Raw genomic sequence first — 57,671 nt, forward strand, 5'->3', positions numbered from 1 at the left:
CGGCGAAAGCAGGGGATGGATGGCGCCGGCTGGGGTAATAGAGATGATATCCCTGGAACGTTGGAGCCCAGTCCGTCAGCACTTCCTTCAGTTGACCGCTGTCAAGATATTGTCGGACGAGGTCCCTCGGCGCATAGGATAGCGCTACGCCATCGAGAGCGGCATCGATCGCCGGTTCTATGTTGCTCATCACGAGTTGGCCCTCCACGCGAACGCTGAATTCGCGACCGTCCTTTGCGAACTCCCAAGCATAGAGCGCGCCTGAGGTGGAAAGCCGCAGGTTGACGCAATTGTGGTCCGTCAAGTCTTGCGGGGTCGACGGCGCGCTGCGGCCCGCAAAGTATTCGGGTGATCCGACCACGACATAGGATACGTCGGGACCGATGCGAACGGCCACCATGTCTCGCGCAATTGCTTCGCCGAGCCGCACTCCGGCGTCGAACTGGCGTTCTACGATATTTGTGAAACCATTGTCGATAATGAGCTCCACGGTGATATCAGGGTAATCACGCAGAAATGCCGGCAGCCTTGGACGGAACACGAGGTTGACGGCATCGTCGGGACACACGACCCGGACTTGGCCCGAGGGCTTTTCACGCAGCGCCCCGATCGCGCGGATCCCTGCGGCAATGCTTTCGAAATGCGGTTGAACGCTTTCCACGAGCCGGGCACCGGCCGCCGTGGGAGCCACGTCACGCGTCGTGCGGGAGAGAAGCCGGACGCCGAGCCGGGCTTCGAGCGCGCTGATCGTATGGCTCAGCGCCGAGCGCGTGACTCCCAGTTTCGATGCAGCGCGCGTGAAACTCCGCTCTTGAGCCACCTCCAGAAACGCACGCATTTCCGTGAACTCGTCGCGCCGCATTGTTGAATCTCCTTCACCACCACATTCAGATTATAGCTTCTAGTCGCGCAAAACCAGTCCGGCTATCTATCTGGCAACGGACAGGAGAACGTGAATGACCGTCGAGCTGACATTCAATGAGACCGTACTGACGGAAGACGAGACGACCTCATGGTCTGCTGTGACCTGTCTCTCGCTTCTCACTTTCCTTCTGGTGGGGTTGGAATTTCTCCCTGTGAGCCTTCTGACCCCAATCGCGGGGGATCTCTCGGTGTCGGAGGGGCAGGCCGGACTGGCGATCACCGTGTCCGGAGTCTTTGCGGTTAGCACCAGCCTTTTCGGCAATGCAATCTTGACGAAGATCGACCGGAGGACGGTCGTCTTGCTTTATACGGCGGTTCTGGCTGCTTCGAGCCTGGCGGTTGCGTTGGCGCCCAACTTCCTTGTCTTTCTCGTTGGACGGGTCCTGGTCGGTGTTTCGATCGGCGGCTTCTGGTCGCTGTCGACGGCTATTCTGGCACGCCTGGCATCGAGCCGTGACCTGCCCAAGGCCATTGCCCTGCTTCAGGGCGGCACGGCATTCGCGCTCGTTCTTGCTGCGCCGCTCGGCAGTTTTCTCGGCGGGCTGATCGGATGGCGCGGCACCTTCCTGATCACGGTACCGATCGCAGTTGCGGGGCTCATCTGGCAACTGGCCGTCCTGCCGAGCATGCCCGCGACATCAACCATCTCGGTCGCCAGAATATTCGGTTTGCTGCGCAATCGTAGATTCGCGATCGGAATGGCTGCGACTGGTCTGGCCTTCATCGGCCAGAACGCATTGTCCATTTACCTTCGTCCGTTCCTCGAAGGCGTCACGGGCCTCGAATTGAATGTTCTGTCCATGGTGCTTCTCGGCCTTGGCGTCGGCGGACTGGCTGGAACCTCCGTCATTGGCTTCGTCGCCCGGCGCCATCTCCTGCTCGTTCTCATAGGATTGCCGGCTGCTCTTGCTGTCCTTGCCCTGCTGCTGATCGCTCTCGGGCCGTTCGCAGCGGTTACGGCATTCCTGCTCGTCATGTGGGGATTTTTCTCGACCCCGATTCCGGTCGCCTGGAACACCTGGATGGCCGCCATCGTTCCCGGTGAATTGGAAGCGGCAGGTGGACTGCAGGTGGCGCTGATCCAGTTCGCCATTGCAGGCGGCGCTTTCGCTGGCGGCATGCTGTTCGACACCGTGGGATGGTGGAGCACCTTCCTTCTGGCCGCCTGCCTTCTCGCCGGTTCGGCCGTCCTCGCCGCGCTCGCCGGTCGCCGTTCCTGAACCTTCAGAGACCTCAAAACAGGAGATAAGGCCCGCTATGTCGATGACATCCAAGTTCATGAGCCGCCGCGCGGTGCTGGGCGGAACCTTGGCGGCCGCCGCTCTCCCTCTCGTGGCGCAAGGGCAGGACGAGCGGCGCCCGGCGGATCCCGAGGCGACAGACGTCAGGATCAGGATAGGCTTCAACAATCTAACCCTGACCGCGACACTCTCCAACAATCCGACGGCGCGCGATCTCGTTTCCATCCTGCCCCTGAACCTTAAGATCGAGGACTACGGCAGGAACGAAAAGATCGTCCATCTGCCGCGCAAGCTGACCGAAGAAGGCAGCGGTACTTTCGGAAACGAGCAGCCGGGCGACCTTTGCTACTTCAAACCGTGGGGTAACCTGGCCCTGTTCTACGCGGATTACCGCTGGGACGGGCTGATCCGGCTCGGCCGCTTCGACAATGGCTTCGAGCCATTGCTGGTGCGCGGCGCGTATCCGGTCCGCATAGAACGCATTTGACAAGGGTTCCATCGGCCTACTGCGGTCTTTGAATCTCACAGTAGACAATGCTGCGGTTTGAGCCGGGCCAAACAGACACCTTCACATCCGCCCCGGTCACGCTTTCACTGGCGATCAAGCCCATCTCTCGCTCTGACCGCAACAGCAGCGCCCAGTTCATAAATGTCTCCATATAGCCATCGACGTCGGTCTCCGGGGAGAAGTTGGCGAATAGGAATGTGCCGCCAGGCTTAAGCATGCTGACGCACCTCCTGGCCAGCCTTACGGCTACCGCGTCCGGCAAATAGTCATAGAGACCCGCGGCATAGACGAAATCGAACATTCCCAGCGCATGCCTCCCACCGAGCAGGGTTTTGACCGACCCGTTCACAGCCTCGACGGACGTGCCGGCGAAATCGCGGGCGACGGTTCCAACGCTTATCGGGTCTTGATCCAAAGCCACCCAGCGTCTGATCGCGCCGGCGCTGAGAGCGCTCGACAAAGGCCCCTCACGAAGATGCCCGGCGGCGATGGCGAGAACTTCGGTGGAACCAGGTCGGGTCGAAGCGATTTCGTCTACGCGGCGAGCCAGAATGTCTCGACGCTCCCTTACCGCGACGGATGACGAAGCATTTCGAGTGTAGGCATAGATCGAGCGTCCCAGAGTGCTCGCTGACAAGACGGCGTCCTCGATTTCAGGTCTGCCGTAGATGAAGTCGAGAAGGCGTGCGTCGCCAGAATAGCCGCGCGGCTTTTCGAAGGACCAGCGGGTCAATGGATCTTGATGAAGATAGTGAGCAACGGGATGAGATTGCGCGATCGGAACGATGACGTCCCACACCTCCGGATGAAAGCGCCGCCGTATCTGATGCAAGGCCTCGGCAAGACGCTCGATGATCGCATTGGGCTCGACGCCGGACTTGAACTGACGGATCGACACGTCAAGGCTGAGGGCAAGCTCGGCTCTGGCAACGATCAGTTGGCCGGGATCTGGGGCAGCAACCCTCCTTGCCACCCGACGAATTTCGCCGGGCGCAACAAGACTTTCACCGTCCAAGACCAGGCTTTGTGCCATTTCGAGATCCCCTTGATATAGCGTTAAGCATAATCAACCTCGAAATAGGATGCGACTAGAATCCACACGGGATAAGGGTAATTCTACTCTTGCGGGTCAGATGCTACCCCTCTAACAAAGCTAAGCAATAAGACAAACCGGTTGCAGGTCGCCGAACGCGATTTTGGAGGGCGCCGAAGTATGGCTTACATTTCAACATACTTTAGATGGTTGTCAGGCTGGCGTCGTTGCATGATCGCGGCTTACGCTAACGTTCAGCGCGACGAATCAACCGCCGGCTTTTCATTCGCCGAGGCCCTCAAATCTCTGAAAACTGAAAATGATGCTGTCCGGAGGCGGAGCTCCCGGCAAGGTCTTTGGATGGCGGTTGCCGTTTATGTGGCCTTCGCACTTCCCGACCGATGGCTGATCCCCGACGTTGCCCCTATGACGATCGCCGCGCGATTCGCCGTTGCAACGATCGCGCTGCTGGCGTTCGAAATTCTGCGACTGGCAAATGCGAAAACCGTCTGGCTTGACATCACATGCGCCGCTGCTCTGCTTGTGGGCTATGTAGGCTGGCTTTACCCGGCGATTGCTACCCGCGACGTCACCGCCATGTCATACTACATGATATTCGGCGCCATCTTCATGATGGGCGCCAACCTCTTTTTCAGTTTCCCGTTTCGGCTTTCGGTGATCACCTCGGGCCTCGTTCTATGCGCATTTTTCATTACGATCGTGGAATTTTTTCCTTCAAGCCAAACCTACAAGCTTGCCTTCGGGATGTTCTACATTTCGTGCTTTGCCTTCACGTCTTTCGTCAATTGGCGATTGAACGTGGAGCGTCGAAACGTGTTGCTGAACGCGGCGGAGGCTCGCCACCAGCACTGGGAAGCGTCCGAGCGCGGAAGGTCACTGCTCGAGCTTTCACATACTGACTACCTGACAGGCATCGGCAACAGACGCGCGCTGGATCGGCGGCTCGACGAATGCTGGGCCGCCTGGAAAGACGAACGCCGCGACTTCTCCGTGTTCCTCATCGACGTCGACTTTTTCAAGCGCTTCAATGATCGCTACGGACATCAGGAAGGAGACCGATGCCTGACTGTCATCGCCAATGCGCTGAAGGCGGTTGTAGAGTCTTCCGATGGCATGATCGGCAGGTACGGTGGCGAGGAGTTTATCGTGGTCATGCCGTCTGCCCTCCCCAAAATCGCGATGACTCTCGCCGAGAAGATCAGACTCGAAGTCGAGTCTCTTGCGATTGCTCACGACGAGCGACCGGATGATATGTCGACCGTAACCGTCAGCATCGGCGTCGCCTTCACCCGCGAGAAAGTGGGAGAGAAAGTTGAACGATTAGTACGTGAAGCCGACCTCGCTCTCTACAATGCCAAAGCAAGTGGCCGAAACTGCATTCGCAGTTTTGATCCGTTTTTGCCTCGCCCCGACGACCATGCTGGCAAACTCGTCCCGCTACTCGCGGCCGCCATCGATCGCAAACTGGTCTCGCTGGTGTACCAACCGATCTTCGACGTGACGAACGGGAAAGCAAAAGCTGTCGAGGCTTTGATGCGCCTGAGGATGCCGGACGGCACCGCAGTTTCGCCGAAGACATTCATTCCCGTTGCGGAACGAAGTGGCGCTATCCTCGAACTAGGCAGGTGGGCGATCGAGACGGCATGCCGTGATATACTGATGACCGATCGCATGGCGACCGTCAGCGTCAACGTGTCGCCGATACAACTGCGTTCCCCCGGCTTTGCTGCCAGTGTCGCTGATATCCTTGCTCGGTGCGGGGTCTGCGGGTCGCGGCTGGCCTTGGAAGTCACCGAGGGCCTGGACATGGATATGCAGGCGGAGGTGCTGAAATGCATCGCCGATCTGCGGGCACTCGGCGTCGAAATCTGGCTTGACGACTTCGGCTGCGGCTTCGCGGGCCTCTCTTGGCTGAGGGCAATCGAGTTTCAGACGGTCAAGGTCGATAGAACCTTCCTGCACGACTGCTCGAACCCACGCGGTCTGGTGATGCTTCAGGACATGATTGCTCTCATCCGCAATCGTGGGAATACGATCCTGGTGGAAGGCGTCGAAACTGCAGCACAATTTTCCCTTCTCAAGGATCTTCGTATCGACCGCGTCCAGGGCTTTCATATGGGAATGCCGGTCAGCGCTGAACTTCTGAACGCGGCATAACTCGCCTCAAGGTTTCCAGATGGCTCAGCACGTTGCCGATCATCGGTGCGTGGCATGTGACGTCTTTGCAGATCGTCGTAATGCTGAGTGGCGCCTATCTTGCCATGTCAGGAGTGCCGGCGATCGAACAGGCCGCACTCGATAAGCTATAAGGGCGGCTATGCTCATTCTGCGAGTCCGATTCTTCCGTTACGTCAGCGACAACGTTTTAGCCTGGCTTCCGTGCGCCTCACCCATTTCACTCGGCTTGAGGCCCCATCGTCCCAAGACCGGTGGCGACTTCATGCACGGCCGAGGGCTAGCCTCACTGGCACCTTCCAATCTCCCATGTCGCAATACTACATGATGGGAACATTCCACATCTGCTGCATGTTTTGCTGGCGATGCGGAGGCACACCCAAACCTGTTGAGGATTTGAGCATGACTTGTTTTATCTGTGCCGCCTGCGGCGCTCAGTTCAGCGAGAGATCTGAGCCGCCGCGAGCCTGCCCGGTCTGCGAGGACGACCGTCAGTTCGTGCCCCAGTCGGGGCAAAGGTGGACGGATATGGCGGCAATCAGCCGGACACACAGTGTGATCTGGAACCAAGAAGCGCAGGGTGTTCACAGCCTGCAGATCTCACCTGCCTTCGCAATTGACCAGCGCGCCTTCCTCATCGAGGGACCGGATGGCAACATTCTTTGGGATTGCCTCAGCCTCGTTGACGAGGCGAGTGCGGCCCAAATTGCTGCGATGGGCGGTCTTACGGCGATCGCAATTTCACACCCGCACTTCTATTCTTCGATGGTCGAGTGGAGCAAAGCCTTCGGCGACGTGCCGATCTATCTCCACGCCGATGACGGCGAATGGGTACAGAGACCTGGTTCGGCACTTCGCCTTTGGAAGGGTGAAACTCTGCAAGTCGGTCCGGCGACCGTAATTCGTTGCGGTGGGCATTTCGCTGGCAGTTCGGTGCTTCACTGTCCCTGGCTGGAAGCTGGGCGGGGCGCTCTATTCGTGGGCGACACGATGCAAGTCACCCTGGATCGTCAGTATGTGAGCTTCATGCGCAGCTATCCGAACCTCATTCCGCTCAACGCCAGAACTGTGGAAGGCATATCGGAAGCCGTACGGCCATATCGATTTGAGTCGATTTACGGCGCATTCACGGGGAGAACGATCAAATCAGATGGCTCACGTGTCGTGGATCGGTCTGTTCAAAGATATATAAGGGCCATTGCAGGTTAAGGTGACGTTCAGCGATAACAAGGCAGCGAACTCCTTCGATGGAAACGAGACCGATGGGATTTCGGTCGATTTCTTCCTAGGTAGCAAGGCCAGCAGCCCCGACAAGTTGCGGCTTTTTGGACGGATCAGGCCGTCTGATGCAGCGAGGCAATGGATCGCTGAATCAGACGAATATTCGGCGGTTGAACCTGGGAATGAGGAGCAGGATGGATCACGTCAATAGCCAGCAAACCTCGACAAGCGAAGAGAGCGAAGCGCGCAGGCTTCAATACCTGACCTGGGAACACATTGCGTCTGACCTCCGTCATCCCACTCACCTCGCCCGCAAGGCGGAACTCAGGCGATCATGCGATGCGGAACTGGCCGAGACGTCCTACATCGCCGAGAATGCCGCAGTCTTCACCGAAAGCCTGACGATGGGCGAGCGGTCGTGGATCGCCGGACACGCGCTCGTTCGCGGCCATGTGACCCTCGGCGACGATTGCACCATCAATCCCTATGCCTGTGTTTCCGGCATGGTGACGTGCGGCAATGGCGTGCGGATTGCTTCGCATGCCTCGATCGTCGGCTTCAATCATGGCTTCGACGACCCGACCATTCCTATACACCGCCAGGGGGTCGTCAGCATCGGCATTGTGATCGGCGACGATGTCTGGATCGGCGCCAATTGCGTGATCCTCGATGGCGCCACGATTGGAAACGGCGCGGTGATCGCCGCCGGAGCGGTGGTCACGGGAGATATTCCCGCCATGGCGATTGCCGGTGGCGTACCGGCCCGGGTGCTGCGGAGCCGAGGCTCGGCGCCCCGGAAAACCGGCACCGGCGACATCGAAGATCATTTGGTCAGGCTCGGCCAGAAAGCGCAGGACCAATGGCCGGACATCCTTGCACGCTGGAAAACGGACGGAGCCTATGAATCGCTGGAGGCAGACGGCATCCAGAGACCGGCGATCCGGCATCTCTGCGATGCAATCGAGATCGCTGCCGGCTTCGGCCACCTGCCGCCCGATCTCGATGCGGCGGAGACAGTCGAGCGTCTCCAAGGTCTTCAGGACCGAGAGACCGGCCTTTTCCCGGAAGAGCATGCGCGCATGCATGGCAAGGCGCTGAGGGATGATTCAAAGGCGCTCTATAACGTCCTTGCGGTTGGCTATGCGCTTGAACTGCTTGGTTCCGGTCCGCGCCAACTGGTCCATGCGGTCGACCTCGGCGCCGGGGAGCTGGATGAATGGCTGAGCGCCCTGCCCTGGTCGACCCGGGCATGGCACGCCGGAAGCGTCGTCGATGCGATCGGAACCGCCATGTACTTCAATGCTAGGTATTTCGGCATCAGGCATTCACGGCAGGCGCTTTTCGAGTGGCTGGGCCGGAATGCCAACAGCGTTTCGGGACTGTGGGGTGAACCGACCGCGGCGGAAGGATGGCTTCAACCGGTCAACGGCTTTTATCGCCTGACGCGCGGCACCTACGCCCAGTTCGGCGTGGCGCTTCCCCACCCGCACGCCTCACTCGAAACGGTTCATCTCAACTATCGCAACCACAAGGGCTTCGTTGCTGCAAAATACAATGCGTGCAACCTGCTCGATACGATTCATCCTCTGCTGCTGATTGCCCGGCAGACCGACTACAGGCGGGCCGACGGCGAGGCGATCGCCCGCAAGGTCATATCGAGGGCGTTGGATAGATGGCGGGATGGCGAGGGATTCCCGTTTGCCGATGGTGCTGAACCGAGCTTGCAGGGAACGGAAATGTGGCTGTCCGTCATTCACCTAGCGGCCGATTTCCTGGGACTGGCGGATCGCTTCGCCTTCGTCCCTAAAGGCGTTCACCGAACGGCAACCGTGGGACTGGGCTTGTGAACACGCTTCGATCAACCGTGCAGTGATGCCGCCAGCCAGGCGGCGGCAAGGTCGCGTGCGTTGCTTCGCTTGGCTTTGACGGGCACGATCACGTTGTAACGATTCTCCGCGGCAAGCTCGCCGCCGTCGACCTGCACCAGGGTTCCATCTTCCAGAAAGGTGCCCACCAGCATACGCCATCCCAATGCAATCCCTTGCCCGGCGCGCGCGGCTGCGATGGTTTCGGTATAGTGGTTGAACCGAAGCGACGGCTTTACCTCGAGGTGGGCGCCGGTGAGCGAAAACCACTGCGCCCAGCTATACCAGGAGCGATCGAGAACGTCCGTCTCGATGAATTCGTCGGCGGAGCCGAGCGGACCATCGCCGCGACGCTTGAGATAGTCGGGAGAGCAGACCGGGCAGATGACGTCGCCGTGCGAGGCGATGACGGTGCTATCGCTGAAGGGAGGCACACCATATCGAATTGCCACATCGACTTCTCCGTCATCGAGAGCGATCGGGCTGTCCTGGGATATCACCCGCACCAGGATGCCGGGGTTCGCACGGCGAAACTCGGCCAGCCGCGGCAGCAGCCAGAAAGAAGAGAATGCAACGGTCGCCCCTATGGTCAGCACGTCCTGGCTGCGCGACTGGAGCGCCTCCACGCTCTCGGCAATATCGGCAAAGCTCTTGGCCAGCGTGGCGCCGAGGTTGATGCATGCCGCCGTCGGCTCGATCGCTCGATGTTTGCGCACGAATAAGGGCTGGCCGAACTCCTCCTCCAGCAATGCAATCTGCCTGCTGACCGCCGCCTGCGTGACACCCAATTCGGTCGCAGCCGTGGTGAAGCTCTTCTTTCTGAGCACCGCCTCCAGGGTCACCAGTGCCGTCAGCGACGGGATCCGTCTTCTAAAGTGCATCACAGAACTCCTCATCGCATGATAAAAACTCATGCGAACCTAATTTTTTATGCCGTTGAAACACCGGAACTACAAGGGCAATCTGGGGAAACTCTCGCATAAGAGGTTCTGATGCTAAACAAGCTCCCATCTTCCATTTCCGCCCTTCTCGACGCTCGTGCCAATGGTCACTCGCTGCCGGCCGGCCTTTACGTCAGAGAAGACGTGTTCGAAGCAGACATCGACGTCTTCTTCCGCAATCACTGGATCTGCGTCGGTCTCGATTGCGATGTTCCCGAACCCGGTGATGCCACGGTCATCGATATCGGCAAGACGAGCCTGATCCTTCTGCGTGACGACGACGGAGAAATTCGCGTCCTGCACAATGTCTGCCGCCATCGCGGCTCCCGCCTTCTCGATCCGGGCAAGGCGATCGTCTCAAAACTCGTCTGTCCCTATCACACCTGGACATATGAACTGACGGGTGAACTGAGCTACGCGCCGCACATGGGCAAGGACTTCGACAAGGAGTGTCGGAGCCTCAAGCCCGTCACTTTCAAGTCGATCGGCGGGCTGATTTATGTCTGTCTCTCCGACAATCCGCCCGAGGACATCGCCATCCTCGAACAGACCATGACCGAACGCCTTGCCCCCTACGACATCCGGAACGCAAAGGTTGCCTTCCAAACGGACGTCATCGAGGATGGCAACTGGAAGCTCACGATGGAAAACAATCGCGAATGCTACCATTGCTCCGCGAACCATCCGGAGCTCTGCGTCTCCTTCGTCGACCTCGACTTCGGCTTCGACCCCGAGACGTTGAGCCAGGAGGATCGCGAACAGGCCGAGGAGCATTTGAGGCTGTATGAAGAGCGGACGAAGGCCTGGGAGTCCGACGGCTTCCCCTCAGCGGCCGTCGAGCAGCTCGCCGACTGCGCCACCAACTTCCGCACCCAGCGGCTGATCATCGCAGGCGCCGGCGAATCCCAGACCCACGACGCCACCGCCGCATCCTCCAAGCTTCTTGGGCATATGACCCGCAAGGATCTCGGCGACACGCATCTTTGGGGCCACAACAGCTGGAACCACTTCATGGGCGACCATGCCGTGGTGGCAACCGTCATTCCGCTCTCCGCAGGCAAGACGCTTGTGAGAACCAAGTGGCTGGTCCACAAGGACGCCGTCGAAGGCGTGGATTACGATCTCGACAAGCTGACGGATGTCTGGGTGGCGACCACGGACCAGGACGCCGATCTCGTCGCGCGCTCCCATGCAGGCACTCTCGACCCGGCCTATCAGCCCGGCCCCTACTCCCGCTTTTCCGAGACGAATCTCGACAAGTTCGCCAGCTGGTACATCGATCGGATGCGCGCCCATGGATACTAGGAGCCCGCAGATGCCCGCAGCCAGGGCCGCCCTTGACGACGTCTGGAACCCGGAGGAAGACGATGCACTCGTCTGCCTCGACGTTCAGCAGGAAACCCACGACGTCAAGACATTCACCTTCGCATCGCGCGAAGGCAAGCGGTTCGCGTTCAAGGCCGGGCAGTATTTTCTGTTCGACCTGGAACAGAATGGAGACGCTGAAAACAGGTGCTACAGCATCTCCTCCTCGCCGCATCGGACGAACGCCTTCTCCGTGACGGTGAAGCGCGTTCCCGGCGGAAAGATCTCCAACTGGCTTCATGACACCCTGGTTCCCGGCGCGACCGTCAAGGCGAACGGACCGCTCGGCCACTTCGTCAGGCCAGAGACGTCGGGACGCAAGCTTCTGCTTTTGTCCGGCGGCTCCGGCATTACCCCCGTCATGTCCATTCTGCGGGAACTCGCCGACAGTTGCGAACCTGCCGATGTCGTCTTCATGCATGCCGGCCGAACGCCGCAGGATCTGATCTTTCGCGACGAACTGGCCTGCATCGCCCGCAGGCTGAAAGGCCTTCGCCTGCATTTCCTCCCGGAGACCGTGGCCGGCGAGCCGTCCTGGCCCGGTCTGACCGGTCGCATTTCGAAAGACTATATCAGGCTTGCGGTTCCCGATATCGCCGAGCGAACCGTGATGTGCTGCGGCCCCGCCCCGTTCATGGCCGCCGCGCGCACCATTGCCGCCGAACTCGGCGTGCCCGGCTCGAACTACCTGGAGGAAAGCTTCGACGCCGCGGTCATCGACGAACCCGAAATCCCTGCGGTTCAGGCCGCTGCCAAGGTCTTTCAGGTCACCTTCTCCAAGCAGGCCCGCAGCATCGACGTCTCCGGCGACCAGAGCGTGCTCTCATGCGCGAAGAAGTCAGGCGTCAGGATCCCGTCGTCCTGCGCGAATGGCGTCTGCGGCACCTGCAAGTCGAAGCTTACATCAGGCACGGTCGACATGAACCACAATGGCGGAATTCGCCAGCGGGAAATCGACGCCGGCTTCTTCCTGCCCTGTTGCTCCAAGCCGCTCAGCGATCTGGTCATCGAGCGCTGACACTGTCACTCACCGACAACAGGGACTGACTGAGATGCTGCGAGAGGAAAGCGATTCCGCCGAGTTGACCGGCTCGACGGTCTTCAAGGACGAGCGAAAGCAGGCATATTTCAATCCTGAAGGAGCCGACCGGCCTCTTATCAGTCCTGTGCCGGCCGCGACGCTCGATCTGGCTCGCCGCTATCGTCTGGAGCGCCTGCGCAGGAAAATGCGCGAATGGGACTGCGGCGCCCTGCTTCTCTACGACCCCGTCAACATCCGATATGCCTTCGATTCATCGAATATGAGCATTTGGACGATGCACAACGCCTCGCGTTACGCTCTGATCCTGGCCGATGGTCCGGCCATACTTTTCGAATTCGAAGGCGCCGACCATGTCAATGACGGGCTTCCCGGCATCGACGAGATCCGGCCGGCGAAGTCATGGATATTCTTCACGGCCGGGAACCTTATGGAACCTCGCCTGAAAGCCTGGGCGGACGAGGTCGCGGACCTCGTAAGCCGCAATGGCGGTAACAAACGCGTGGCGGTGGACAGGCTCGAACCCGCCGGCGCGTTCGAATTGCGGGAACGCGGCTTCATGCTCTTAGACGGCCAGGAACTGGCCGAGCGGGCGCGATCCATCAAGAGCACCGAGGAGATCGAGCTGATGCGATGGACGATCCGTGTCTGCGAAGCAGGCATGGCGCGGATGTACGAGATTTCTGAACCGGGCCGCACCGAAAGAGAGATCTGGGCCGAGCTTCACTTCGAAAACGCACGCAGCGGTGGCGAGTGGCTCGAGACCAAGCTCTTGACCGCAGGCCCGAGAACGAACCCCTGGTATCAGGAATGTTCGGACTACGTCATCAAACGCGGGGAGATGATATCTTTCGACACCGACATGATCGGACCCTACGGCTATTGCGCCGATCTCTCGCGCTCGTGGACAGCGGGACACGTCGCGATGAGCGCCAAGCAGAAGGAACTTTACGCCGCCGCCCGGGATCAGATCGAGCACAATCTTTCAATCATCAGGCCCGGGATGACGTTCCAGGAATTCAACGAACTGTCGTGGCGGATTCCGGAGAAATACCAGCCTTATCGATACACGCTTGCTCTGCACGGAACCGGAATGGCGGACGAATGGCCGGGGATCCTTCTGCATCCGGATTTCGACCCGAACTTCAGCGGCTGCATCGAGGAGAACATGGTGCTCAACGTCGAAAGCCTGATCGCCGAAGCCGGATCCGAGAGCATCAAGCTGGAAACCCAGGCGCTGATCACGGCAAGGGGAGCGGTGCGGCTGGACACGTTTCCGTGGGAAGATATCTGAATAAGCCTAGAGCATGATGCCGAAAAGTGTGAGCGGTTTTCGGACGACATCATGCTCTAACTATTTAATGTAGAACAGGATTCAGACTTTAGGCCGACCCGGCCTAAAATCATCCTGTTCTAGTGCGCTCTCAAAGCGGCTGCGCGATGCTGCGATGGCGTTTGCCCGAATGTGCGCTTGAAGGTTCTGGTGAACTGCGAGGCGTTTTCAAAGCCGACGTCCAGCGCGATCTCGATCATTGGCGCCTTCGACTGGGCAAGGATCGATTTCGCCCGCTCCATGCGAACACGATTGTAGGCTTTGGCAGGAGACATTCCCGTCTTGTCGATGAAGATCCTCTCCAGTTGCCGCCGAGACAGGCCAACCGTGGCGGCAAGCTTCTGAATTGAGATGCTGCCGTCGACGAACTGTTCCATCGTGATCATCGCCGCCTTGACGCGGGCGTCGTCATAGTCGTCGTAGAGCGGACGCCTGGGCTGTATGTCCGCTGAAGTCCGGGCTTTTTCGATCTGAAGGACCTCCAGCGCGTTTCGTTCGGCGTCGCGGCTGATGCATTTCCTGACCAGCAATGCCGCCATGTCGGCGGAGCTGCTGCCGCCTGCGCACGATCCGCGCTGGCGATCGAGATTGAAGAGCCGGTCGGAACGAACGCTAAGCTCAGGGAACCGCTCCCGAAACTCCTTGTAGTGCAGCCAGCTCACACAGCATTCGTGCCGCTTCATCAGGCCTGCCGCAGCAAGAATGAACGAACCCGTGCACACGCCGATCAGCGGCACCTTCTTGGCGTCCGCTTGCTTGAGAAAAGCGATGGTCTCCTGGTCGACGGGGTTCTCAACCGTCAAAAGGCCGCCGACAACCACGATGTAATCGAACTTCGACGGATCGACGAAATCGGACGTCGGAGCGACCTGGACGCCGCAGCTCGCAGTGATCAGGTGCCGCGTGCTGCCGATCACCTGCCAGTCGGCAAGCACCCTTCCGGAACGATCCTGCTCGTCGCTGGCGAGCCGCAGCGTGTCCACGAAGAGGGCGAAGGCGGACAGCGTGAACGATCGCGCCAGAACGAAGCCCACCTTGAGCCGGCCAGCCGACTTCGCGGCGTCGTCGGCCTGTCGATGCTGCCCGGGTCGCATAGTCATCTTATCACCGTTTCTGAATGCGCTCATCGAATCTGAAAACCGTGCGCCAGCGGATCACGATCGTCAACGAAAATGGTGTTGTGTCCGATGACGCGCGCCCAGCCTCCGATGCTTGGAAGAATGCCGCTGTAGGGTCCAATACTCGCCTCGGCTTCGACCCGCCCCTCGAAGACGGTTCCGATCAGGCTTTCATGGCGGTATCTCGACCCGACGGCAAGCCGTCCCTTCCCGTAGAGCTGGGCCATCCGGGCGGAGGTGCCGGTTCCGCCCGGCGAGCGATCGATGGCCTTCTCGCCATAAAAGACGGCGCAGCGTCCATCCGAGACGTAATTCACCGGGCGGTCGCACCAGATGGCGTGATGCACGCCGCGTATCCTGGCGTCGTCGGGATGAATGGGATCGCAGATATCGGCAAGCGCTGACCTGAGCTTCTGGCTGCAACCGACGATGTCGGATGCGGTCATGCCCTCGAGCCCGCTCCAGTTTTCCTGAGGTTCGATGACTGCATAATAGTTGCCGCCATAGGAGAGGTCGACGCGCAGACGGCCCATTCCCGGCACATCGACCTCGACATCAGCCTCATGAAGATAGCTCGCAACATTGTGGAGACGAACGGATTCGACATATCCGCCCTTCTCCTCATAAGTGACGTCGACCCTTCCTGCAGGCGTCTCGATGGCAACCCGGCCGGGCTCCCGCGGCTTGACGAGCCCCTCCTCGATCGCGGCGGTCACGGTGCCGATGGTGCCGGCGCCGCACATCGGCAGGCAGCCGCTCACTTCGATGAAAAGCACGGCGAAATCGCAATCCTCCCGATAGGCCGGATAGATGATCGCGCCTGACATGATGTCGTGTCCCCTTGGCTCGAACATCAGCGCCTGGCGCACCCAGTCATGGTCCCGGACAAAAATCTCCCGACGCTCACCGATCGGCGCATGCGGAAGCAGCGGACCGCCTGCGGCGACAAGGCGCACGGGATTTCCTGATGTATGCGCGTCGATGCAGAAGAAGCTGTTTCTCATCTTTCCATGTCCTTGCTCATCTCGTCTTCGGCAGCCTGCCACGGTCGAGCAGGCCGCGGGACAGCCGGTCGAGCAGAAGGGCGACTGCGACGATCGCCAGCCCCGCCCTGAGGCCAAGCCCCATCTCCATGCGCGTCAGGCCGCGCGTCACCTCCGCGCCGAGACCGCCGGCGCCGACGAGCCCGGCCAATACGACCATCGCCAGCGACAGAAGGATGCACTGGTTGAGCCCAACCAGGAGCGTCTGCCTGGCCAAGGGGATCTCGATCTTCCAAAGCACCGAACGAGGCGGCGCGCCGATGGCGCTGCCGAGTTCCACGAATTCTCTCGGCACCTGGTTGAACGCCAGCGTGGTCAGGCGGAGCATCGGCGGAATGCCATAAACGATGGTGGCGATGATTGCCGGCACGCGTCCAAGGCTGAAGATCATCACTGCAGGAATGAGATAGACCCACGGCGGCACGGTCTGCATCACGTCGAGAACCGGACGAACCATCGCCTCCAATGTCTTGTGGCGCGAGCACAGGACGCCGATCGGAAAGGCGATGAGCACGGAGATCAGAACCGCGACAGTGACCAGAGAGAGGGTCTGCATCGATGCCGTCCACAGCCCCATGAGCAGACAGAACCCCAGGCAAAGCCCCGCAAGGATCGCGGCGCGCAGACCGACGGCGACGAATGCCAGGACGACGACCATCGCGATAAGCCCATAGGGCGGCACAAAGAGGAGGAGCGCCTCGAATCCAGAAAGGACTGCTTCGATCAGATAGCTGATCGCCGCAAACAGCGGATGCAGGTTGGTGTTGAGCCAATCGACTGACGGCGCCAGGAAAGCGCCGGGCGAAAACTGCAGGATGGATGGGTTCATGACTTCCTCCCCGTTCCCAAGCGAGCTGCGCTCTGGGTTATCCGGTCAAGCACCATGGTCAGTACCACGATGGCGATCGCTCCATTGATAGAGGTCGCGATGTCGAGCGTTCTGATCGCGCCATAGATCGTCTCGCCGAGCCCGCCGGAGCCGACGATGCCGGCGATGACGACCATGCCGAAGGCCATCATCAGGCTCTGGTTTATGCCTGCCATGATGCTCGGCAGCGCAAAGGGAAGGCGGATCTTGAAGAACATCTTCGCCGGCGTCATCCCGAGCGCCTCTCCGAGTTCGATGAACTCCTTGGGCGTCATCCGGATACCGAGAGAGGTCAGGCGGATCGCCGGCGGCACGGCGACGATCACCGTCGCAATCAGTGCCGTCGCCGGTCCGTAGCCGAGCAGGGCGATCGCCGGCAGCAGGTAGATGTATGGCGGAAGCGTCTGGATAAGATCCAGGCCGGGCTCAATGAATCGATCGAGCAAGGTGAAGAAGCCGGCGGCAATACCGATCGGGATACCGATCGCCAGGGCGAGTGCGGTCGCGGTCAATACCAGCGCCAGGGTGCTCATCGTCTCCGGCCAGAGGCCCATGGAAAAACAAAGCGCCAGTGCTGCGCCGCTCAGCAGAGCGAACCAGACATTGACCAGCCGCCAGCCGATGAGCGCCACGATCAGCGCGACCAGGTAGAAAGGCGGAAGCTGCAGGAGCCAGAGGATCCCGTCATAGAGCCCTTCGAGAAGCTGCCTGATGGAATCGAAAAGGAATTCGCCGTTGTCGCTCACCCACTCGAGCGCCGAGTCCGTCCATTCATCAAAAAGATCGGTGAAGCCTGAACTATCCATGTCAATCAGCTCCAGTTGTGGGACGCCGCCGTGAGATCGTGGGTGGAGGTTCCTTTGACGCCCATCAGCAGGCTGCGCGGCGTCACCACGCCGACGATCTGATCATTGTCGACGACGGCGATGGCATCGCGCTCCGACTGCATCGTCAATGTGATGAGTTCGTCGATGTCGGCGTCCGGCGTCGTGCGCGCCAGCGACGCGATGTCGGAATTCGGCGCGCTTTGCTGGAATTCGGCGACGCTGCGCATGACGGAATGCGCCTTGATCAGATGAAGGCGGGATATGCCGGCGACGAATTCGGCGACATAGGCATCCGCGGGGTTGAGGATGATCTCCTCGGCCGTGCCGGTCTGGATAATGACGCCGTCCTTCATGATCGCAATGCGATCGCCGATCCGGATCGCCTCGTCGAGATCATGGGTGATGAAGACCGCGGACTTGCCCAAGGCCTTCGTCAGTTGCCGGAATTCGTCCTGAAGCTGGCGCCGGATGAGTGGATCGAGAGCGCTGAACGGCTCGTCCATCAGAATGATCTCGGGGTCGGAAGCGAGCGCGCGGGCCAGCCCGACGCGTTGCTGCATGCCGCCGGAAAGCTCGTTCGGATATCGGCTCACCCAGTCGGCGAGGCCGACCTTCTCGAGCGCTGCAATGGCGGTCTTGTTTCGCTCCGGCTTGGCAATTCCCTGAACCTCCAGGCCGAAGGCCGCATTTTCCAGGACTGTCCGATGCGGCAACAGAGCGACGCTTTGAAACACCATGCCGATGTTCCTGGCGCGCATCTGCCGGAGATCGACCGGCGACAGGGCGGCGAGGTCGCGTCCCTTGACGAGGACCTTGCCGGAGCTCGGCGTAATCAGCTTGTTGAGAAGGCGGATCAGCGTCGATTTTCCGCTTCCCGACAAGCCCATGATGCAGAAGATTTCGCCGCGCCGGACCTCAATGCTCGCGTCGGACACGCCGACGACGCAGTTGAACTCCTTCAGGACCTCTTTTTTGCCGAGGCCGCGCTCTTTGATCGACTTCATTGCCGCAACGGACTTGTCACCGAAGACTTTCCAAAGGGATTGGCAGTCGATGAGGACGTCATCGATATCGGCATTTATGGTTTTCATAGCGATCCCCATTGAGCCATTCAGCGCTGGCTTCTTCATTAGGTTTCAGGGTGGCCGCCCGACGGATCGGACGGCCACGACGCGTTTAGTTCTTCTTGATGTTTTCCCAGCGCTTGATCAGGTCGGCATGGGCGCCGATCCAATCCTGCACGGCCTGGTCCATGGTCTTGCCTTCATTGACCGCGCCGTTGATGGCGGTGATGTCGGCGATCGGCACGTAGACGCTGGCCATCACTTCGCGCGCATGCGGGTTCTCTGCAGAGAAGCCCTTGTGGCCGATCCAGTAGTAGCTCTGCGGCGGCGGGAATACGCCCTTCGGATCCTTGAGGTACTTGACCTCGTACTTCTGGACCATCCAGGACGGCTCCCAGATCGTTACCGCAATCCACTCCTTGCGATCATAGGCGGACTTCAGCGCCGCCGTCATCGCGGCGGTGCTGCCCTCGACGAGCTGGAGCTTGAGGCCGTAATCCTTGACCGCGTTCGAGGTATCGCGCATCAGGCCGGAACCCGGTTCGATACCGATGATCTTGCCGCTGAACTTGTCGGCGTTTTCGTTGAGCTGTTCCAGCGAGTCGATCGGGACATATTTAGGAACGGCAACGCCCTGGTAGAGGCCGTGCGAAACGGGCGAAATCTTTTCGAGGCGGTTCTTGTTCTTGTCCCAGTAGTCCTGCGCAACATAGTCCGTCTGCGAGGTGAGAACCTGGATGTCACCCTTGGAGAGAGCGGCATAGGCGATGCCCCATTCGGAGAACTCGGTCACCTTGACCGTATAGCCGGCGTCTTCGAGAACCTTCTTGGTGATACCGGTGATGGGCGTCAGGTCCTCCCACGACATCGTACCCATGGTGATCGTCTTTTCTTCCGCGCGAGCAGGAAGGATGCTGACCCCGATCATCGCAGCAGCGCAGAGCGCCTTCCACAAAGTCTTCATTGTTCTTACTCCTGTTTTTCGTTCCCATTGTCATTGAAGTCTGCGAGCGGGCAGTCTTCATATTGCGCGGCGAGAGATCATCCCTCGCGGCCTGCACGCAATTCCTGAAAGCGGATAACCGAATTAACCCCCAGCCACGCAAAGGGCTCGGGAGGTATTTTGCTCGGTTCCGGTTGGTTCCTGTATCGGTCGAGTTCGGGGCTACCCACGCCGGCAGCCAGATCGGCCGCCATCATCCCTGCGAGCGTGCTCTTGACCGTGCCGAGACCATTCTCGCAGCAGGCGGAAAAAAGCCCCTCTTCGACCTCGCCGAATGCCGGCACATGGTTTCTGCTGAGGCAGAGAGCACCCGCCCAGCTATATTCCATCGGCAGGCTTTCCAGTCCGGGAAACCGCGCGTCGAACGACCGACGCTGCTCGGCCGCCACGCCGGCGACCCGCTTCTCCGACACCTGGAGGCTCGGGTCGTAGGTAAACCTCGTCCTGATGACGATTCGCGAACGACCATCGGTGGTGATCTTTCGGACCGTCGCTCCCATCGGGTCGGCCGGCAGCAGCGCCCAACGATCTGCGCCCGTCACATCGCCGCCGAACTCATTCTGGGAAAAGGCTGATGTCATCGACGCGTAGGTGAAGATGTGCATCAGCCGTCCGCGAAAATGGCCGAAGCTTTGAATATGGCCGTTCACGCCCAGAATGACCTTCGGCGCGGAAACAGATCCTCGACCGGATTTCGCCTTCCAGGACCTGCCCTCGCGCGAAAGCTCCAGCACCGGCGAATGCTCGTGGATGGCGACCTTTGAACTAAGTCCCCGCGCCAGGCCGCGGATATAGTCGGCGGGCTGGATCATCACGGCGCCCGGCGTATAGAGCCCTCCGCGATAATAGCGCGAGCCGGTCATCTCCCGCATCTGATCTGCATCGAGAACGCGATGCTCCTCACCGATCTTTTCGAGCGACTTCCTGTAGTTGTCGTTAAGCCCGAGCCCCCGCTCGGAGGCAGCCGCATTCACCTTGCCCGAGGGGTCGAAGGTTTCCCTGGACAAGCCGTATTCCGCCGCGACATCGGCTGCGAAGGAAATCGCCAGACGGTTCTGCCTGATCTCGTCCCTGGTCGCCTCTTCGTCGGCCACAGAATATTCGCCTGAGGACAGATTGTGCGGCACGTCGATCATGAAGCCGGAATTCCTCCCGGCCGGTCCCTTGGCGACTTCGCGAGCATCGAGGACGACGATCTTGTCCTGAGGGCGCAATTGCGAAAGGCGGCGCGCCGCCGACAGGCCGGCAAACCCCCCGCCGACGATTAGCCAGTCCGCGGTAATGTCGTGCTCAAGCGCTGTTGCGGGAAAGGCGCGTTCGCTAATCGCCTCCCATCCCGAAACGCCGGTGTCGATCGGCAAGCGCTTGATCACATGGCGGGTCATCGGATGGTCTCATCGACCGAGCGTTCCGAGACATCGATCCAGATGGTCTTCAGTTCGCAGTAGTTATCGTGGGCGAAGACCGACTTGTCGCGGCCGCCGAAGCCGGACTCCTTGTAGCCGCCAAACGGCGTGCTGGCGTCGCCTTCGCCGAAGCAGTTGACGGTGACGACGCCGGCGCGGATCTCGCGCGAGAGCTTGATGGCGTTCCTCAGGCTGCCGGTATAGACGGACGCCGTCAGACCGTAATTCGTGTCATTGGCAAGAGCGATTGCTTCGGCAAGCGAATTGAAGGTGGTCACCGAAAGCACCGGCCCGAAGATCTCTTCCTGGAAAAGACGGCTGGCAGGCGTCACACCCTCGACCACCGTCGGTTCGATGAAGATGCCGCCATGCGTTTCACCACCGTGGGTGACCGTCAGCTTCTCCTTCCTGGCGTCGTCGAGGAAGGATTTCACCTTCTCGAAATGGGCCTTGCTGACAAGCGCGCCGATGCGGTTGGCGGGGTCGAGCGGATCGCCCGTCTTCCATTCGCGCATATAGGCGCCGATGCGCTTCAGCAGCTCGTCCTTGACCTTGGAATGAACAATGAGACGCGACGTGGCCGAGCAGTTCTCGCCCATGTTCCAGAAGGCGCCGTTGACGACCTGCTCGGCAACGAGGTCCAGGTCTTCGGCATCGTCGAGAACGACGGCGGGGTTCTTGCCGCCGCATTCGAGCACGACGCGCTTGAGGTTCGAGTCCGCTGCATAGCGCAGGAAGCGGCGCCCGGTGGGCGTCGATCCGGTGAAGGCCACCATATCGACATCCATGTGGATGCCGATCGGCTCGCCGACCTCCTTGCCGCCGCCGGTCACGACATTGAACACGCCGGCTGGAATGCCCGCTTCATGGGCAAGCTCGGCGACGCGCAGCGTGGTGAGCGTCGTCTCCTGTGCAGGCTTGACGATCACCGAGCAGCCGGCAGCAAGCGCCGGGCCGATCTTCCAGGCCAGCATCAAAAGCGGAAAATTCCACGGAAGCACGCATCCGACGACGCCGACTGGCTCACGCACGATCATTGTCAGTGCGTTGGCGCCGACAGGCGCGGTATTGTCATAGAGCTTGTCGATCAGTTCGGCGTGCCAACGGATCGTGTGAATGGTATCGGGAACATCGACCGTCTGGCATTCGCCGACCGGCTTGCCGCTGTCGAGGCTCTCCATGACGGCGAGTTCGTGACGATTGTCCTCCAGCAGCCTGGCGAGCTTGAGGAGCACTGCCTTGCGTTCACTTGGCGAACGCAGCCGCCAGCGGCCGTCGTCGAAGGCTTGCTTTGCCTTGGCGACGGCGGCGTCGACATCGGTGGCGTCGCATGCGGCGATCTCGGCGAGAACCTCGCCCGTCGCGGGATTCGTCGAGGTGAATGTCTGCCCGGAATTTGCCGGACGAAATGCGCCGTCGACGAAAGCATTCGTTGGAAACTGAAGGCCGGCGGCGATCGCCTTGTATTCGGAGGCGGTCAAGGGTTCATGCATGATTTACTCCCGAGGTGATCTGGGCGACCGTGCGCTTCAACGTGGCGACGACGGTCTGAAGGGTTCGCTTTTCTTCGGAGTTGAGCGGACGCAGCGGCGCGCGGACCGATCCGACATTCAGCCCGATCAATTCGCATCCGTGCTTGATCGATTGAACGAACTTCCCGCATTCCAGGAAATCCATGAGCGGCAGCATCGCCATCATGATCGCGCGGCCCTTGTCGAAATTCTTTTCGAGGACGCAGGCCTCATAGAGGGCGACATGTTCGCGCGGGAGGAAATTGGAGCCGGCGCAGACCCAGCTCTTCGCGCCCCAGGCGAAGAATTCGAGCGCCTGGTCGTCCCAGCCGCAGGACAGCGTAATATGCGGAAATTTCCGGGCAAGCAGGTGCAGATTGCCCATGTCGCCGGAGCTTTCCTTGATGGCGATCACGTTCCTGGACTTGCCGAGGCGGGAGAAATACTCCTCGCCCATCATCACGCCCATGCGGGCCGGATAATTGTAGAGCATGATCGGCAGGTTCGCCGCGCGGTCGACGGTCAGGGCGTGGACCGCGTTCTCGCGCTCGGTCGGCAGCGCGTATGGCGGTGACGACACCAGGATTGCATCCGCGCCGATTTCCTTCGCCGCCTTTGCGTATTCGACCGAATCTTCGGTCCGCGTGGCGCCGGTTCCGATAATGAGCGGCAGCCGCGTGCCGATGACTTCCCTCGCATAGGCCGCGAGCTCGAAACGCTCCTGGCTGCTCTGGGCGTAGTACTCGCCCGTCGAGCCTCCGACGATGATGCCGTGGACGCCCGCCTCGATCAGCGATTCGAGCACGGCGGCAAATCCAGCCCTGTCGATCTGACCATTCCGGTCGAGCGGCGTCACCGCCGGCGTATAGATCCCCTCAAACTTCACGACGATTTCTCCAATAATTGCGTGGCGGGGCCGCCGAGGAAGGCGTCCGCCTTGAGGCCTTGCGGGGCGATGAACATTTCCATGTTCTCGCGGGACAATTCCCAGTGTTCGAAGACGAGGTCGACGACTGCATTTTCGTCGTGAGCGCCGAGCGCATCGATGAAGCTGTCATGATGGCCAACGGCCACTTGAAGCCGCCGCTTCATGTCCTCGTTCCTCGGCCGGAAGAAGGTGTGGCCGATGCGCGCGTGGTCGATGAGCAGCCGGCCCAGGCTCGGCTGCAGATAGACGTTGCCTGACATCTCGCCGAAGATTTCGTGAAAGCGATTGTTCTCGAGGACCATCGCCAGAGCGTCCATGTTCTCGCTCGCGGCGCGGAACCGCTCCTGAGTCTGCTTCAGGTCTGAAAGCTGAGTAGGCTTGAAGTTCTGCACGGCGAGACGGCCGATCGCCGCGTAGATCATCGGCGCAACAAGAAAGAAATTTCGCAGGGTGGAGTGGTTCATCGGGATGACCCGCGCGCCCCTGTTCTCGCGGATGTCGATATAGCCCTCACCGGCAAGGCGACGGAATATGTCGCGGACCGGCGTCCGGGAGAGGCCGTATTTTTCGCTCAAACTGGCCTCGTCCAGATCGGCATCCGGATCCAGCTCCATCGTCAGAATCTGCCGTTTCAGATCTTCGTAGAGATTGCTCTTCGGTGTCTTCGGTGTCTTCGCCATCGTCGCTCTCCGGCCGCTGGTTGCTCTACGCCGTGAAGATGGCACGCCTCCCGCGGCGAGTCAATAATTGTGTACTTTGCGTACACAATTAGTATTTCTTAAATACACAATGATTCCGAGCAAAGCGCCCCGGGTGCGCGTCAGGCGTCATTTCAAAGCACTGTCCAGGATCGACGTTCCGCGGCGGCGGCCATCGCGGAGTTTCCCAAGCGGATTATGGTGGCAGGTCTGTGAGGATTTCTGTGCAGTCGAGGTTGATGCGGTTTTTATGCGCATCAACCTCGATCATCAGGCGTCGGAAGCCTGGCCGCCGGCAAGCCGGCGCGCTACATCACGGCGTATCTCGATATCCGGATAGCGGCGGTTTTGCTGGGGAGCGCCGCGTCGGCGCTCCCCAGGGTCAAGTCACGCGGCCAGGACGCCGCTCTTCTTGGCCATCCAGGTTGCGATGTAGTCCATCAGGCCAGGGTTTAGGCAATCGTAAGGCTCGAGGCCGGACGTCCTCAACTGCGCCCTGACGGCGTCCATCTTCGCGGGGTCGAAGCCGCTTTCGATGATCGACGACACGAAGGCCGCAAAACCCGGCTTCGCCCAGCCGCTTTCCTGAAAGCGTTCCGGATGGACGAACGACAATCCCTGGAACGGATGTTCGCGCACGACCGGCCCATACATATGCACGCCGCATTCCTTGCAGGCGTGGCGCTGGATCAAGGCTGTGGAATCGACGACGGCGAGCTTGTCGCCATTCTCCTGAACTTCGACGCTTTCGGTCGGCGCAACGGCCACGACTGAAAAGACAAAGCCCTCGGGCTTCCAGCACTTCGTGCAGCCGCAGGCGTGATTGTGGGCGATGTCGCTGTTGATCCTGACCTTCACGGGGTTGCTGGCGCACTTGCAGACGAGCGTCCCGCCTGCGAAAGCAGCGTCAGTCGCCCGAAAGCCTGAATCCACTGCCGGATGTATGGCTATGCTGGTCATGGGTTTCTCCTCCCCTTCTGGGCCGTTTGCGATATGCCCGGCCAAGCTCTGCAATCAGTCTCCCAACCTCCGCGCGTGCCAACGCAGATGGTCTTCCATGAATGTCGAAATGAAGAAGTAGGAGTGGCCGTAGCCTTCCTGCATGCGAAGCCGCAGGCTGATGCCGGCCGTCTCGCAGGCTTGCCTGAGTTCCTCGGGGCGCAATCCATCCTCCAGGAAGCTATCCCCCGTCCCCTGGTCGACGAGGAATTCGGGGAACCGGTGCCCGTCTTCGATAAGGGAGCAGGCATCATATGCCCGCCAGGCCGTCTCATCCGATCCGAGGTATTTCCGGAATGCCGGCTTTGACCAGCCGGAGACCGACGGATGGCTGATCGGCGCGAAGGCCGAGCAGCTGCCGAAGCGTCCGGGATTCCTGAGCGCGATCGTGATCGCGCCATGTCCGCCCATCGAGTGACCGAAGATCCCCTGTCGCGTCATGTCGACCGGAAACTCGGCCGCGATAAGCTTCGGCAATTCATCGACGACGTAGCTGTACATCCGATAGTTCTGTGCGAATGGCGGCTCGGTGGCATCGACGTAGAAGCCGGCCCCCTTGCCGAACTGCCAATTACCAGCTTCGTCCGGGACGGCATCGCCCCGCGGACTGGTGTCGGGGCAGACGATGATCATGCCGAGTTCTGCGGCCAGACGCCGATACTCGCCCTTTTCCATGACGTTCGCATGGGTGCAGGTCAGACCGGAAAGGTACCATAGAACCGGCAGCTTCCGTGCTTTGGCCTGCGGCGGCAGGAAGACCGCAAAGGTCATGTCGCAGTCGCAGGCGTCCGAGCGATCGAGGTAAACGCCCTGGGTGCCGCCATGAGAATTTTCGGTCGAGATCGTCTTCATGGCTCAGTACACGACCACGCCGCGGATGCTTTCGCCCTTGTGCATCAGCTCGAAGCCCTTGTTGATGTCTTCGAGCGGCATGGTGTGGGTGATCATCGGATCGATCTGGATCTTGCCTTGCATGTACCAGTCGACGATCTTCGGCACGTCGGTGCGGCCGCGGGCGCCGCCGAAGGCGGTGCCCATCCAGTTGCGGCCGGTGACCAGCTGGAACGGCCGGGTGGAGATTTCCTGGCCGGCGCCGGCAACGCCGATGATAATGGACTTGCCCCAGCCGCGGTGGGAAGCTTCCAGCGCCTGGCGCATCACCTTGGTGTTGCCGGTGCAGTCGAAGGTGTAGTCGGCGCCGCCGATCAGGTCGCCGTGGCGCTTGGTCAGGTTGACGAGGTATGGCACGATGTCGTCGCCGACCTCCTTCGGATTGACGAAGTGCGTCATGCCGAACTTCTCGCCCCAGGCCTTGCGGTCAGGGTTGATATCGACGCCGATGATCATGTCGGCGCCGGCAAGACGCAGGCCCTGCAGAACGTTGAGGCCGATACCGCCGAGCCCGAAAACGATGGCCGTCGCGCCGATCTCCACCTTGGCGGTGTTGATGACAGCGCCGATGCCGGTCGTGACACCGCAGCCGATGTAGCAGATCTTGTCGAACGGCGCGTCGGGATTGACCTTGGCAAGGGCGATCTCCGGCAGCACGGTGAAGTTCGAAAAGGTCGAGCAGCCCATATAGTGATGGATCTTGTCCTTGCCGATCGAGAAGCGCGAGGTGCCGTCCGGCATCACGCCCTGGCCCTGGGTCGCGCGGATCGAGGTGCAGAGATTGGTCTTGCGCGAGGTGCAGGAATAGCATTCGCGGCATTCCGGGGTGTAGAGCGGAATGACGTGGTCGCCCTTCTTCACCGAAGTGACACCGGGGCCGACATCGACGACGATGCCGGCGCCCTCATGGCCGAGGATCGCCGGGAAGAGTCCCTCAGGGTCGGCGCCCGACAAAGTGAAATCATCGGTGTGGCAGATGCCCGTCGCCTTGACCTCGACCAGCACTTCGCCGGCCCGCGGCCCTTCCAGCTGCACTGTCATCACTTCGAGCGGTTTTCCTGCCTGAACGGCAACGGCGGCGCGAACGTCCATTTTGATATCCTTCCTCTTAAATTGAATTCTGATGCTACATCTTCGAAGGGGCCGGCTTGTCACCGATCTGCTGCTGCGTCACAGCCGAGATTTCATGCTCTCGCCTTCGCGCTTTTCATTCATCTCAGGCTCATTGTCGCCAAGGACCCCATCACCTCTCCCGCTCAACCTGGCACCAGACCGCTAGCAGCGGCCGGGCTGTGCATCTTATCGCGAAGGATTCGCCGGCGTCATTCGCAAAGACCGTGCCGATATCGGCGGAGAACCACTGGGAATCGCCAAGACGGATTTCACCCGGCGAAAGCAGAATGAAGGCGCGGGGCTGCGTCTGAACATGGTCGGGAAATCTTGTATAGCGATCCATATAGATCACGCCGACCCTGAGATCGGCGCGTTCCTCCATGCCGCCGGGACCGACCACGACGGCATGGGAGTGCGTATTGCCAAAATTCAGGCTTGCGAACGGACCGGAGCGGCCGCGTCTCCAGATCAGCTTGTCGGCGAGACTCTGGAACTGGCCGGCGATCGCCTCGTATTTCCGTCCCGATTTTGCAAGATGGCCGATGGCGTCATCCAGCCCTTCCGGCGCGCCGGGAAGAGGCCCGCCCTCCGGACGCACCTTGCCGGTCTTGAGCAGCCTCTGGAGGACCTTGCCAGCGACGAAACTGGCGACGGCAGGAGCCTCCGCCGACAACATCAGCCCGCCGACATCGTTGAGGAATTCCTGCAGCGGCCGAGAGCGCCTCTCCCTTCCGATGTCGTGCAGCCGTATGTATGCCGGCTTTTCGTCATCGTTCAGGAGAAGGTCGGCACCAGGTTTGATTGGACGTCCCACGACGCGCGCCACGTTCGGTCTCCCCCGCTAGAGCGCCTTTTGCAATTCCGGCAGAACATCGAAGAGATCGGCGACCAGTCCGTAGTCGGCGACCTGGAAGATCGGCGCCTCCTCGTCCTTGTTGATGGCGACGATAACCTTCGAATCCTTCATGCCGGCCAGATGCTGGATGGCGCCTGAAATGCCGCAGGCAATGTAAAGCTGCGGCGCCACCACCTTGCCGGTCTGGCCGACCTGCCAGTCGTTCGGCGCATAGCCGGCATCGACCGCGGCACGGGATGCACCGACGGCAGCACCCAGCTTGTCGGCAAGCGGTAGGATGACTTCCTTGAATTTTTCCGCAGAGCCGAGTGCCCTGCCGCCGGAGATGATGATCTTCGCAGACGTCAGCTCCGGACGGTCGGAGGCCGACAGCGCATCGCCGACGAAGGTCGAAAGCCCCGGATCGGAAACCGCCGGAATTGCCTCGATCGCTGCCGAACCGCCCTCCGGAGCGGAGGCAAAGGAAGCGGTGCGCACGGTAATGACCTTCTTGGCATCGGTTGCCTGCACCGTCTGAATGGCATTGCCGGCATAGATCGGCCGCTTGAAGGTATCGGCAGAGATCACCTCGATGATCTCCGAGACCTGGGCAACGTCGAGCAGAGCGGCGACGCGCGGCAGCACGTTCTTGCCGACCGAGGTGGCGGCAGACAGGATAGTGTCGTAGTTGGCGGAGAGCGAGACGATCAGGTCGGCCAGCGGCTCGGCCAGATTGTTGGCGAGTTCATCGCTTTCGGCCAGCAGCACCTTGGAGACGCCGGCAAGCTTGGCGGCGGCATCGGCAGCAGGCTTGGCAGCCTTGCCGGCAACGAGCACATGCACGTCGCCGCCGATCTTTGCGGCTGCCGTCAGCGCCTTGGCGGTCTGGTCGGACAGGCTGGCATTGTCGTGGTCAGCCAGAAGAAGAATGGTCATGATGATGGCTCCTGTTCCAAGCTGATTACAGCACGCCGGCTTCGTTTTTGAGCTTGTCGATCAGTTCGGCGACCGACTTGACCTTGACGCCGGCCTTGCGTCCCGACGGCTCCTCGGTCTTCAACACCTTGAGGCGCGGCGTGGTGTCGACACCGAAGTCGCTTGGCGTTTTCTTGTCGAGCGGCTTCTTCTTCGCCTTCATGATATTAGGCAGCGAGGCATAGCGCGGTTCGTTCAAGCGCAGGTCGGTGGTCACAACAGCCGGCAGCTTGATCTCGATCGTCTGCAGGCCGCCATCGACTTCACGGGTGACCTGAGCCTTGCCATCCCCGATCTCGATCTTCGAGGCGAAGGTCGCCTGGGCAATTCCCAGCAGTGCTGCCAGCATCTGGCCGGTCTGATTGCTGTCGTCGTCGATCGCCTGCTTGCCGACGATGATCAGCCCCGGCTGTTCGGCATCGGCGACAGCCTTCAAGATCTTGGCGACGGTGAGCGGCTCGATCTGATCGTCGGTCTCGACCAGGATCGCCCGATCGGCGCCCATGGCAAGTGCAGTACGCAGCGTCTCCTCGGCCTTGGCAGGACCGATCGAGACGACCACCACTTCCTCGCACTTGCCGGCTTCCTTCAGCCGCAGCGCCTCTTCCACCGAGATCTCGTCGAACGGGTTCATCGACATCTTCACATTGGCAAGCTCGACACCCGTGCCGTCCGGCTTCACCCGGATCTTCACGTTGTAGTCGACAACCCGTTTGACTGGGACGAGTATCTTCATGGGCAACCCCCCTTTATTTCTAAACTGCTGGCCGTTCGGCAAGTAATGCCCAGAAGGCGAAGAGCGGCGTATCGAGCGACCTCATGGCATGCTTGATGTCGGGGACATTGTAGAAGGATCCGCCGATACCAGGCGAAAACCAGTCCCCTTCCCCCTGCTGGAACTCTCCCTCGGACAGTACGAGGTAGACCTCCTCTGGCGCATGAACGTGGTCGGGATAGCGCACCTGAGGCGCCATCAACGTCACGCCGATCCACAGGTCGCTCCGCTCCTCCAATCCTCCCGGGCCGATGATCATCGCATTGGCATGCCCATCGACAAAATTGTCGCTGGCCGTGTGGTCATACTTGGTGCGCCGACGCCATTCAAGCATTGGCTCGATGCCTTTGAACCCGTCGATCAATCTCGTCAGCGAAGGATAGGACGTATCGATCGAGAGCGCCACATCAAGCTGAGCGCAAACGGGCAATCGGCTTCCCTCTCCCGCACGCGCGGCTCCCGGGCGCTCCAGCGCTGCAAAAATCTGACGGATCGAGCGGCGGGCTTCCGGAGCCTCGGCGAACTGGTCGAAAGCCACGAAAGCCGCATCGAGGAAAATCTGCAGGCTTTCATTGCGTAAACTCATGTCATCACCTCCGGAGACGATCGGCCGGCGAGCGGCCCGCTCTTGCGATCAGATATCTTTCGCGATGCGCAGCCCGTCATAGACGGCGGCATGCGTGTTGCGTGCGGCGACCGCATCGCCGATCCGGAACAGCTGAAATTTGCCATCAGGATTGCGAATGACCGACTGGGGTTCTCCGGAAAGAAGCTGGTCGTGCGACATCTCGCCGAGATTGCTCGAGCTGGGCTTCAGCTCGAAATAGAGTTCATCGAGCGGAATGGTCCCATGATTGACGACGATCTGGTCGAAGCTCTGCTGCCTGGAAATCCCGCCGTAATCGCTGCCGACATGGGCGACGAGCTGGTTGCCGCTCTTCTCGACGGCTTCGAGGCGGTAGGTAACGGTGAAGGTCACGTCATGCTTCTGCAGAGACCGCATGTAAGGCACCAGGTTCATGGCCATGACCTCCGGCGCGAAGGACCGGTCCGGCGTCATGATCTCGACCTTGGCGCCTGCCTTGGCGAGAAACTCGGCTGCCTGAAGGCCGGCGTGATCGCCGGCATCGTCGAAGATCAGCACATTGGTTCCGGGCTTCACGTCGCCGGAGATGATGTCCCATGACGAAACCACCAGCTCGTTGCCGCTGGCAAGGACCTCGGTATGCGGCAGACCGCCGGTCGCGATGATGACGACATCGGGGTTCTCGGCCTCGATGGTATCGGCTTCCGCCCAGCTGTTGAAGTGGAAGGTGACGTCGTATTTCTCGCACTGGCTCATGCGCCAGTCGATGATGCTGATCATCTCCCTGCGGCGCTCGCTTTGGGCGGTGAGGCGGATCTGGCCGCCGGGATGGTTCGCCGCTTCGAAAACCACGACCTGGTGGCCGCGTTCTCCGGCGACGCGCGCCGCTTCCAGACCGGCCGGGCCGGCGCCGACGATGACGACCTTTTTCTTGGCCTCGGCCTTGGCCACGATATGCGGCATGGTCAGTTCGCGGCCGGTGGCGGCATTGTGGATACAGAAGGCGGCACCGCCCTGGTAGATGCGATCGAGACAGTAATTGGCGCCGACGCAGGGACGAATATCGTCTTCCCGCTTTTCGATGATCTTGCGAACGATATGGGGGTCCGTCATGTGGGCGCGGGTCATGCCGATCATGTCGACCTTGCCGGAAGCGATCGCGTGGCGCGCGGTGGCGACGTCAGGGATTTTCGCCGCATGGAAGGTCGGGAAATTGGTTGCGGCGCGAATTTCGCCGGCGAAATCGAGATGCGGTGAATTCGCCATGCCCTGGATCGGGATCACGTCGGTCAGTCCTGCGTCGGTGTCGATGTGGCCGCGAATGACGTTCAGGTAATCGATCAGACCGCTTGCCTTCAGGCGCTTGGAGATTTCGATGCCATCGCCCTTGCCGGTGCCGCCGGGAAGACATTCGTCGGCGGTGTAGCGCACGCCCAGAATGAAGTCGTTCCCCACCCTTTGCCGGATCGCTTTGAACACATCGAGACAGAAGCGCAAACGGTTATCGAGCGAGCCGCCATAGGGACCGTCGAGCTCGTTGGTGAGCGGCGACGTGAACTGGTCGATCAGGTGGCCGTAGGCTTCCAGCTCGACGCCATCCATGCCGCCCGCCTTCATGCGCTCGGCAGCGTCGGCGAAATCCTTGATGATGCGCTCGATGTCCCAATCTTCCATCTTCTTCGGGAAGGAGCGGTGGGAAGCCTCGCGATGATGCGACGGGGCCACGACCGGCAGCCAGTCGCCCTTGTCCCAGCGCGTGCGCCGGCCGAGATGGGTGAGCTGGATCATGATCGCCGCACCCTCTTCATGCACGGCGTCGGTCATTTCCCGGATCCAGGGCACGATTTCGTCCTTATAGGCGAGCAGGTTGTTGAAAACCGGCGGGCTGTCCCTGGAAACCGCGGCCGAGCCTGCCGTCATCGTCAAGGCCACGCCGCCCTTTGCCCGCTCCACCGTATAGGCGCGATACCTCTCCTTCGGCATGCCGTCTTCCGGATAGGCCGGTTCGTGGGAGGTCACGATGATACGGTTGCGTAGCGTCAAATGCTTGAGCTGATAGGGCTGAAGAAGGGGATCGTTCGACATGGGCCGTGGTTCCGGATTAAAAACATCAGAGGAAACGCTAAGCACAATGTACATATGTGTCAACATTGAAAACAACCGGGTCGTTGTTTTCGACACTGATGTACATTTTTCTTGTGTGCCGCCTCACAATTTGATAGGAGATAGCCCATGGATCAGGCTTTGAACGACACTGGCTGGCGCGGATCACAGGAGGGATGGCTGGAAGCAGCTTACCACTCGCTGCTGGATTCCGGCGTGGATTCGGTGAAAATTCTGCCGCTGGCGAAGAAGCTCAACCTTTCGCGCACGAGCTTCTACTGGTTCTTCAAGGACCGGGAGGAACTGCTGGCCGGGCTCGTGGCGCGGTGGCGCGACAAAAACACCGGCAACATCGTCAAGCAGTCCGAAGCCTACGCGGAATCGCTCGCCGAGGCGATGCTCAACGTCTTCGACTGCTGGCTTAACAATGATCTGTTCGACGCCAGGTTCGAATTCGCCGTGCGCAGCTGGGCGCTGCAGTCCGACGAGATTCTCGCCGAGGTCCGGCAAGCCGACCAGCTTCGCCTGGAAGCCCTCAAGCGGATGTTTATCCGGTTCGGGCTACCAGAAGCGACATCGGATGTCCGAGCGCGAACAACTTACCTCGTGCAGATCGGATATATCTCCATGCAATCCAAGGAGGAACTCGCCGTCCGCATGAAACGGATTCCCGAATATATCGCGATCTACACCGGCGAAGTGCCGCAGCAGAGGGAGCTCGATCGCTTCTTCTCCCGGCATGGCTACAGGCCGGGTTAGGGAAGACCGGGATGAGCGCTTCCTTGAGGATCGGTATCATTGGCGGCGGAGGCTGGCTTGGCGGAGCAATCGCCGGCTCGATCCTTGATGCCGGCCTGGTCGAACCTCGAAATCTCTCCCTTTCCCATCGCAGTGAGCAGCCGCGCCGCTTCCCGAATTCTTTCCTGACCACCGACAATCAGGCGCTTGCCGACCGTTCGGACGTGATCCTTCTCTCCGTCCGTCCTGATGACTGGCATGCTCTTGATGTCGATGCCGGCGGCAAGCTCATCATCTCGGTCATGGCGGGCATCCGCCTGGACGCGCTTTCCGAGCGCCACAACACCGGTCGCGTCATCCGCGCTTTGCCGAACGCCGCCGCCGAAGTCGCCAAGTCCTATACGCCGTGGATTGGCGCGCGCGATGTCACCGAAGACGACCGGGCACTCGTCCGCGCGTTTTTTCAGGCATGCGGATCTGAGGACGAGGTCGCAAGGGAAAGCGACATCGATTACCTCACCGGTCCTTCCGGTTCCGGACCGGCTTTCCCGGCACTGCTCGCCGCCGCCATGATGCGCGACGCCGTCGCAAATGGCCTGCCGGCGGAGATTGCGCGCCGCGCCGTCAACACGGTGATCACGGGCGCCGGTCGCCTGCTGGAGCGCCGCGACGAATGTCCCGATGAGGTCGTTCAAACCTTTGTCGGCTATCGCGGCACCACGGCGGCAGCCATCGAAGGCATGCGCGCGGCCGGGTTCGACGCTTCGGTTGCGGAGGGGCTGTCGGCAGCATTCAAGAAATCGGTGAGTATGGGAGACGCTTCCTGACAACCGTTGGAGTGGGTCCTGCGGCGCCCCGCTCATCAAAACCGGCCGCTAAACAGAGGGAACGAGAATGAAAAAACTACTCGCATCGACATGTCTGGCGTTCGGCCTGATCGGCGGGGCATCTTTCGCCAGCGCCGCCGAATGCGGCACCGTGACCATCGCCAGCATGAACTGGCAGAGTGCCGAGGTCCTCTCCAACCTCGACAAGTTCATCCTGAACGAAGGTTATGGCTGCGAAGCGGAAATCACTGTCGGCGATACCGTTCCGACGATCACCTCGATGGCTGAAAAGGGCCAGCCGGACATCGCGCCGGAAGCCTGGATCGACCTGCTGCCCGATGTCGTCAAGAAGGGAACGGAAGAAGGCCGGATCGTCCAGGTCGGCTCTCCGCTGCCCGATGGCGGCGTGCAGGGCTGGTGGATTCCCAAATATCTGGCCGACGCCCATCCCGACATCAAGACCATCGGCGACGTGCTGAAGCATCCGGAGCTCTTCCCCGATCCTGAAGATTCCAAGAAGGGCGCCATCTACAACGGGCCGCAGGGCTGGGGCGGCACCGTGGTGACCACGCAGCTCTACAAGGCCTTCGAAGCCGACAAGGCCGGCTTCACCCTCGTCGATACCGGCTCGGCTGCCGGCCTCGATGGTTCGATCTCCAAGGCTTACGAACGCAAGGAAGGCTGGGCCGGCTATTACTGGGCGCCGACCGCGCTGCTCGGCAAGTATGAGATGGTCAAGCTGGAAGCCGGCGTTCCGAACGACGCCGCCGAATGGAAGCGCTGCAATACCGTTGCCGATTGCCCCGATCCGAAGCCGAATGCATGGCCGGTCGACAAGATCGTCACCCTCGTTGCAAAGCCTTTCTCGGAAAAGGTCGGCCCTGAAGTCATGGACTACCTGACGAAGCGCTCCTGGAGCAACGACACGGTCAACAAGCTGATGGCGTGGATGACCGACAACCAGGCGACCGGCGAGGACGGTGCCAAGCACTTCCTCAAAGAAAACAAGGACCTGTGGAGCAAGTGGGTTTCGCCTGAGGCAGCCACGAAGATCGAAGCTGCTCTCTAGAACAGGATGATTTTAGGCCTGTTCGGCCTAAAATCTGAATCCTGTTCTAAGTTGAATAGTGAGAGCATGATGTCGTCCGAAAACCGCTCACACTTTTCGGCATCATGCTCTAACGCCGACTATTGCGGTGCGCTTGATGCGCACCGCCTCTCGCTGCCGATAAAATGAAAAAGACTGCCACGGCTCTTTGAAGAAAAAGGGGAACCGAATGGAATGGTTTTATAAATTCCCGCATATGGATGACGATGCCCTTCGCAATCTGAAGAAGGCGATCGATGACGGTTTTCGCGCGTTTACCCGCACCTATGGCGACGCGATCGAAAGTCTCTTCTCCCCGCTGCAGCATTTCCTGATCGCCGCCGACCGCTTCATGACGCAGACGCCGTGGCCGATCATTACGGCAATCATCCTTGTCATCGCATGGTTTGCCAGCCGCAGCCTGAAGATCGTCCTCGGCTGTCTCGTCACGCTGCTGTTGATCGGCTATTTTGACATGTGGGGCGATACGATGCGGACGGTCTCGATGATCTTCGTCTGTACCGTGCTCTCCATCGCCATCGGCATTCCGATGGGGATATTGATGGCGCGTTCCGACCGGCTGCAGCGCATCATCAATCCGATCCTCGACGTCATGCAGACCATGCCGAGCTTCGTCTATCTGATCCCTGTCGTCATGCTGCTCGGCATCGGCAAGGTGCCGGGACTGATCGCGGTCGTCATCTACGCCATCCCGCCGATGATAAGGCTGACCGATCTCGGCATCCGCCTGGTCGACAAGGACGTGCTCGAGGCAGCCGATGCGTTCGGAACGTCGAGCTCGCAGAAGCTGTTCAAGGTCCAGCTGCCCCTGGCGCTTCCCACCATCATGGCCGGCATCAACCAGACCATCATGATGGCGCTCGCCATGGTGGTCGTCGCTTCGATGATCGGCGTCCAGGGCCTTGGCCAGCCGGTTCTGAAGGCGATCGCCAACCAGTACTTCACCCTGGGTATTTTCAACGGCCTTGCCATCGTCGGCATTGCCATCATCTTCGACCGGGTCAGCCAGGCGTATGGCAAACGGCTCCAGAAGCATCGGGAGATCGTCCATGGCTGATCAACGTTTCGGCGGCATCAAGATCCGCCATCTCTACAAGATCTTCGGTCCCAATCCTGGCGCTCATGTCGATGCCGTCAAAAAGGGATTGTCGAAGACCGAGCTCAACGAAAAGCACGGCCACGTGCTCGGCCTGAAAGATATCAATGTCGAGATACCCTCGGGCCGCATCCAGGTCATCATGGGCCTTTCGGGTTCGGGCAAGTCGACGCTCATCCGCCACATCAACCGTCTGATCGATCCAACCGCCGGCGAAGTGCTTGTCGACGGCGTCGATGTGGTGAAAATGAACGAGACCGAATTGCGGACGTTTCGCCGGCACCAAACGGCAATGGTGTTTCAGAAGTTCGCGCTTCTGCCGCACCGGAATGTTCTCGACAATACCATCTTCGGCCGCGAAGTGCAGGGCATGGAGCGCTCGAAAGCCGTCGACGTCGCCATGGGCTGGCTGGAGCGGGTCGGCCTGAAGGGCTTCGAGAGCAAATATCCCAACCAGCTATCGGGCGGTATGCAGCAGCGCGTCGGGCTGGCACGAGCCCTCTCGAACGATGCGCCGGTTCTGCTGATGGACGAGGCCTATTCGGCGCTCGATCCATTGATCCGCACCGATATGCAGACGGTCCTTCTCGACATTCAGAAGGAGATCAAGAAGACCATCGTCTTCATCACCCACGATCTTGACGAAGCCCTTCGGCTGGGCGACCAGATTGCGATCCTGCGCGATGGCGAAGTCATCCAGCAGGGCACCAGCCAGGACATCGTTCTGCGTCCGGCCGACGCCTACATCGCCAACTTCGTCAAGGAGGTCAATCGAGGCCGGGTCATCCAGGTCGATGCCATCATGACATCCTTGCATTCCGGTGCGGCGCCAGGCGGGTTGACGATTGCATCAGGCACGACCGTCGAAGACGCCGTCCGGATCCTGGCATCGGTGGCGCACGACGATGCCAGGGTGGTTTCACCATCTGGGGAAGCATTGGGGCTTGTCACCTTCCGCCAGCTCGCGGGCGCGATGGTGAACTCGCAGGAGGTGGCCCCCCGACGCGACAGCGCCCTCTCGGTCGCACTTTGACGCTCCAAATGCGGCCGTTCTTTCCGTTTCGTTGGCGACGCCGATATCAGGCACGTCGCCATCTCTGGAACTGGGAAGTCGGCCGCCGGGCGCCTGGGGATCACGATGTCAAAACTCTTCCCGCGTCTGTTTTCGCCGATCGGCCTGGGCAGGCGAGCGGCATTGGAGCTGTGATGGCCGGGCAGAGAATGAGAATGCCGATCGACGAGCTCCGCCACCTGGCGCTCGAAGCCTGCCTCGCCTGCGGCGCCAGCCTGGCCATGGCAAAGGCGCTCGCCGATGCAACGCTTTCGGCCGCCTGCTTCGGGCGCACTGAGCTCGGCTTTCCGCATTTCGTCGATTATCTCACCAGCCTGCGCGACGGGCGGATCAATGGAGACGCCAAGCCCCGCTTCAACCATGTGCTGCCGGCCCTGATCCAGGCCGATGCGGACGGCGGTATTGCGCAGCTCGGGTTTGACCTCATTTACGACGACTTCGTGAAGCGCGTGAAAACCTTCGGCATATCCGTCCTCACGCAAAGAAACAGCTATACCGCCGGGGAATTGGGATATTACGTCCGGCGTCTCGCTCAGGACGGGTTGATATCCATCGCTGCCGCCAACGGACCGGCCTTGATGGCGGCCGCCGAAGGCGGGGAGCGCGTCTACTGCACCAATCCGCTCGCTTTCGGCGTGCCTCTGCCGGAACCCTTGCCGCCCCTCGTCATCGACCAGGCGACAAGTGCGACGGCGTTCATAACCCTTGCCGAGGCGGCAAAGGCGCAGTCGCCGATTGCTCACGGCATGGCCATCGACGAGACCGGCGCAATCACCACCGATCCGGTCAAGGCGATGCTCGGCGCTCTCCTGCCCTTCGGCGGTTACAAGGGCGCCAACATCGCCCTTATCGTCGAGATGCTCGCCGCGGGTCTTTCCGGTGCCGCGTGGTCGCTCGATGCCGGCCACTTTCTTTCGGGCGAACACCCGGTGAATGCGGGAATGACCATGATCGCGTTATTCCCCACGGCCGCGGATTCGGATTTCCCGGAGCGCGCCAAGGCCCAATTGGAACGGTTGCGTTCCAAGGGAGTCCGCATCCCCGGAGACAGTGCGATGCCCGCCAGCGTCGTGGAAACCGATAGTCTTGACGTCGACATAGGCGTGTTGGAAACGATCCGTCGCTTGTGCCTTCAGTGAGAAAATCATTGCTCAGCCCAAAGCCGAATGCATCGCGCCCGGCGGCATCATGCCGAAGTTCCCATCGTTGGTGCGCATTGAGAAATTGAAGATCTCTATCCACTTTCCGCAGCTCGTTGCGCAAGACAGGCGGCTTTCAAGCAAGTGCTTACGTATACATTTTGCGCAAGGTCAGTCCAGACTGCGCCACGAAAAGCCGGTTGGCCGACAATATCGGGACCTGACAATTGCTCCATAGCTAAGGAACAGTAAGATCAATCTCGACCAAGGCCATGATGGTTTGCGGTCCTAAAGCCAAGCCCGTCCATCCATCACCCCCAAAGGATGGAAGGGATCGTACATACGCACTCCATCCCGTGCGTATGCCTGCATGCCTGTCTGCCTGCCGAAGGCCATCTTTAAGCGGTCCACTAAGACCCTTCGGCAGGCGACTGCGCGGCTGGCGAATTGGGGCGCTTTCTACAAGCTTCAGATGACGGCATCTTGGCAACATCGCCGCGGTTGAACCTGTGGCGTGGCGGAGACAGCTGCAAAATCGTACCTTCAGCTTAATCGTTTTATCAGCGGGTTGTCGTCATCGCCGCCAGCGTGACGTCTTGCCAATGGCCGCGGGTTCTGTCAGTTCCTGATCTGGATGGGAACTAATGCATTCAACGGGTTGGTCTTTTTGACCTCTACCATGCCCGAATTCGGCCTGCATCAGCTGGCACAAACCGCTGATCTCGATGCCGGTATCACGCGGAGATCCACCTGCTCCGCTACAAGCTGCTGCACTCTATCCAACAATCGTCTAATATACATCCAAGGCCGTTCATCCGGCTCTGATGAAGCGCCGCGCGCTGGCCTGCGAGCGGTGGAGAAGGGTATCTCGAAACAACCACATCGAACAATGGGAGCAGGATGACGGAAAATAGCACTGCGCCATTCTCATTTCGATTTAGCGGTTCGTCCTTCGATAATATGGTCGAAACGCTGGGGGGCGCTTTTGGCGCATTTGATGCAGAGCCTGTCGGCCGCGCCCAGGACTTCCATTGGGGATTGGATTTCTCGGTATGTGAAAAAGCCGTCCTGCTCACCGGTTATCATGAGGCGGAGTTTCAGTTCAATATCGAGCCGACCGCCGATACGGCGGAGTATCTGTCGATCGTCGTGCCGCGCAGCGGCGGCATGGGGGTAACCTATGGATCGTCCCGCATCGCCGAGGCCGGGCAAGGAAAATTGCTTCTCTATAACAATTTCGAACCCAACAGCGTCATCATGCATGGGCAATCGAACGTCATCGACGAATTGCTGATCAACTGGCCTGTCATCCTGCAGACGATCGGCCAGACGTTCGAGATGCCGTTCAGCGGCTCCCTCGACCTGCTACCGGAACTGGATCTGTCCAAGCCTGAAGGCCGGTTGATCGGCAATCTCACGGAAACGGTCATCTCAGGCATGCGCGACGATGGCCCCTTGCTGCAGTCGCCGATCGCCATGGCGCATATGACGCAGGCGCTCGCCGAGCTGGTCGTGCGCCTGGTGCCGCACCGGCTGTCGCATTTCCTGCAGAATGGCCCGGCGCTGATCGCCCCCCGGCATGTCCGCCGGGCGATCGAATTCATGCACGCCAATATCGATCAGCCGATCACCATGCCGAAGGTGGCCGAAGCGGCCGGCGTATCCAGCCGGGCGCTCGAGACCGGTTTTCGTGCGTTCAGGGGAACCTCTCCCGCCGCCTATCTGCTGACGCTTCGGCTGCGCGCAGCGCGCCAGGAACTGCTCGATCCCGAGAGCAAGGAGACCATGAAGGCCGTCTGCCTCAAATGGGGCTTCTTTCATTTCGGCCGGTTTTCGGCAGTCTATAAAACCACATACGGAGAATACCCCTCCGACACCAGGAAGCGCGTGATCCGCCGCTAGCGGCCGTGGCTTGCGGCGCGGAGGTGTTTACGTCTCGTCCCGCGGCGGCAACGTGTATTGCACTCTCATCGTCCTTGGATCCCGCTTCACGATCTGCAGCACCCCTTCGCGTTCCGCCAGGACGTTGAGTTCCCTGAGCACGAGAGAATGCGCGATCCCCAGCAGGCGCGCAAAGGCGCGGCTGTCACGCGCAATCCCCAGATCCGCGGCGACCAGGAGACCGGCCTGGATGGATGTCAGCCTGGTATCCCTGCCTTGTGCCGCAGCGACGAGGGCAAGAAAACGATCGACGTCGGACGCCTCTTCGCTCACGCGGCTTTTCGCCGACGAAAGGACACCATGATCGATTTCGAGGTGGGCGTATCGCTTTCCACGCCCGCGCTGCCAAGCGGCACGAGCACGTTCAGTTCGGGATAGTAACCCGCGATGCTTCCTCGCGGAATGTCATAGGGCACAAAGCGGAAATTCTCGGCGATGCGCTCGATACCGTCATCATGCTCGCCGACCAAGTCGACCCGGTCACCGGCCTCGGCATTCATCGCCGTCAGGTCGGCTGGATGAATGAAGATGACCTGCCGCTCCCCGTAGACGCCGCGATATCGGTCATCGAGACCGTAGACCGTCGTATTGTATTGATCGTGCGACCGGAACGTCTGCAGGGCGAAGCGCCCCTCGCCCTTTCGCGCCCGCTGATGCACCGTCTCCTCCGGAAGCGCCTCCGAAGAGAATGATGCCTTGCCTGCCGGCGTATCCCACTCCCGATGGGCCGCCGTATTGCGCAGGTGGAAACCGCGCGGTTTGCGCAGGCGCGCATTGTAGTTTTCGAAGCCTGGAATGGTCGCCTCGATATGATCGCGGATGCGGTCGTGGTCGTCGGCAAGCTCTGCCCAGTCGACCACGGCGGAGCCGACCGTCGCCTGTGCAATGCCGGCAATGATGGCGACTTCCGAGAGGAGATGCGGCGAGGCCGGGCGATTGATGCCGGCAGACCCATGCACCATGCTCATCGAATCCTCGACGCTTATGAGCTGTGAGTTGCCCGCCGCGTTCAGATCCATCTCGGTGCGCCCGAGGCACGGCAGGATGAAGGCCGTCTCGCCGGGCATGAGATGCGAATGATTGGGCTTGGTGGCGATATGCACGGTCAGCTTCAGCCGTCGAAGCGCCTTTTCAACGAGTGCGCTGTCGGGCGTGGCGCGGGCGAAATTGCCGCCAAGCCCGATGAAGACCTCGGCCGAGCCATCGAGCATCGCTCCGATCGCGGCAAGGACATTGTGGCCATGTTCGCGGGGAACGGTGAAACGGAAATGCTTCTCCAGCGCATCGAGGAAATCATCCGCCGGCTTTTCGTTGATGCCGACGGTGCGGTCGCCCTGCACGTTGGAATGGCCGCGAACCGGGCAAAGGCCGGCCCCCGACCGGCCGATATTGCCGCGCAGGAACATGAAATTGGCGATCTCGCGGATCGTCGCGACGGAATGCAGATGCTGGGTCACGCCCATCGCCCAGGTGCAGATGACCCGCTCGGCGCTGATATAGACATCGGCCGCCCGTTCGATCTCCTGCCGGCTCAGTCCCGATTGGTCCTCAATGTCGGCCCAGCTGGTCGCCTCGACCGCTGCCCTGTATTCTGCAAAACCCGCGCAGTGTTCGGCGAGAAATGCGTGGTCGAGAACGGAGGGCAGGCCGGCGGCGGCGGCGGCGTCTTCCGCAGCCAGCACGGCCTTTGCCATCCCGCGCACCGCGGCCATGTCGCCGCCGAGCTGCGGCTGCAGATAAAGGCTGGCGATATCGGTCGAACCGCCGCGCAGCATCTCGACCTTGTCCTGCGGGTCGGAGAAGCGCTCCAGGCCGCGTTCGCGGATGGGATTGAAGACGACGACGCGTGCACCGCGGATCGCCGCCCGGCGCAGGTCGCCGAGCATCCTCGGATGGTTCGTGCCCGGGTTCTGCCCGATCACGAAGATCGCGTCGGCCTCCTCGAAATCCTCCAGCAGTACGGTACCCTTGCCCACACCGACCGCCTGACGCATGGCGATGCCGCTCGCCTCGTGGCACATGTTGGAGCAGTCGGGAAAATTGTTGGTGCCGTAGACGCGCACGAACAGCTGGTACAGGAAGGCGGCCTCGTTGCTCGCCCGGCCCGACGTGTAGAATTCCGCGCGGTTGGGATTATCGAGGCCTGTCAGGGTGCTGCCGATCTCGGCAAAGGCATCCTCCCACGCGACCGGCAGGTAACGGTCGCTCGCCGCATCGTAGCGCATCGGATGCGTGAGGCGGCCATTGAGTTCCAGTTCATAGTCCGTCAGCTGGCGAAGCTGCGATACAGTCTTTTCCGCGAAGAAGGCGGGCGTGGCCCGCTTCTCTGTCGCCTCCCAGGCGACGGCCTTCACGCCGTTCTCGCAGAACTCGAACGACGATCCGTGCTCCGGATCGCCCCAGGCGCAGCCCGGGCAATCGAAACCATCCGGCTGGTTCGCCTTCAGCATCGTCCGCGCCCCTGAAATCGGCATGCCGCTTTGAAGCAACCGCTTCCCGCAGCTCTTCAAAGCGCCCCAGCCGCCGGCTGCTGCCGATTTCTTACCAATGAATTTTGTGTCCATGCGCCCTGTATTGTCGAAGCGGGGAAAACATCAAGGGCGCACGCGCGATGGCTCGATAGGAAAAACCTATCAAGGATTCTGTCTAACCGACGTCCTTCATGGAGTGCCGCTCCTCGGGCGAATGCGCCAGGATGCGATTGCGGCCTTGGGTCTTGGCGTCGTAGAGCGCGGCATCGGCCTCGGTCAGGAGGCGGGTCGGGTTGATCCTCAAGGTGGCTCCCGTCGCACAGGATATGCCGATGCTGGCGGTCACCCGGCCGAATTCGCTGCCGGAATGAACGATATTCTCCTGGCTCAGGAGCCGTGCGAATTGGTCGGCAACGTTCATTGCCCCTTTCGCACTGGTTGCGGGGAGCAGAACCACGAATTCCTCTCCGCCGTAGCGTGCGACGATGTCTGCCGGGCGGCTGACCGACTGGCGCAGACACCTGCTGACGATACGCAGGCATTGGTCTCCGGCGGGATGACCATAGGTGTCGTTATAGGCCTTGAAACGGTCGATATCGACCATCAGAAGGCTGAACGGCGTGTTTTTCCTGGCGCTTCCCGCGGTCTCGCGCGCGAAAGCCTCGTCGAAGGCCCGGCGATTGACCATACCGGTGAGCCCGTCGGTCTCGGCAAGGGACTTCATCTGCTCCGCCGACAGCCTGAGGGCGATTTCCGCCTGCTTTGTCGCCGTGATGTCCGATACGACGGCCATCGCCGTACCGTCTTCCGCAAGCCTTGTCCGGATGCTGCGCCAGTCGCCGTTGTGAAGCTGAACCTCTTCGTCCTTGTTGCTGTGCAACGTTGCGCTGGCGGCTTTGATCCACTCCTCGCGGTCATTGTCCGGGATACCGGTGCGCTCGCCGGTTTCGGCGACGCGGCGAAGGATGTCGCTGATATGCGCACCAACCACGCGAGCGTCCCCGGATAGCGGAAAGGCGGTGCGATACTGGTCGTTGCAGAAAACGAGGAAACCTTTGCTGTCGTACATGGCGATGCCATCGGACATGCCGGCCATCGCATGTGACAGCAGGTTCTTGCTCTTGCGCAATTCCCGCTCCAGGGCAGTCCGCTCCGTCACGTCACGCGTGACCCCGGCAAGGCCGATCACCCGCCCCTGCCTATCCTTCAGCGGCACCTTGGAGGCGAGCAGGTATCTGTCTTCGATACGCTCGACGGAGTCGATCAGGGGCACCCCGGTGTCCATGACCTGCTGTTCGAGATAATAAAATTCTTCGGCGCGCGGCCGCGATATAAGATTGAAATCCGACAATCCGGTCATCTCCGCCGTGGTTCTGAAACGAAAAAGGCGGCTCATATTTTCATTGACGGTGATGAACCGGCTGTTTCTGTCCTTCACGTAGAGATAGTCGGGCGACTGCGAAAACGCGGTCACCAAGATGCTCCGCTCCAGCTCCCATTGCTGCGTCTTCAACAGAACGAAACCACACAGCGCCGTCGCCAGGCAGTTTAATACCGTCATCGGCAGACCGATGATGGCCAATACGCGGGCGTGCACCAGTGTGGGAAGCACCGCCATCAATACGATAAGTGCAACGCCGAGCGCGAGGCTCAGCAGCGCAACGTCCATGAGCTCGGCAGATCTCTTCCGGATCCAGACATTGGCAGCCAGGCCAATCCCGGTTGCGACAGCAATTGCGATCAGGCCATCGATCATTGCCGTGCCGCCGACACAGAAGCGGAAGACCATCGCCAGCGACGCCGCAAAGGCGGCCGCGATCGGTCCGCCGAACATGCCCGCCAAAGCAAGCGGCGAAAAGCGGATGTCGATATAAATGCCGGGATTGACTTCGACGGCCAGCAATATGGACCCGATGGAGGCGCCGCCGGCTATGATTCCGAAGGCGATTTTTTCCTGTGTGACCGAACGACGCTGAAATTGGATCGAGAAATGCGCCCAGAGCGAAATCGCCAGGCACACGAATGACAGGTTGCCACCGAATTGCGTCCAGATGCCATTCACCGCGTTGGATCCACCTTCCAATACATGTACCGAACCAATCATAGGGCAACACTGGTTTGAGCTTCGTTAAATCGCAGACCCGTCAGGCTATATTCGTCAGCAGGTGCGTCTCCAGGCCGGCCGGCAGCAATACGGCGACAGGAAAGCGGGCGCCCGCCGCGACGGTGAGGTATGGGCAGAGAGGCCCGCTGCCAGATTTACGACATCAGAAGTGGGCGAAACCGGAATTGAAAGGTCATGCCCGAGGGGCGGCAGGAGACATCAGTCCGCTACGCCCTGCGGTTCAACGTTTAGCAGCCGATGCATAAGGCATATTTAACAACGGCATCCGCTGCGTCGGGCCACCTGGCCCAATGACACAATATAGCGTTATCCGGATAAGCCTGCGCAATCGGGCCATCCGTTGCGAGCAGCCATCCCGTGCCGTCGGCAGCCGCGGCTGCCGACGGCATTGTCCAACACTTCTTCGACTACTTGCAGATCGCCGCCGCCAAGAAGCCGCGCATCGCCTCGCCGTAAGGCGGCCGCATCATGTATTCCGCTTCCACCATCCTGCTCTGGTGATAGACGGCGCGCGGATGAGAGAAGGCGAGGAAGCCGAACTTGCCGTGATAGGCACCCATGCCCGAATGGCCGACGCCGCCGAAGGGCAGGCCTTCCGCCGTGACGTGGCTCATGCAGTCGTTGACCGTCACCCCGCCGGAGGTCGTATTGTCGAGGACGCGGGCCTCCTCCTGCTGATCCTGGCTGAAGTAATAGAGAGCGAGCGGGCGCGGCCTGGCATTGATACGATCGATGACGTCGGCGATATCGCGATAGGGCACGACCGGCAGCACGGGTCCGAAGATTTCCTCCTGCAACACGCGCATCTCTTCCGTCGGATCGAGGATCAGGGTCGGTGGCATGCGGTGCGCCGATTGCTGGGAGAAATTCTCCGCCGCCGGGTTGATCTCGACGATCCTCGCGCCCTTGGCCCTGGCATCGTCGATCAGGCCCTCTATGCGGGCGAGATGGCGGGCATTGACGATCGAGGTGTAATCAGGATTTTCCTTCAGCGCCGGATACATCGCGCCGACTGCCGCGACCGCGTGCCCGGCAAAGGCCTCGACACTTTCCTCGGGCACATAGACATGGTCCGGCGCCAGGCAGATCTGGCCGGCGTTCAGCGTCTTGACGGTCATGACGCGGCGCGCCGCGTCGGCGAGGTCGGCCGAGCGGCCGACGATGACGGGCGACTTGCCGCCGAGCTCGAGCGTCAGCGGCGTCAGGTTATCCGCCGCCGCGCGCATGACGTGATGGGCGACCGCGGTTCCGCCGGTGAAGATCAGATGGTCGAAGGCAAGTGAAGTAAAGGCCGTGCCCGCCGACGGTCCGCCCTGAACGACAGCGATTTCGGTTTCGTCGAAGGCGCCGGCAATGAGTTCCGCCATCAAGGCGGCCGAGGCCGGCGTCACCTCCGACGGCTTGATCATGGCGCGGTTGCCGGCGGCAAGAATGCCGGCAAGCGGCGCCAGGGCGAGCTGATAAGGGAAATTCCACGGGCTGAGGATTCCGACAACCCCCTTCGGCTGATAGACCACTTCGGCCACCGCGTCCGGGAACAATGCCTCGTGCTGCTCGGGCTTCAGCCATTCAGCAAGATGGGCCTTGGCATATTTGAGCGAACCGACGCAGGTAAAGACATCGAGAAGCAGGCTCGCCTCGACGCTGCGGCTGCCGAAGTCCTCCGACAGGGCAGCGGCGATCGCATCCTTATGGTCGACGAGAAGAGCGATGACGCGGTCGATGCGATCGATGCGGGTGTCGATGCTTGGCGGCCCTTCCTTCAGGAAAGACGCCCTTTGCCGGTCAAGCAGCGCCTTCATGACATCGGGGCTGGTATCGGTGGCGATTGCGGTGATGGTGTTCATTGTTTCCTCCCTTGAACGGTGTCAGACGGCCGGCTGACGCACGACCGGTTTCAGCACGATGCCCTTTTCCGAATCCTCCACCGCCTGATTGATGTCGGCGAAATCATAGAAGGTGATGAGCCTGTCGAAGGGGAAGCGGCCCTGCCGATGCAGGTCGATCAACAGCGGGATCAGCACGTCGGGATTGGAATCGCCCTCGACGATGCCACGGACCCGGCGCCCGCCGGACAGGATATGGGTGAGGTCGAGCGTCAGCGTCGCGCCATGGGGCGAGGCCCCGACGATGCCGCACGTGCCGCGCGGCGTCAGCACCCGCACGCACTGGTCGATGACGGCGGGCACGCCGGAGGCATCGATCGAATAATCGACGCCGGCGCCGGTCAGCGCCATGATCGCGGCAACCGCGTCACTCGCCTTGCCGTTGACGATGTCGGTTGCGCCAAGTTCGGCCGCAAGTGCCAGCCGCGTCTCGTTGACGTCGACGGCGATGATCCGTGAAGCGCCGACGATCCGCGCCGCCATCACGGCGGCAAGACCGACGGAACCCATGCCGAAAACCGCGAGCGCTTTTCCCGGCTCGACCTTCAGTGCGTTCATGACCGCGCCGGCGCCGGTCTGGATGCCGCAGGCGAGCGGCCCAAGCAGTGCCAGATCCGCATCCTCAGGCACTTTCACGACATTGCGCTCATGGCACAGCGCGTGACTGGCAAAGGAGGATTGCCCGAAAATATTGCCGTGAACCCGCTCTCCCTCGCATGAGAGCCCGCTCGAACCATCGGCGCGCGCACCGAAGAAGTTGCGCGGGAAGAATTCGTGGCAATAGGTCTCCTCGTGATCGTTGCAGCTCGGGCAATGACCGCAGGAATTGAAGGTCATGACCACGTGATCGCCGGCCTTGACCTTGGCAACGCCCGGTCCGACACGCTCGACGATGCCGGCGCCTTCATGACCGAGCACGACCGGCTGCGGCACCGGCAAGTGCTGGTCACGCATGACGATATCGGTGTGGCAAACCCCTGTCGCCACGACGCGAACCAGGATTTCACCTTCGCGCGGCTCCTCCAGATCGAGCCTTTCCAGCGAAAACGGCGTATGGGGCGCACGCGCCACCGCGGCATGGATCTTCATTGCTTTCCTCCTCCCGATGATCGGCTCGTCAACCCGCCCGGCGAGCCGGGCTCGTCCTCAGCGGCCGCGCTTGTAGGCGCCGAGGCCTGGCTGATAGGTCTTGTCGTCGAGGAACTGCTTCAGCCCCTCGTCACGCCCCTTGGTCTTGTCGAGAAACAGCATCTGCTCCAGCTTGGCGTAGATGTAATCGTCGGCGAGATCCCAGGGCAGGTCGCGCACGCGCTTGTAGGTGTCCTTGGCGGCCTTCAGCGTCACCGGGTTCTTTTCGAGCAGGCTGGCGCAGATCTTGCGGACCCGGGTTTCCAGCTCTACGAGCGGCACGGCCTCGTTGACGAGACCCATTTCTGCGGCCTTGCGCCCGCCGAACAGTTCGCCGGTCATGATGTAATAGAGAGCGTCGCGATGACGCATCACTTCGGCGACCGCGCGGGTGACGTTGCCGCCCGGCAGAATTCCCCAGTTGATCTCGGAGAGGCCGAAATTCGCCTCCTCGGCGGCGATGGCGAGATCGCAGGAGACCAGCGGCGTGAAGGCGCCGCCGAAACACCAGCCGTTGACCATGGCGATCGTCGGCTTTTCGAAATACATCAGCCGGCTCCACCAGCCGCCGGACTGCCGCCGCGCCTTCAGCGTCGCATCGCGCGGCTTGTCGTCATTGTCGCGGAAATATTCCTTCAGATCCATGCCGGCCGACCAGGATTCGCCGGCGCCGCGCAGGACGAGGACGCCGCAGCGCTCGTCGCCCTCGAGCTCGTCGAGCACTTCGAGCATCCTGATATTCAGGGCCGGGTTCATCGCATTGCGCTTTTCCGGACGGTTGAGGGTCACGAAGGCGATGCCGTTGTCGAATTCGACCAGAACCGGCGATTGCATATCGGTCATGAGGTTACTCCATGGGTTTCGGCGTGAATGCCGGGCCGCTTCACAGGGCCTGTCGTTGAGGGGTTTCGTCGGAATGGAACCGGCGCAGGACATGTTTCTGCACCTTGCCGGAGGCGGTGCGGGGAATGGCCTCGACGAAGAGGATGCGCGCCGGGCGCTTGAAGGCGGCGAGCCTTGCCGCGCAATGACCGGCAATCTCATCGCCCGTTGCCACGGCACCCTGCCGCAGCACCACATAGGCGAGGCCGCATTCGCCCCACCTGTTATCGGGAACGCCGACGACCGCGGCGTCGAGAATATCGGGATGACTTGCGAGTGCCGCTTCGACCTCGGCGGGGTAAACATTCTCGCCGCCGCTGATGTACATGTCCTTCAGCCGGTCGACGATGCGATAGAAGCCGTTCGCTTCACGTCGGCCGAGATCGCCGGTGCGGTACCAGCCGTCGGTGAAGGCGGCAGCGGTTTCCTGAGGCTTGTTCCAATAGCCCGGCGTCACCGCCGGCCCGCGCAGCCAGAGCTCGCCGATCTCGCCTTCATCAACCTCCCGGCCGTCCTCGTCGACGATGCGAATGTCGAGCAAGGGTGCGGGAAGACCGACGCTGCCGGGATTGTCCTGCACGGCGCGCCGGTCGATCGGCACGTGCAGCACCGTTCCGGCCTCGCTCATGCCATAACCGTTGACCAGCGCAACGCCGTCATCGAGATAGCTTTCGATCAGCACCTGCGTCAGCGGCGCGCCGCCGACGAAGAGCGCATGCAGGCCGGCGAGCGCCGCGGCGCTATAGGCGGGGTCGTTGCGCAAGGCGAGCGCGATCTGCGGCACGGCGAAATAATGGGTGACGGCACGCTGCCGGTCGGCAAGGGCTGCGAGCGTTCGCGCCGGCGTGAAGCGGTCGGAGACGACAAGCGTACCGCCCAGCATCAATGTGGTGCGCGCGACGGCAATCAGGCCGATCGTGTGGAAGAACGGCAGGTCGCACAGGGCGACGGATCGCGGCCCGATTTCTCCGACGACGGAAAAATTGATCGCGGCGAAAAAGGCGTTGCGGCGGGTGATGACGACGCCTTTCGGCTGTCCCGTCGTGCCCGAGGTGTAGAGAAGGACGCAGGGGCCATCGGCATCGGCGGGCAGCGGAGCGGCCGGAAGGCTCGCTTCGATCCGCGCGGCGAGCCCGGCCGAACCGTCTTCCGTCGATATCACCGCCATCTCAGGATCGGCGCCCGCAAGGCTGGCGACGGTTGCCGCGAACTCCTCGTCGTAAACGAGCAGAGCCGGCGCGCAATCGGCAAGGATCGGCCGAAGTTCGGCGGCGTTGAGACGCCAGTTGAGCGGCACGTAGATGGCGCCGGCACGCTGGCAGGCAAAGGCAAGCACGATCGAATCCATGGAATTGCGCGCCAGCATGGCGACACGCGCCCCGTCGCGGCGCGCTCCGAGCACATCGCTCAGCAAGCCGGCGCAGCGGGCGATCCGCGCATCGAGTTCGGCATAGCTGAGCTGCCGGCCGGTAGCGATCTCGAACAGAGCCGGACGGTCCGGTGCGACGCGGGCGCGATAAAGGATCGGATCATCCGTCACCAGTCCGCAATCCGCCGACGAAGCCATCCCGGAAAAGGAATGCGCCATTTTCTCCTCCCATGCCAACCGCTCCCCGCGGTAGGCACCAAATTTGTATGCAACACATACTAATATCTTTTCCCGGCAGGATGCAAGAGGCTGTTTAAGGTTTGCCGACCTCCTTAGATGTCGCGATGTCCGGAACTCCTTCTTGATGCGGAAGAGCTGCTCCTCGCCAAAAACACAGCCTATGCCAAGTCTTTCAATTGCCGTTTGACGCTGCTTCAATGCAACCGTCTAACTATGAGCACGAGAGTGTTTTCTCGATCAGTTGCGGGGGTACAATGCTCAAAACATTCTCGTTACAGGGTAGGCTTGGTCGTCTTCGCTATTTCCTGTTTAGCGTGGCAGTCATCGCTATCGCCGCGGCCGCGGTATTCGCGCTCACTCGCCTACTGACGCTGGTCGGAACTCGGCAGGCGTTTTCAATAGTTCAGGGGTCAATCGCCCTAACCTATGTGCTTGCTATCATCGCCAGCCTCTGCCTGATGGTGAGGCGACTGCATGACTTCGATCAGAGTGGCTGGTGGACCCCTTCAGTCTTAGTGCTTCACTTGGTCTACGGCCATTACGAGGCGGTTGGCTCCCTGACCGCGACAATTCTCATGGGCATCTTTCTGCTGGCGGTCCATCTCGCAATCATCCTCACTCCTGGCTCGAAGAATCCCAACAAGTTTGGCGAAGTGCCCGGCTTTGCCGGAGCGCCCGCTTAGATTTGCTCCGCGGATAATGGCCGCCGCGAGCAACCCCGGCGTTGCGGAGATCAAGCGGCCGCATTGCTACCCGGTTCCGAAGATTTCCGCCGTGATCCCGTGACCTTGGACCCAATGGGGATGTGGCGCAGGTAACCGGCAGCGATTTCTCTTGCCGAAAGACTCGGCGGGTGGACGTATCCGCATGTGCTGCGCTCCTCCCGACGGATATCGTCGAGGGCGTCGAAGATGTCGCAGCCGTTCTCGAAGCGTATTGAAGCGCGGTTGCCGTTGCACTTCGGGCATTAAACCCTTCGCCACCGGTTCTTTGCCGAGGTACTCGGCGCAGGCGAAGTCCGAAGTGAATTTTCGTCCGCACGTGAACGCTAGGTGTGGTTAACGCCTGTACGAACGGGATAAGCCTTCTAAGGATATTGACTAACCTGCTGATTTTGATGGTTATGGCGCCTGGACGAGGCGAGAACGAACGATGGCGACAAAATCACCGCAGGACGATTTCGAGGGCGAAGATGCGCCCGTGACGTCGGGCCTCGACGTCGGCCGGCTTGGCGACCTGCTGGGATTTCACCTGCGCATGGCCCATGTCGCGATCTATCGCGACTTCGCCGAAACCGTGGAGGAACTGGCGCTGACGCAGAAGCAGCTGGCGGTGATGGAACTCGTCGCCGGCAATCCGGGCGCATCGCAGATCGACCTTGCCAATACGCTCGGCACCGACCGGGCGACGATGATGGCCCTCGTCAACCGACTGGCAGCCCGCGACTTCATCGAACGCCGTCCCTCCGCGGCCGACCGCCGCCGCCAGGAACTTCATCTGACGAAGGCGGGACGCGCAATGCTCGCACGGGCGCGTGCGCTGATCGACAAGCATGAGCAGCGTTTCATCGAGCTCTTTTCGCGCGACGAACTGGATGCGTTGCTGACGGCGCTGAAGCGGATATACAAGGGGAACTGAAACCCGCCTTCGCTTGGGAAGCAAGCAGCATCCAAGCCTTTAGATTTCTATTGGGACACTCCCGTGTTATGATCCCGATCCTGGCGTCGTCCGCCGTGGGTTCTGCGCACGGAGACTTGTCTAATGAGCGAAGTGGACGTCCTTTTTGCCTCCCTGCGACAGGCGGCTGACCCGCAGACGGTCGAGTGCATCGAAAACGTCGTCACGCATGGCTCGGATCGTGAACTCAATCGCATCAATGCGCTCGCTTTCGCCGATAAGCATGATCTCGACCAAGAGAAAACCATCGCCGCGTTTCTTCATGCAGCCCGCATAGGCGCATTCGAGATGACCTGGAATGTCCTTTGCCCGGGATGCGGCGGCGTCCTCGACAGCGGCGCAACCCTCAAAACCGTTGTCCACGAGACGTACCATTGTGCGCTCTGCGCCGCCGGATACGAACCGACCCTCGACGAGATGGTCGAGGTCACGTTCACGGTCAGCCCGCGCGTGCGCAGGATTGCCGGTCACGATCCTGATCGGTTGCCGCCGCTCGAGTACTACCGGCAGATCTTCTTCAGCTCCGGGGTCGACCTGCCTGACGATCTCGAAGCGAGGTTTTCGCGCATCCAGCTGGAGATGATCGAGTTGGCTCCGGGCGAAAAGGCTTTCGTCTCGCTGCAACTGCCGGCGCAATTCGTCATCATCTTCGATGCGGTAACACACTCGGCGCAGTTCATCGACGTGCAGGGTGAGCCCACCGACGAACGTCAAACCCTCTCGATGATCATCAGTCGGACGCATGCACTGAACGAAACGCTGACCCTTCGTCCCGGCTCACTGCGGCTCACCCTCGAGAACCACACCGATCGCAGAGTGGTGCCGAACGTCTGCATCGCAGGAGACGAACTGCACGACCTGCTGGGCCGCAGGCGGCCTTTTCTGACAGCCAAGCGGCTGCTGACGAACCAGAGCTTCCGCGACATCTATCGGACCGACACACTCGACGTCGACCAGCGCCTCAAGATCACCAGCCTGACCTTCCTCTTCACCGACTTGAGGGGCTCGACCGCGCTTTACGAGCGCGTCGGAGATCTTGCCGCTTTCGATCTGGTCCGAGCGCATTTCCGGGTTCTTCACGAGATCGTCGCCACAGAGGCCGGAGCGGTCGTCAAGACCATAGGCGATGCCGTGATGGCGACCTTCCCGAGCCCGGACCGCGCGGTGGCGGCGGCACTCAAGATGCGGGAGGCCATGCTTCGGTTAAATGCCGAACACGGCAGCAACGATCTTCTCCTGAAGATCGGCATCCATGAGGGACCATGCCTCGCCGTCAACCTGAACGACCGGCAGGACTACTTCGGCCAGACCGTCAATATCGCTTCCCGCGTCCAGGGCCTTGCCGATCCCAATGTGATCATGACGACCGAGGCGATCGTCGAGGATGCCCAGGTTTCAGAGATCCTCCGCGACAGCGGCATCACATCGGCCTCCCGGATGGCGGAACTTCAGGGCATCGGGAGAGAGGTGAGGATTTTTGCACTGTCGTGAGCTTCGTCTGCTTTTTGACGTCAAGCCAACTTGAGCGGTTTCCCCTAAGGGGCCTTTTGTGGACTTTCATTGGGCAATCAGTGTTCGGCAGCTTCGCGCCTCTTCTCGGTCATAGAGGCAATTGTTGCCGCTCCCCGAAAGCGGCCATAGCATTGGTTTGACGAGACGACATCTGTGCGCCATGTCTGGACGTCGGCTCTCGTCGGCTTAATCGACTTGGGACGAAGGCGATCAAGAACGAGCACATAGTTCCAGTTCAGCACATGGCTCCAGTTCATCGTCGACGGGCGAAAGCAGCTTTTTCTTTCTAAGCTGGAGGTAGTCCGGACAACGCGGAGCAGCGGTACTGGGCCTTGGCCGTTGGACCACAGCCCCAAGCTGTCATCAACAACACTTGAACGTCTGTCAGAATTGCAAAAAGTGTGCATAATTGACAAATGAGAACAATCAGTTGTTGATACTGATCGGGAAGAGGTTGGGAGGCCTCTTGTTCAACTTAGCAGACTACCAGGAAATGCAGGGAGAATTCGACAACAATCCAGGGAGGAAGAACAATGACCAAAAAGGCAGTATCGCGTCGAGAGTTGCTGGGAGCCTCTACGCTCGTTGGAGTAACCGCAGTTGGGGCTCTTGCCGCCCCGGCCGTGCTGGCCCAGGCACCCACCGTCATTAAAATGCAAACATCCTGGCCCGCGTCGGACATCTGGATGGATTTTGCCCGCCAGTACGTCCAACGGGTCGAACGAATGTCCGGCGGACGCCTGAAGTTCGAACTAATGCCTGCCGGTACGGTCGTCGGCGCGTTTCAGGTGCTCGACGGCGTCAACGATGGCGTGATCGACGCAGCCCACACCGTTCCCGTCTATTGGTACGGAAAGCACAAGGCAGCTTCCCTCTTCGGTACCGGGCCGGTATTTGGCGGCAGCGCAACCACCATGCTCGGATGGTTCCATCAAGGTGGCGGCAAGGATCTCTACCGAGAACTCACCCAGGACATCATGGGGCTGAACCTTTACGGCTTCTATGGCTTCCCGATGCCCGCGCAGCCGTTCGGTTGGTTCAAGAACCAGGTCGCGACCGTGAACGACGTCAACGGCCTCAAATATCGCACGGTCGGGCTCGCCGCCGATCTCATGCAGAATATGGGCATGAGCGTCGCTCAACTTCCGGGCGGCGAGATCGTGCCGGCAATGGAGCGAGGTGTCATCGACGCCTTCGAGTTCAACAATCCCTCCTCTGACCTACGGTTCGGTTCGCAGGATGTCGCCAAAAACTACATGCTGTCGTCCTACCATCAAGCGAGCGAATCTTTCGAGTTCCTCTTCAACAAGGATGTGTTTGACGACCTTCCCGACGATCTGCAGGCGATCCTGGAATATGGCGTGGAGGCAGCAAGCACGGCGAATACAGCGTCCGCGATGGACAACTATTCAAGCGACCTTCAAAAACTCCAGGCCGAACATGGCGTGACCGTGCACCGCACTCCAAAGGAAATTCTGGATGCACAACTGAAGGCCTGGGATGCGATCATCCCCACGCTTGAAGCGGATGCGTTCATGAAGAAGGTGCTCGACAGTCAGCGGCAGTGGGTGGAGAGGGTCGTGTACTACGAATTGATGAACTCCGCCGATCTCGCACTCGCCTATGAGCACTATTTCCCCGGAAAATTGAACCTCGGAAAATAGATGGTGAAGGCCCGGTATTTCCGGGCCTCGTCCCTCATCGAGGTTAGGGAGGCGCTTGCATGCTCCGTTACATTGCATTCGCCGACGATTTGTCGGCGTGGTTCGGCAAGGTGTTCGCGTGGGGGATACTCATCATGGCCTTCGGCGTCGGCTATGAGGTTGTTGCACGCTACCTCTTTCGCGCGCCGACCCCCTGGGCCTTCGATCTGAGCTACATGCTCTATGGAACGATCTTCATGATGGCGGGAGCGTATACCCTCTCGCGTGATGGCCATGTGCGCGGCGACTTCATCTACCGGCTCTGGAAACCGCGCACGCAGGCCAGGCTGGAACTGGTGTTGTACTTCATCTTTTTCTTTCCCGGTATAACCGCGCTTGTGTTCTCGGGCTGGAAATATGCCGCACGCAGTTGGCGCTACCTGGAGGTCAGTTCCAACAGTCCCGCCGGTGTGCCGATCTTCCAGTTCAAGGCCGTGATCGTCGCCGCCGGCATTCTCCTGTTCCTGCAGGGCGTGGCGCAGGTCTTCCGCTGCATTCTCTGCATAAGGATGGGCGAATGGCCGAAGCAGGCCGAAGATGTCGAAGAACTGGAAAAGGTACTACTGGAAACAAAAAGCCTGGACGTGCTCAAGTCCGAGGACGAGGGTTTCCTTCCGTCGCGGGAACTTGACGCTGGACGTGAACCACGGGATCGGGACGCTCAATGACGGATGCACATATCGCCGTCGGGATGCTCCTCATCCTAATCCTCACCATCTTCCTCGGCTTCCCGGTGGCGTTCACCTTGATGGCTCTGGGTGTCGGCTTCGGATACTATGCCTATTTCGATGCCGGCCGCATGTGGCGCGGCTATGACCGCGCGCTCGAATCCGGCGGCGATGCCTTTACACTGGCGGAGACCTGGATCGGCGGTTTCTTCAACAACCGGATCTTCGATCTGTTCGTCAACCAGACCTACTCGGTCATCCAGAACGACGTGCTGACGGCTATCCCGCTGTTCCTGTTCATGGGCTACATCGTCGAGCGAGCCAACATCGTCGATCGGCTGTTCTCGACGCTATTCAGCGTCACGCGCCGGGTGCCCGGCTCGATGGCGGTCGCCGCCCTGGTCACCTGCACACTCTTTGCCACGGCAACCGGCATCGTCGGGGCCGTGGTGACGTTGATGGGACTGCTCGCCCTACCAGCGATGCTGAAGGCAAAGTATGACGTGCGCTACGCGACGGGCGTGATCTGCGCGGGCGGAACGCTCGGGATCCTGATCCCGCCTTCCATCCTGCTGATCGTCTATGCGGCCACCTCCGGGATCTCGGTTGTCCGAATGTATGCGGCGGCGCTCCTGCCCGGCCTCGCCCTGGCCGGGTTTTATCTCATCTATGTCGTGGTGCGAGCAATCCTGCAGCCGCAACTGGCGCCGCGGCCAACGAAAGAAGATGTGGGCGAGCACACGCCGGTCCAACTCGCCTGGATGATGCTTACATCCTTCGCGCCGCTTGCCTTTCTGATTCTTGCGGTGCTGGGTGCCATTCTCTTTGGCCTGGCAACGCCGTCGGAAGCCGCCGCAATCGGCGCATTGGGGGGACTGGCGCTTGCTGCGGCCTATCGGGCGTTGACCTGGCAGCGACTGAAGGAGTCGGTGTATCTGACGGCGCGAACGACCGCGATGGTCTGCTGGTTGTTCGTCGGTTCGGCGACCTTCGCATCGGTATTCGCCTATCTCGGCGGCCAACAGTTCATCAGTGACTTCGTGACCGGCCTGGATATGTCGCCGCTGATGTTCCTGATCCTGGCCCAGATCATCATCTTCATTCTCGGCTGGCCTCTGGAATGGACTGAAATCATCGTCATCTTCATCCCGATCTTCATTCCGCTGCTGCCGCATTTCGGGATCGATCCGCTGTTCTTCGGTATCCTCGTGGCAATCAACCTGCAGACGGCCTTCCTATCACCACCCATGGCGATGTCGGCATACTACTTGAAGGGCGTCTCGCCTCCGCATGTCAAACTGACCGACATCTTCCGCGGCATGATGCCGTATATGTTGATCGTCATTCTCTGCATGGTGGTCATCTATCTGTTCCCGAGCATCGTCTACATGCTGCCGAATCTACTCTATGGAGGACAGAGATGACGCAGTGTCTGGCCCATTCCGAAAGGATAGACCGATGAACAGAAGCCGGTTTTTTGCGATATTTGCATTCGTGACGCTTGTCGCGTTCTGCGCGGTCATCCTGGCGTTTGTTCCACGGTTCGATTTGGCCGCTGCACTGCTGATCGGGATTGTCCCTGCGGGGTACGACATCTGGGATCAGCTCCTTCGGCGACGCCCGTCGAAATCGTCTGGATAGACTGCAATCGTTCAACCGCCGCCCTTTCGTGACGGCAAT

General features: G+C 60.7%; 49 protein-coding genes. 21 read left to right on the plus strand and 28 right to left on the minus strand.

The features are described 5' to 3' along the window. The coding region (locus OLZ32_RS24180; RefSeq protein ID WP_264399969.1) for a LysR family transcriptional regulator at positions 1-862 on the minus strand (862 nt) is incomplete at its 3' end. A gap of 94 nt (positions 863-956) precedes the next feature. Here OLZ32_RS24180 and OLZ32_RS24185 point away from each other — a divergent pair. Both OLZ32_RS24185 and OLZ32_RS24190 read left to right on the plus strand, forming a co-directional pair. Beyond that, entirely contained in the window at positions 957-2,144 is a 1,188-nt protein-coding gene (locus OLZ32_RS24185) for an MFS transporter (protein ID WP_264399970.1), read from the plus strand. Between the two features lie 37 nt (positions 2,145-2,181). Next, positions 2,182-2,652, plus strand: a complete 471-nt coding sequence (locus OLZ32_RS24190) for a cyclophilin-like fold protein (protein ID WP_264399971.1) — start codon at positions 2,182-2,184, stop codon at positions 2,650-2,652. 16 nt (positions 2,653-2,668) lie between these two features. On the opposite strand, the gene OLZ32_RS24195 is transcribed toward OLZ32_RS24190, so the two are convergent. Beyond that, complete coding sequence (locus tag OLZ32_RS24195) at positions 2,669-3,706, minus strand: class I SAM-dependent methyltransferase (RefSeq protein ID WP_264399972.1); 1,038 nt, start codon at positions 3,704-3,706, stop codon at positions 2,669-2,671. 180 nt (positions 3,707-3,886) lie between these two features. On the opposite strand from OLZ32_RS24195, the gene OLZ32_RS24200 reads away from it, so the two are divergent. From OLZ32_RS24200 to OLZ32_RS24210, 3 genes are all read left to right on the plus strand, one after another. Beyond that, positions 3,887-5,884, plus strand: a complete 1,998-nt coding sequence (locus OLZ32_RS24200; RefSeq protein ID WP_264399973.1) for a putative bifunctional diguanylate cyclase/phosphodiesterase — start codon at positions 3,887-3,889, stop codon at positions 5,882-5,884. Positions 5,885-6,304: 420 nt separating this feature from the next. Continuing rightward, positions 6,305-7,111: an MBL fold metallo-hydrolase gene (locus OLZ32_RS24205; protein WP_017991565.1), complete on the plus strand. Its 807-nt coding sequence runs from the start codon at positions 6,305-6,307 to the stop codon at positions 7,109-7,111. Between the two features lie 206 nt (positions 7,112-7,317). Continuing rightward, entirely contained in the window at positions 7,318-8,970 is a 1,653-nt protein-coding gene (locus tag OLZ32_RS24210; protein ID WP_264399974.1) for an acyltransferase, read from the plus strand. Positions 8,971-8,981: 11 nt separating this feature from the next. Here OLZ32_RS24210 and OLZ32_RS24215 read toward each other — a convergent pair whose 3' ends face one another. Next, positions 8,982-9,869 (minus strand): LysR substrate-binding domain-containing protein, encoded by an 888-nt coding sequence (locus tag OLZ32_RS24215; RefSeq protein WP_264399975.1) that lies wholly within the window; start codon positions 9,867-9,869, stop codon positions 8,982-8,984. A 111-nt stretch (positions 9,870-9,980) separates the two neighbouring features. Here OLZ32_RS24215 and OLZ32_RS24220 point away from each other — a divergent pair, with 111 nt between their 5' ends. From OLZ32_RS24220 to OLZ32_RS24230, 3 genes are read left to right on the plus strand one after another with little or no spacing between them, the layout of a single operon-like run. Continuing rightward, on the plus strand, positions 9,981-11,234 hold the full coding sequence (locus tag OLZ32_RS24220; RefSeq protein ID WP_264399976.1) for an aromatic ring-hydroxylating oxygenase subunit alpha: 1,254 nt from the start codon (positions 9,981-9,983) through the stop codon (positions 11,232-11,234). 10 nt (positions 11,235-11,244) lie between these two features. Beyond that, positions 11,245-12,312 carry a hybrid-cluster NAD(P)-dependent oxidoreductase gene (locus tag OLZ32_RS24225; protein WP_264399977.1) on the plus strand — a complete coding sequence of 356 codons (1,068 nt, stop codon included), beginning with the start codon at positions 11,245-11,247 and terminating at the stop codon, positions 12,310-12,312. 34 nt (positions 12,313-12,346) lie between these two features. Continuing rightward, positions 12,347-13,627 (plus strand): M24 family metallopeptidase, encoded by a 1,281-nt coding sequence (locus OLZ32_RS24230; protein WP_264399978.1) that lies wholly within the window; start codon positions 12,347-12,349, stop codon positions 13,625-13,627. 119 nt (positions 13,628-13,746) lie between these two features. On the opposite strand, the gene OLZ32_RS24235 is transcribed toward OLZ32_RS24230, so the two are convergent. The 18 genes from OLZ32_RS24235 to OLZ32_RS24320 form a co-directional block, all read right to left on the minus strand. After that, positions 13,747-14,760 carry a GlxA family transcriptional regulator gene (locus OLZ32_RS24235; protein ID WP_264399989.1) on the minus strand — a complete coding sequence of 338 codons (1,014 nt, stop codon included), beginning with the start codon at positions 14,758-14,760 and terminating at the stop codon, positions 13,747-13,749. Positions 14,761-14,789: 29 nt separating this feature from the next. Next, on the minus strand, positions 14,790-15,788 hold the full coding sequence (locus tag OLZ32_RS24240) for a 4-hydroxyproline epimerase (protein WP_264399979.1): 999 nt from the start codon (positions 15,786-15,788) through the stop codon (positions 14,790-14,792). A 16-nt stretch (positions 15,789-15,804) separates the two neighbouring features. Next, entirely contained in the window at positions 15,805-16,656 is an 852-nt protein-coding gene (locus OLZ32_RS24245; protein ID WP_003551053.1) for an ABC transporter permease, read from the minus strand. Continuing rightward, positions 16,653-17,501 (minus strand): ABC transporter permease, encoded by an 849-nt coding sequence (locus OLZ32_RS24250; RefSeq protein WP_264399980.1) that lies wholly within the window; start codon positions 17,499-17,501, stop codon positions 16,653-16,655. The genes OLZ32_RS24245 and OLZ32_RS24250 overlap by 4 nt, the downstream gene beginning before the upstream one ends. A 5-nt stretch (positions 17,502-17,506) precedes the next feature. Next, positions 17,507-18,652 (minus strand): quaternary amine ABC transporter ATP-binding protein, encoded by a 1,146-nt coding sequence (locus OLZ32_RS24255; protein WP_032988137.1) that lies wholly within the window; start codon positions 18,650-18,652, stop codon positions 17,507-17,509. Positions 18,653-18,698: 46 nt separating this feature from the next. Continuing rightward, positions 18,699-19,550, minus strand: coding sequence for a glycine betaine ABC transporter substrate-binding protein (locus OLZ32_RS24260; RefSeq protein ID WP_264399981.1), 852 nt, complete (start codon positions 19,548-19,550; stop codon positions 18,699-18,701). A gap of 77 nt (positions 19,551-19,627) precedes the next feature. Continuing rightward, positions 19,628-20,974, minus strand: coding sequence for an NAD(P)/FAD-dependent oxidoreductase (locus OLZ32_RS24265; protein ID WP_264399982.1), 1,347 nt, complete (start codon positions 20,972-20,974; stop codon positions 19,628-19,630). Beyond that, a complete protein-coding gene (locus tag OLZ32_RS24270) occupies positions 20,971-22,488 on the minus strand; it encodes an aldehyde dehydrogenase (protein WP_264399983.1) in 1,518 nt (505 codons plus the stop codon). The genes OLZ32_RS24265 and OLZ32_RS24270 overlap by 4 nt, the downstream gene beginning before the upstream one ends. Beyond that, positions 22,481-23,392 (minus strand): dihydrodipicolinate synthase family protein, encoded by a 912-nt coding sequence (locus OLZ32_RS24275; RefSeq protein ID WP_264399984.1) that lies wholly within the window; start codon positions 23,390-23,392, stop codon positions 22,481-22,483. The genes OLZ32_RS24270 and OLZ32_RS24275 overlap by 8 nt, the downstream gene beginning before the upstream one ends. Then, positions 23,389-24,114, minus strand: coding sequence for a GntR family transcriptional regulator (locus OLZ32_RS24280; RefSeq protein WP_264399985.1), 726 nt, complete (start codon positions 24,112-24,114; stop codon positions 23,389-23,391). Before OLZ32_RS24280 ends, OLZ32_RS24275 begins: the two co-directional genes overlap by 4 nt. Positions 24,115-24,519: 405 nt before the next feature. Beyond that, positions 24,520-25,092 (minus strand): S-(hydroxymethyl)glutathione synthase, encoded by a 573-nt coding sequence (gene gfa, locus OLZ32_RS24285; RefSeq protein WP_264399986.1) that lies wholly within the window; start codon positions 25,090-25,092, stop codon positions 24,520-24,522. 54 nt (positions 25,093-25,146) lie between these two features. Continuing rightward, positions 25,147-25,983: an S-formylglutathione hydrolase gene (fghA, locus tag OLZ32_RS24290; RefSeq protein ID WP_264399987.1), complete on the minus strand. Its 837-nt coding sequence runs from the start codon at positions 25,981-25,983 to the stop codon at positions 25,147-25,149. Between the two features lie 3 nt (positions 25,984-25,986). Further along, the gene (locus tag OLZ32_RS24295; RefSeq protein WP_027664589.1) at positions 25,987-27,114 is read right to left on the minus strand and encodes an S-(hydroxymethyl)glutathione dehydrogenase/class III alcohol dehydrogenase; all 1,128 of its coding nucleotides are present in this window, start codon (positions 27,112-27,114) and stop codon (positions 25,987-25,989) included. A 151-nt stretch (positions 27,115-27,265) separates the two neighbouring features. Next, positions 27,266-27,961, minus strand: coding sequence for a dimethylsulfoniopropionate lyase (locus OLZ32_RS24300; RefSeq protein ID WP_264399988.1), 696 nt, complete (start codon positions 27,959-27,961; stop codon positions 27,266-27,268). Positions 27,962-27,976: 15 nt separating this feature from the next. Next, positions 27,977-28,906 carry an electron transfer flavoprotein subunit alpha/FixB family protein gene (locus tag OLZ32_RS24305; protein ID WP_264423230.1) on the minus strand — a complete coding sequence of 310 codons (930 nt, stop codon included), beginning with the start codon at positions 28,904-28,906 and terminating at the stop codon, positions 27,977-27,979. Between the two features lie 25 nt (positions 28,907-28,931). Beyond that, positions 28,932-29,681 carry an electron transfer flavoprotein subunit beta/FixA family protein gene (locus OLZ32_RS24310; RefSeq protein WP_264423232.1) on the minus strand — a complete coding sequence of 250 codons (750 nt, stop codon included), beginning with the start codon at positions 29,679-29,681 and terminating at the stop codon, positions 28,932-28,934. A 19-nt stretch (positions 29,682-29,700) separates the two neighbouring features. Then, complete coding sequence (locus OLZ32_RS24315) at positions 29,701-30,306, minus strand: dimethylsulfoniopropionate lyase (protein ID WP_264399618.1); 606 nt, start codon at positions 30,304-30,306, stop codon at positions 29,701-29,703. Between the two features lie 48 nt (positions 30,307-30,354). Continuing rightward, positions 30,355-32,391 (minus strand): NADH:flavin oxidoreductase, encoded by a 2,037-nt coding sequence (locus OLZ32_RS24320; protein ID WP_264399617.1) that lies wholly within the window; start codon positions 32,389-32,391, stop codon positions 30,355-30,357. A gap of 147 nt (positions 32,392-32,538) precedes the next feature. Here OLZ32_RS24320 and OLZ32_RS24325 point away from each other — a divergent pair, with 147 nt between their 5' ends. The 7 genes from OLZ32_RS24325 (at position 32,539) to OLZ32_RS24355 (ending at position 40,291) form a co-directional block, all read left to right on the plus strand. Continuing rightward, positions 32,539-33,168: a TetR/AcrR family transcriptional regulator gene (locus tag OLZ32_RS24325; protein WP_171376838.1), complete on the plus strand. Its 630-nt coding sequence runs from the start codon at positions 32,539-32,541 to the stop codon at positions 33,166-33,168. An 11-nt stretch (positions 33,169-33,179) separates the two neighbouring features. After that, positions 33,180-33,974 (plus strand): pyrroline-5-carboxylate reductase family protein, encoded by a 795-nt coding sequence (locus OLZ32_RS24330; protein WP_264399616.1) that lies wholly within the window; start codon positions 33,180-33,182, stop codon positions 33,972-33,974. A gap of 67 nt (positions 33,975-34,041) precedes the next feature. Continuing rightward, the gene (locus tag OLZ32_RS24335; RefSeq protein ID WP_017991589.1) at positions 34,042-35,043 is read left to right on the plus strand and encodes an ABC transporter substrate-binding protein; all 1,002 of its coding nucleotides are present in this window, start codon (positions 34,042-34,044) and stop codon (positions 35,041-35,043) included. A 208-nt stretch (positions 35,044-35,251) separates the two neighbouring features. Beyond that, positions 35,252-36,139: an ABC transporter permease gene (locus OLZ32_RS24340; RefSeq protein WP_264399615.1), complete on the plus strand. Its 888-nt coding sequence runs from the start codon at positions 35,252-35,254 to the stop codon at positions 36,137-36,139. Further along, on the plus strand, positions 36,132-37,211 hold the full coding sequence (locus tag OLZ32_RS24345) for a quaternary amine ABC transporter ATP-binding protein (RefSeq protein ID WP_264399614.1): 1,080 nt from the start codon (positions 36,132-36,134) through the stop codon (positions 37,209-37,211). Before OLZ32_RS24340 ends, OLZ32_RS24345 begins: the two co-directional genes overlap by 8 nt. Before the next feature lie 173 nt (positions 37,212-37,384). Next, positions 37,385-38,389, plus strand: a complete 1,005-nt coding sequence (locus OLZ32_RS24350; protein WP_264399613.1) for an Ldh family oxidoreductase — start codon at positions 37,385-37,387, stop codon at positions 38,387-38,389. Positions 38,390-39,289: 900 nt separating this feature from the next. After that, on the plus strand, positions 39,290-40,291 hold the full coding sequence (locus tag OLZ32_RS24355; protein ID WP_264399612.1) for an AraC family transcriptional regulator: 1,002 nt from the start codon (positions 39,290-39,292) through the stop codon (positions 40,289-40,291). Positions 40,292-40,318: 27 nt separating this feature from the next. Here the strand turns inward: OLZ32_RS24355 and OLZ32_RS24360 are convergent, their stop codons facing one another. The 7 genes from OLZ32_RS24360 to OLZ32_RS24390 all read right to left on the minus strand — a co-directional run bounded on the left by OLZ32_RS24360 (position 40,319) and on the right by OLZ32_RS24390 (position 50,410). Then, entirely contained in the window at positions 40,319-40,603 is a 285-nt protein-coding gene (locus OLZ32_RS24360; RefSeq protein WP_003551007.1) for a hypothetical protein, read from the minus strand. Beyond that, positions 40,600-42,894, minus strand: a complete 2,295-nt coding sequence (locus OLZ32_RS24365; RefSeq protein ID WP_264399611.1) for an FdhF/YdeP family oxidoreductase — start codon at positions 42,892-42,894, stop codon at positions 40,600-40,602. The genes OLZ32_RS24360 and OLZ32_RS24365 overlap by 4 nt, the downstream gene beginning before the upstream one ends. An 82-nt stretch (positions 42,895-42,976) precedes the next feature. Continuing rightward, positions 42,977-44,905 carry a diguanylate cyclase gene (locus OLZ32_RS24370; RefSeq protein ID WP_264399610.1) on the minus strand — a complete coding sequence of 643 codons (1,929 nt, stop codon included), beginning with the start codon at positions 44,903-44,905 and terminating at the stop codon, positions 42,977-42,979. A gap of 428 nt (positions 44,906-45,333) precedes the next feature. Next, positions 45,334-46,773: a coniferyl aldehyde dehydrogenase gene (locus OLZ32_RS24375; RefSeq protein ID WP_264399609.1), complete on the minus strand. Its 1,440-nt coding sequence runs from the start codon at positions 46,771-46,773 to the stop codon at positions 45,334-45,336. 21 nt (positions 46,774-46,794) lie between these two features. After that, a complete protein-coding gene (locus tag OLZ32_RS24380; RefSeq protein WP_264399608.1) occupies positions 46,795-47,901 on the minus strand; it encodes an NAD(P)-dependent alcohol dehydrogenase in 1,107 nt (368 codons plus the stop codon). A 57-nt stretch (positions 47,902-47,958) separates the two neighbouring features. Further along, positions 47,959-48,783 carry a p-hydroxycinnamoyl CoA hydratase/lyase gene (locus OLZ32_RS24385; protein WP_264399607.1) on the minus strand — a complete coding sequence of 275 codons (825 nt, stop codon included), beginning with the start codon at positions 48,781-48,783 and terminating at the stop codon, positions 47,959-47,961. Positions 48,784-48,823: 40 nt separating this feature from the next. Beyond that, positions 48,824-50,410, minus strand: coding sequence for an AMP-binding protein (locus tag OLZ32_RS24390; RefSeq protein WP_264399606.1), 1,587 nt, complete (start codon positions 50,408-50,410; stop codon positions 48,824-48,826). A 275-nt stretch (positions 50,411-50,685) separates the two neighbouring features. Between OLZ32_RS24390 and OLZ32_RS24395 the strand changes: the two genes are divergently transcribed. The 6 genes from OLZ32_RS24395 to OLZ32_RS24420 all read left to right on the plus strand — a co-directional run bounded on the left by OLZ32_RS24395 (position 50,686) and on the right by OLZ32_RS24420 (position 57,415). Further along, positions 50,686-51,114, plus strand: coding sequence for a DUF805 domain-containing protein (locus OLZ32_RS24395; RefSeq protein WP_264399605.1), 429 nt, complete (start codon positions 50,686-50,688; stop codon positions 51,112-51,114). A gap of 469 nt (positions 51,115-51,583) precedes the next feature. Next, entirely contained in the window at positions 51,584-52,069 is a 486-nt protein-coding gene (locus OLZ32_RS24400) for a MarR family winged helix-turn-helix transcriptional regulator (protein WP_264399604.1), read from the plus strand. Between the two features lie 123 nt (positions 52,070-52,192). Continuing rightward, the gene (locus OLZ32_RS24405; RefSeq protein WP_264399603.1) at positions 52,193-53,599 is read left to right on the plus strand and encodes an adenylate/guanylate cyclase domain-containing protein; all 1,407 of its coding nucleotides are present in this window, start codon (positions 52,193-52,195) and stop codon (positions 53,597-53,599) included. Positions 53,600-54,153: 554 nt separating this feature from the next. After that, a complete protein-coding gene (locus tag OLZ32_RS24410) occupies positions 54,154-55,284 on the plus strand; it encodes a TRAP transporter substrate-binding protein (RefSeq protein ID WP_003550987.1) in 1,131 nt (376 codons plus the stop codon). Positions 55,285-55,343: 59 nt separating this feature from the next. After that, positions 55,344-55,991 (plus strand): TRAP transporter small permease subunit, encoded by a 648-nt coding sequence (locus OLZ32_RS24415; protein ID WP_264399602.1) that lies wholly within the window; start codon positions 55,344-55,346, stop codon positions 55,989-55,991. Then, positions 55,988-57,415 (plus strand): TRAP transporter large permease, encoded by a 1,428-nt coding sequence (locus tag OLZ32_RS24420; RefSeq protein WP_003550984.1) that lies wholly within the window; start codon positions 55,988-55,990, stop codon positions 57,413-57,415. The genes OLZ32_RS24415 and OLZ32_RS24420 overlap by 4 nt, the downstream gene beginning before the upstream one ends. Positions 57,416-57,671: the final 256 nt, after the last annotated feature.

The sequence above is a fragment of the Rhizobium acaciae genome, assembly GCF_025941625.1.
In the GTDB taxonomy this organism is placed as follows: domain Bacteria; phylum Pseudomonadota; class Alphaproteobacteria; order Rhizobiales; family Rhizobiaceae; genus Rhizobium; species Rhizobium acaciae.

Coding starts and splice junctions, on each gene's coding strand:
- OLZ32_RS24310 (WP_264423232.1), bottom strand. CDS start 29,681: ATGAAGATACTCGTCCCAGTCAAACGGGTTGTCGACTACAACGTGAAG.
- OLZ32_RS24255 (WP_032988137.1), bottom strand. CDS start 18,652: ATGAAGAAGCCAGCGCTGAATGGCTCAATGGGGATCGCTATGAAAACC.
- OLZ32_RS24420 (WP_003550984.1), top strand. CDS start 55,988: ATGACGGATGCACATATCGCCGTCGGGATGCTCCTCATCCTAATCCTC.
- OLZ32_RS24215 (WP_264399975.1), bottom strand. CDS start 9,869: ATGCACTTTAGAAGACGGATCCCGTCGCTGACGGCACTGGTGACCCTG.
- OLZ32_RS24325 (WP_171376838.1), top strand. CDS start 32,539: ATGGATCAGGCTTTGAACGACACTGGCTGGCGCGGATCACAGGAGGGA.
- OLZ32_RS24350 (WP_264399613.1), top strand. CDS start 37,385: ATGGCCGGGCAGAGAATGAGAATGCCGATCGACGAGCTCCGCCACCTG.
- OLZ32_RS24335 (WP_017991589.1), top strand. CDS start 34,042: ATGAAAAAACTACTCGCATCGACATGTCTGGCGTTCGGCCTGATCGGC.
- OLZ32_RS24365 (WP_264399611.1), bottom strand. CDS start 42,894: ATGGACACAAAATTCATTGGTAAGAAATCGGCAGCAGCCGGCGGCTGG.
- OLZ32_RS24250 (WP_264399980.1), bottom strand. CDS start 17,501: ATGGATAGTTCAGGCTTCACCGATCTTTTTGATGAATGGACGGACTCG.
- OLZ32_RS24405 (WP_264399603.1), top strand. CDS start 52,193: ATGAGCGAAGTGGACGTCCTTTTTGCCTCCCTGCGACAGGCGGCTGAC.
- OLZ32_RS24330 (WP_264399616.1), top strand. CDS start 33,180: ATGAGCGCTTCCTTGAGGATCGGTATCATTGGCGGCGGAGGCTGGCTT.
- OLZ32_RS24220 (WP_264399976.1), top strand. CDS start 9,981: ATGCTAAACAAGCTCCCATCTTCCATTTCCGCCCTTCTCGACGCTCGT.
- OLZ32_RS24355 (WP_264399612.1), top strand. CDS start 39,290: ATGACGGAAAATAGCACTGCGCCATTCTCATTTCGATTTAGCGGTTCG.
- OLZ32_RS24345 (WP_264399614.1), top strand. CDS start 36,132: ATGGCTGATCAACGTTTCGGCGGCATCAAGATCCGCCATCTCTACAAG.
- OLZ32_RS24280 (WP_264399985.1), bottom strand. CDS start 24,114: ATGGCGAAGACACCGAAGACACCGAAGAGCAATCTCTACGAAGATCTG.
- OLZ32_RS24380 (WP_264399608.1), bottom strand. CDS start 47,901: ATGAAGATCCATGCCGCGGTGGCGCGTGCGCCCCATACGCCGTTTTCG.
- OLZ32_RS24320 (WP_264399617.1), bottom strand. CDS start 32,391: ATGTCGAACGATCCCCTTCTTCAGCCCTATCAGCTCAAGCATTTGACG.
- OLZ32_RS24270 (WP_264399983.1), bottom strand. CDS start 22,488: ATGCATGAACCCTTGACCGCCTCCGAATACAAGGCGATCGCCGCCGGC.
- OLZ32_RS24190 (WP_264399971.1), top strand. CDS start 2,182: ATGTCGATGACATCCAAGTTCATGAGCCGCCGCGCGGTGCTGGGCGGA.
- fghA (WP_264399987.1), bottom strand. CDS start 25,983: ATGAAGACGATCTCGACCGAAAATTCTCATGGCGGCACCCAGGGCGTT.
- OLZ32_RS24240 (WP_264399979.1), bottom strand. CDS start 15,788: ATGAGAAACAGCTTCTTCTGCATCGACGCGCATACATCAGGAAATCCC.
- OLZ32_RS24415 (WP_264399602.1), top strand. CDS start 55,344: ATGCTCCGTTACATTGCATTCGCCGACGATTTGTCGGCGTGGTTCGGC.
- OLZ32_RS24370 (WP_264399610.1), bottom strand. CDS start 44,905: ATGATTGGTTCGGTACATGTATTGGAAGGTGGATCCAACGCGGTGAAT.
- OLZ32_RS24245 (WP_003551053.1), bottom strand. CDS start 16,656: ATGAACCCATCCATCCTGCAGTTTTCGCCCGGCGCTTTCCTGGCGCCG.
- OLZ32_RS24205 (WP_017991565.1), top strand. CDS start 6,305: ATGACTTGTTTTATCTGTGCCGCCTGCGGCGCTCAGTTCAGCGAGAGA.
- OLZ32_RS24385 (WP_264399607.1), bottom strand. CDS start 48,783: ATGACCGATATGCAATCGCCGGTTCTGGTCGAATTCGACAACGGCATC.
- OLZ32_RS24210 (WP_264399974.1), top strand. CDS start 7,318: ATGGATCACGTCAATAGCCAGCAAACCTCGACAAGCGAAGAGAGCGAA.
- OLZ32_RS24340 (WP_264399615.1), top strand. CDS start 35,252: ATGGAATGGTTTTATAAATTCCCGCATATGGATGACGATGCCCTTCGC.
- OLZ32_RS24265 (WP_264399982.1), bottom strand. CDS start 20,974: ATGACCCGCCATGTGATCAAGCGCTTGCCGATCGACACCGGCGTTTCG.
- OLZ32_RS24315 (WP_264399618.1), bottom strand. CDS start 30,306: ATGAGTTTACGCAATGAAAGCCTGCAGATTTTCCTCGATGCGGCTTTC.
- gfa (WP_264399986.1), bottom strand. CDS start 25,092: ATGACCAGCATAGCCATACATCCGGCAGTGGATTCAGGCTTTCGGGCG.
- OLZ32_RS24225 (WP_264399977.1), top strand. CDS start 11,245: ATGCCCGCAGCCAGGGCCGCCCTTGACGACGTCTGGAACCCGGAGGAA.
- OLZ32_RS24260 (WP_264399981.1), bottom strand. CDS start 19,550: ATGAAGACTTTGTGGAAGGCGCTCTGCGCTGCTGCGATGATCGGGGTC.
- OLZ32_RS24395 (WP_264399605.1), top strand. CDS start 50,686: ATGCTCAAAACATTCTCGTTACAGGGTAGGCTTGGTCGTCTTCGCTAT.
- OLZ32_RS24235 (WP_264399989.1), bottom strand. CDS start 14,760: ATGCGACCCGGGCAGCATCGACAGGCCGACGACGCCGCGAAGTCGGCT.
- OLZ32_RS24390 (WP_264399606.1), bottom strand. CDS start 50,410: ATGGCGCATTCCTTTTCCGGGATGGCTTCGTCGGCGGATTGCGGACTG.
- OLZ32_RS24305 (WP_264423230.1), bottom strand. CDS start 28,906: ATGACCATTCTTCTTCTGGCTGACCACGACAATGCCAGCCTGTCCGAC.
- OLZ32_RS24230 (WP_264399978.1), top strand. CDS start 12,347: ATGCTGCGAGAGGAAAGCGATTCCGCCGAGTTGACCGGCTCGACGGTC.
- OLZ32_RS24200 (WP_264399973.1), top strand. CDS start 3,887: ATGGCTTACATTTCAACATACTTTAGATGGTTGTCAGGCTGGCGTCGT.
- OLZ32_RS24185 (WP_264399970.1), top strand. CDS start 957: ATGACCGTCGAGCTGACATTCAATGAGACCGTACTGACGGAAGACGAG.
- OLZ32_RS24375 (WP_264399609.1), bottom strand. CDS start 46,773: ATGAACACCATCACCGCAATCGCCACCGATACCAGCCCCGATGTCATG.
- OLZ32_RS24400 (WP_264399604.1), top strand. CDS start 51,584: ATGGCGACAAAATCACCGCAGGACGATTTCGAGGGCGAAGATGCGCCC.
- OLZ32_RS24195 (WP_264399972.1), bottom strand. CDS start 3,706: ATGGCACAAAGCCTGGTCTTGGACGGTGAAAGTCTTGTTGCGCCCGGC.
- OLZ32_RS24295 (WP_027664589.1), bottom strand. CDS start 27,114: ATGGACGTTCGCGCCGCCGTTGCCGTTCAGGCAGGAAAACCGCTCGAA.
- OLZ32_RS24410 (WP_003550987.1), top strand. CDS start 54,154: ATGACCAAAAAGGCAGTATCGCGTCGAGAGTTGCTGGGAGCCTCTACG.